We start from the raw sequence: 57,671 nt of genomic DNA on the forward strand, positions 1-57,671 counted from the left end.
GTGTGGTGCGCGGGTGTTGGTTGCGGGCTGCCCAGGCGGCGAGCGCGGCCTGGGTGCGGCGTTCGGCGGGGGTGGTGGGGACGGTTGGGGTGGTGGGGAGTGCGGAGGCTTCGGGGTGGTGCGGGGTGGCCGGGGCGGGGGTGGCGGTGGTGAGGGTCAGACCGCGTTGTTCGGCGTAGCCGGCCAACGCCTCGTCCAGGGCTGCCAGTTCGCGCAGTGCGGTGTGCAGCCGGTGGGCGCGGGGGCCCGGCGGGGCCTGGAGGACGGTTTCGAGTTCGCGGATGAGGGGGCTGACGCGGACCCAGGTGCCGGCCGGGTCGCCGCCTGCGGCGTGCCGGTCGAGCGTGTGCAGGGATTCCACGAAGGTGGCGGTGATGCGGGCGACGCGCTCGCCGAGGTGCGGGGCGAGGTCGATGTCGATGTCGGCGGCCGCGGCGAGGGCGCGGGCGTGACCGGTGGCGTTGGCGAGCAGCGCGAGGCGGTTCTCGGCGCCGCGGCCGCGGATGCCCATCGGCATCCGGACCAGCGGGCGGAGCACGCCGCGTACTTGGAAGAGGGCCGCGTCGACGCCGCGGGCCGCGCCGCGCAGCCGTACCGGCGCCTCCGGGTTCTCCCAGCGCAGCACGATCTGGGAGATCAGGTGCTCCAGCGCCGAGACGTAGCCGCGTTCGGCCTCCTGGGCGATCTTCCGGCTGGATACGGGGAAGATCAGCGCGGCGCAGGCGGTGGCGATGAGGATGCCGAGGGCGTTGTCCAGCAGGCGTTCGGCGAGCAGGTGGTCCATGCCGCTGTACGGGGTGGTCATGCCGTAGAGCTGGGTGAGGGCGGTGACCAGGCCGACGACCCAGTAGGCGTACCGGCGTTGCATGCCCCAGGCGCCGATGGCCAGTCCGGCGACGATGACCGCGAGCGTCCAGTAGATGTGGCCGCGGCCGATGACGTGGAGCAGGACGATGCCGATGACGGCGCCGGCGATGGTGCCTGCCATCCGGTGGGCGAGTTTGCGCAGCCGTTCGTGGGTGGTGTTGGTGCCGAACAGGGTGATCATGACGCCGACCAGGCCCCAGTAGAAGCGCTGGGGGTCGATGGCGTCGGAGATCGGGCAGACGAGGGCGGCGGCGACCGCGGCGTGCAGCGGGACGCGCAGGTAGGGGATGGCGCGCCGCCAGCCCTGGACGTCCTGGGCCGCGGCGAGGCGCCGGGCGACGGCTCCGGTGCCGGCCGGCCGGTTCTGTTCCAGCGCGACGGTGGGCTGGAACGGGACCTTGGCGCGTGCGGTGGGCGCGTTCCAGCCGAGGTCGAGCCAGTGGGCGAGGGAGTCGGCGAGCGAGTCCAGGAGGTGGCCGACGCGGCGGGCGAGGGCGGCGGCCTCCGCTTCGGCCGGTCCTGCGTGCGTGTCCTGGAGGACGAATCCGGCCTGCTGCTGGATGAGTTGGGCGGCGGGGCGCAGTGCGTCGGCCCGGCCGAGCGGGGTGTCGCGGGCGATGACGAGGCCGACGACCATGGCCTCCCGCAGGTGTGCGGGCACCTGGAGGCGGGTGAGCTGCTGGACGGCCTGGCCGATGCCGCGGAGGGCGAGTTCGGCGTCGAAGAGGTGCTGGTGGAGCAGTTCGGCGGTGTCGGGGTCGGCGGCGACCTCGGGCTGGGCGAGCCGGCCGTCGATGGTGACCGTGGTGACGTTGAGCCGTCGCAGGCTGCGTCGCATGCGGGTGATGGCGATCTGGTGGTCGGCGTCCGGGTCGAGGGCCGCGGTGGCGGCGTCGGCGACCCGGCGCGCTTCGACGACGAAGGCGCGCTGGGTGCGCAGCAGGTCCTCGCGGGGCATCGGGTAGCAGAAGACCAGGCGGGCGACGAGGACCGCGGCGGCGGACACCAGGGCGACGACGAAGAGTTCGCCGCAGAGGTCGAGCGGGATGTTCGCCATCATGCCGACCATGAAGGCGTTGAAGATCATCATGCCGGTGAGCAGGGCGAGGGCGCCGAAGCGTGCGAGGAAGAACGCCACTGCCAACGCCGCGACCATGAGGCCGAGTTCGAGCACCCGGTCGTGGTGCAGCCAGGCGGAGAGCGGCAGCACGGCGGAGTACGGGACCGGCATCCACAGGAGGGCGCGGGCCAGCCGGAACGGGGTGTTCTCGGCGACCATGAAGGCGCTCATCATGCCCATCATGCCGCCGACCATCATGCCGAGCATGGCGGGCAGGCCGAGCGCGACGGACATCCCGTAGCCGACCGCGAGCGCGGTGATCATGGAGACCAAGGAACGCCAGCCGGCCTGGAGTTGGCCGAGCCCGGGGTCGGCGGCGAGCACCCAGTCCCACCAGCGTCTCGGCCCGCCGACGCGGTGCGGGGCGACGGCGCCCGTGCGGGTCTGCTCCCCCGGTGCGGTATCGGCGGCCGGGTCCTGGGTCTCGGTGGTGGCTGGGGTGGTCAACTGACCTCCGGTTCGATGGCGTGCAGCAGGAGCGATACGGCGTCGCGGGCCTCGCCCGCTGTGCGTTCGGGATCGTCGACGTTGGCGCGGAGCCCTTCGAGCAGCGCGGCGGCCATCCGCTGCCGTGCCCGCTCCAGCAGGTCGCGGCCGTCGGGTGTGAGCGAGGTTTCGATGGCGCGCCGGTCGCGGGAGCAGCGGGTCCGTTCGACGAGGCCGCGTTCCTGGAGCTCTTGGAGCACGACGGTGACCCGGGGCTGGGTGAGGCCGGTGTACGTGGCGAGTTCGGTGACCCGGCGCGGGCCGTCGCCCAGCGCGTCCAGTACGGAGACGTGCCCGCGCGGCAGTCCGAAGTCACCGACCCGGAAGAGCGCCTGGGAGAGCCTGCCGATGCCCCGGAGGAGTCCGCGGGCGGCGTGTTCGATGCGCTGCTCGTCGGATGTCGACGATAGATGCATATCGCAATTATATATCAGGCGGGGGTGGCGCCCGGGGCCGGGGCGGCCGGCGGACGCGGGCCGGGCAGGCGCGAGGGGCGCGCGCCTGCCCGGCGGTCCGTGGGGTGCGGGCGCGTCAGCCGGCGAGATGCCAGGTCAGCGAGGTGGACAGTCGTTGCCGCAGCGACGGGTCGCGGACCGCGGCCGTCGGGTCGGTGGCCCTGGCCGTGACGGTGTGGGTGCGGCCGTCGACGGGGACGCCGAGCGTGTGCGGGCCGACGGTTGTCCTGCCGCGCGCGAGGGCCGCCTCGTGGCCGTCGACGTACCAGGTCAGCTTCGTGTGCGCGGCGGGTGTGACGTGCAGGGTCGTCCCGCGGGCCAGGGTGCGGCCGGTGGCGTCCTGGCTGGTCAGAGCGCTCGCGTGGCGGTAGAAGCCGGCGATCATGGCCTCCCGTCCCGGGAGGTTGAATTCACGGCCGAGCGTGCGCATGATCGAGTTCTCGGTGGGGCGGTTGAGGCCGAACCGGTAGTAGCCGCCGCCCTCGTACGCGCCGACCGTGCCGCCGTCGGGCGACTGCCGGCCGATCCAGCGGTACCACTTCTGCTGACGGGCCGTCATATCGTCGGCGGTCAGGGTGGTGAGGTTGGCATCGGCGGGCTCGGGGCCCGTGTACGTCCCCGGCTGGCCGTAGTCGTATTCGTCGGCGAGCTTGCCGAGCGAGTGGCCACTCTCGTGCACCGCGATCTGGTCGGACTGGCCGTTGTCGGCGGACGCGGTGGCGATACCGTCGTAACCGACCTGCGAGGAAACGTCGTTGTAGCCCGCGCCGCCGTACTTGGCGGAGTGCGACAGCACGACGACGAGGTCGGCGGCCGGGGCCTTGGCGGCGTACGACTCGACCTTGTTGGTGTCGACGCAGAGCAGCCGCTCGGTGCCGCTGCAGAAGAACGCGGAGCCGAGTGCGGTGTCGCGGACCACGTCCTGGGTGGGGTCGCCGGAGACGCCGGAGTCGTGGGAGACGGCGTCGACGGCCCAGACGTTGAACAGGCCGGTGTACGAGGCGTACGGCTCGACCGCGGTCATCTTGGCCCACTTGGCGCGGACGGCGGCGTGGAAGTCCTCCTGCTGCGCCGCGGTGTAGCCGTCGCCGATGAAGACGACGTCGAGCTTGGAGCCGATGTCGCCGTTCTGCACGATCGGCGTGACGTCACCGTCGGCGGCGATGGCGGTCCGGTCGGCCCGGGACAGCGGCGGCGGGGCCGGGACGGTGGTGTGCCGGGGGTGGCCGTCGGGTCCGGGGAAGTACTCGACGGGTTGGCTGGACGGGTCGGACGGGGGCGGGGCGGGGGCGGCGCCCTGTGCGGGGCCAGCGGCGGTCATGGCCAGGGCGGCGGCGAGCGCCGCGGCAGCGGCCGCGGCCCGCAGGGGTATGGAGAAACGGACGGAGCTGCGTCTGCGCATGTGGGGGTCCTCCCGAAGCCCGCCGCGAAGACGGCGGGTTGAGCGGTGCTCGGCCGGAATCGGCGCGGCTCAATGTAAGGGCTCGGGGGACGCCGGGCAACGGGGTCGTGGTCCAAGTGGCGTGCGGTAAGGGCGACTTCGGGGCAGATGTGCCGGGCGCCCGGTACGCGAAGACCGGGCACGCGGCGGTCGGCCGGGTGCCCGGTCAGGGGTGGGGTGCGGGCGGCGGGGTGCGGCCGCCGGTCGCCGTCAGCCGTCGAGGTGGACCGGCAGGGAGTCGATGCCGTAAACGATGGACAGCTTGCGGAATGTCAGCTCCTCCGGTCCGGCGGCGAGACGCATGGTGGGGAACCTGCGGACGAGTGCGGGGTAGGCGGCGCGGAGTTCCATCCGGGCCAGTTCCGCGCCGACGCAGCGGTGGATTCCGTAGCCGAAGGCCAGGTGGGAGGGGACGTTACGGGTGGGGTCGAACTGCTCCATCTCCGGGCCGAGCTTGCCGTCCCGGTCCGCGCCGCTCAGCGAGCACAGCACCACGTCGCCGGAGGCGATCTGCACGCCGCCGATTTCCAGGTCCTCACGGGCGAAGCGCGGGAAGGCAACCTGCACCACGGTGAGGTAGCGCAGCAGTTCCTCCACATAGCGGTCGACGGATTCGTCACCGTCCTTGAGGGCTGCGAAATGCTCCGGGTCCTGGAGGAGGACCAGGGCGCCGAGCGCCAGCATGCTCGCAGTGGTTTCGAAGCCGCCGGTCAGCACGCCGTCGGCGAGCCCCGCCAGTTCCTCGTCGCTGACCGAGTCGCCGTGTTCCTTGACGATCATGCCGAGCAGTCCGTCGCCGGGATCCTGACGCTGCTTCTTGACGACGTCCCGGAAATAAGAAAGAGACTCCGATATGGCGCCGAAGGAGGCATTCGCCCCGCTGAAAAGATCGAAACGGGCGGCACTGAGGCGCTCGAAATCCGCACGGTCCTCATAAGGCACGCCGAGCAGTTCACAAATAACCAGCGACGGAATGGGCAGCGCGAAGTGGTGAACGATATCGACCGGTTCGCCGTTCTTGCCTGCCCGTTCCATGGCATCCAGCCGCTCCTCCACGATCTCGTGGATACGCGGCGTCAGCCGGCCGAGGCGGCGCATGGTGAATTCCGGGGTGAGCAGCCGGCGGAGCCGGGTGTGCACGGGCGGATCGGCGAATCCGAGACCGCCGGGGTTCTGCTCCGCGCCCGCGCCGGCCTTGCCGACGAGGTTGGTGAAGTCCGAGCTGAAGGCGTTGGCCTTGCCGAGTACCGCCTTGACCTCGTCATAGCCGGTGACCAGCCAGACGTTCGCGGCTATCGGCACCGGAAGCTTCGTGACGGGCTCCTTCTCCCGGACGGCGCCGAGGTCGTTCACGGGATCGAGTCCGTCACGCCGCAAGGGCATCAGGACAGACTCGGGCAAGAAGGACATTCGAGACAGATCGAAGCCCTTCTTTCGCGTTCTCGCCAGATACAGGCGGCCGGCCCAGGCGATGATCCGGGAACGGAGAGTCGTCATGACGCTAATACTGCCTTTCGTCGAGGGGGACGGTCATCCGCACTCGGCGGCCCGAAGGGGCCGAGGAAGCACGGGGCGCCCGCTCGGCGTGCACGGATGTGTTGTACGCCATAGCCCCTCGCTTGCGGTGGTCACGGGCCGGTCCGCGACCTCAACCGGTGTGCCCGGTCGCCCGCATCCAGCGTGACGAGCTCGGCCCCTGTCCTTTCCGACGAGTTTACAAACTGCCCTTGCCGACGCCGAGTGAACAACCCCGGAGAACGTCAGGGAAGTCCCGGGGATTTCCCTTACACGCCGCGGGACGCACCCGAACTCCGGCCCCACCGCCCGTAATCGCCCGCCATACAGAGAGACACCCGCACTTCCGTCACCACGGCATTCCTGTTCCACGCCGCGGACACCACAGAGCCAGCACTTCCGACATAACACGCATAAGCCTCACCGCTTGCTACGTTGCGGAGCATGACGGCAACGGCACCGACTCCGGCCCCGGCACCGGCCGCCGGCACCCCAGCGGCACCGGACGCGCCCCCGCCCCTCCCGCTGCTCCCCCGGCGCCGCGGAACCGAACTGGTCCTGCTCCTGGCCGCCGTCGGAATCAGCGTCTGCGGCTACGCCGTCGTCGGTCTTGCCACCCGGCACGCCGTCCCCGCAGGCGCCGCACGCTACGGCGCCGGCCTCGGCGCCCTCGCCCTCCTGGCCCACCTGGCCGTCCGCCTCCGCGCACCGCACGCCGACCCGCTGCTGCTGCCCATCGCCGTCCTGCTCAACGGGCTCGGCCTGGTCCTCATCTTCCGGCTCGACCTGGACACCCCCCACGACCGGGCGGCGCCCGCGCAGCTGGTCTGGTCGGCGGTCGGCGTCGCGCTCTTCACCGTCACCGTCCTGCTGCTGCGCGACCACCGCAGGCTGCGGCGCCACGCCTCCCGGTGCGCGGCCCTCGCCCTGCTGCTGATGATCGCGCCGATCCTGTTCCCGGCCGTCAACGGCGCCAAGATCTGGATCCGGGCCGCCGGGTTCTCGATCCAGCCGGGCGAGTTCGCCAAAGTGCTGCTCACCGTGTTCTTCGCCGCCTATCTGGCCGCCAACCGCAGCGCGCTGGCCCGCACCGGCCGCCTGGCGGGGAAACTGCGCCTGCCCGCCGGCCGGGTGCTCGGGCCGATCCTGGCGATCTGGCTGGTCAGCGTCCTCGTCCTGATCCTGGAACGCGACCTGGGCACCTCGCTGCTCTTCTTCGGCATCTTCGTCGTGCTGCTGTACGTGGCCACCGGGCGGACCGGCTGGATCGCGATCGGCCTGCTGCTGGCCGGCGCGGGCGCGGCCGCGGTCGGCGCCCTGGAACCGCATGTGCACGGCCGGGTCGAGGACTGGCTGCATCCGTTCGCCGGCATCGCCGCGGGCCAGGGCCCCGGGCAGCTCGCGCAGTCGCTGTTCGCGTTCGGCTCCGGCGGCCTGCTGGGCACCGGCCTGGGCCGCGGCCACTCGTCCCTGATCGGCTTCGCCATGAAGTCCGACTTCATCCTGGCGACGTTCGGCGAGGAGCTGGGGCTGGCCGGGCTGACCGCCCTGTTCCTGCTCTACGCGCTGTTCATCGCCCGCGGCTTCCGCGCCGGAATCGGCCTGCGCGACCCCTTCGGCGGGCTGCTCGCCGCCGGGCTCGCCGCGCTCCCCGCCCTCCAGGTCTTCATCATCACCGGCGGCGTGATGGGCCTGATCCCGCTCACCGGGATGGCCATGCCGTTCCTCGCACAGGGCGGCTCGTCGGTCGTCACCAACTGGCTGATCGTCGCGCTGCTCATCCGGCTCAGCGACCGCGCCCGCACCCCGCGCCCGGACGCGTCGGAAGCGTCGGACACGGCGGACGCGTCACCGGAGACCGGCCGGTGATCCGCTGCACCCGGCACGCCGCCGCTTTCTGCCTCCTGCTGATCGTCGCGCTGCTGGTCAACGCGACGCGGGTGCAGGTCTTCCTGGGCGGCCGCTATGCCACCGATCCGGCCAACCGCCGTGCGGAGATCGCCCGTTACGAGAAGCCGCGGGGTGCCGTCCTGGTCGCCGGCCGGCCCGTCACCGGCTCCCGGGACAGCGGCGGCCGGCTGCGCTACGAACGCACCTACACCGACGGGCCGCTGTACGCGCCGGTCACCGGCTACTCCTCGCAGACGTACGGCACCTCGCTCATCGAGCGCGCGGCGGACGGCATCCTCTCCGGGGCCGACGAACGACTCGCCGCGTTCCCCTGGTGGGACGGCCTGAACCGCACCCGCAGGCGGGGCGGCGACATCGCGACCACCATCCAACCCGCCATACAGCGCGCCGCGTTCAAGGGACTCGGCCGCAAGAAGGGCGCGGTGGCCGCCGTCGAACCGCGCACCGGACGGATCCTCGCGCTGGCCAGCACCCCTTCGTACGATCCGGGCGAGCTGTCGGGCAACGGCCGTGCGGTGGAGGCTGCGTGGCGGCGGCTGAACGGGGCCGCGCACCGGCCGATGCTCAACCGCGCGATCCGCGAGACCTATCCGCCCGGCTCGGTCTTCAAGGTCGTCACCGCGGCGGCCGCGCTGGACGGCGGGGCGGTCAGCGACATCGAGGCCCCCACGGACTCCCCCGACCCCTACCCGCTGCCCGGCACGGACACCTGGCTCGGCAACGAGTCCGACGACTGCGAGGACGCCACCCTCACGGACGCCTTCCGGGTCTCCTGCAACACGGTCTTCGCACGGCTGGGTGTCGCCGTCGGGCAGCCCGCGATGGCCGCCGCGGCACGCCGGTTCGGCTTCAACGAGCCGGGGCTGCGCATCCCTTCATCCGTGGCGACGAGCACCTTCGACACCCGGATGGACACCGCACAGCTGGCGCTCTCCGCCATCGGCCAGTACAACACCACGGCCACCCCGCTCCAGATGGCGACGGTCGCCGCGGCCGTCGCCAACGACGGCGAGCGGATGCCGCCGCACCTCGTCGACAAGGTGACCGACGCCTCCGGCAGCACCCTCGCCACCTGGCCGCGCGCCACGCCGCGCCGCGCGATGAGCCCGGCCGCCGCGCAGGAGTTGCAGCGGATGATGGTGGACGTGGTCGAGCACGGCAGCGGCCGGCACGCCGCCATCGACGGGGCCACGGTCGGCGGGAAGACCGGCACCGCGCAGCACGGCAAGCACAACGAAGGCGTCCCCTACGCCTGGTTCATCTCCTGGGCGAAGGCGGACAACTCCGGCGATCCGGCGGTGGCGGTCGCCGTGGTCGTCGAGGACGCGGCCGCCGACCGTGCGGAGATCAGCGGCGGCGGCAGCGCGGCGCCCATCGCCCGCGCGGTGATGCGGGCCGCGCTGCGCTGAGGGCCGCCCGCCGGGCCGTCCGCGACAATGGCCGCATGACCGACTCCCGTACGGCATCCGGCACCGCGCCCCTGCTCTCCCTCGCCGAGGTCGAGGCGCTGGCCCGGCGCGCGCACGCCGGGCAGAAGGACAAGGCGGGCGCGCCGTACGCCGGGCATCTGGCCGCGGTGGCCGAGGGGGTGCGGCGGCGCGGCGGCAGCCGGGAGCAGATCGCCGCCGCCTGGCTGCACGACGCCATCGAGGACGAGGCGCTGTCCCGTACGTGGCTGGCCGGTGCGGCGCTGACCCCGGCGACCAAGGACATGATCCTCGCCGTCACCAAGCGCCCCGGCGAGCCGGTGGAGGCGTACACCGCGCGCATCCTGGCGACACCGGGCGCGCTGCTGGTCAAGGAGTCCGATCTGGCGCACAACGCCGATCCGGCGCGGCTCGCGGTCCTCGACGCGGCGACCCGTGAGCGGCTGACCGCCAAGTACGCGCGGGTGCGGAAGCTGTTGGGCCTGGCCTGAGCCGGCCCCGGGTCCACACCCCGGACACCCGCTCCGAAACGTGCCGTCTACAGCTAGCCTGCGGCGCATGACCCTTTCGCAGCCTTCCGATCCAGGGGCGGCCCGCGTCATCGCCGCGCTGGACGGCGTCGGCGTCCGCCGTCACACCACCGGACAGGTCATCCTCGACGCCATCGACTGGACCGTACGCGCCGGGGAGCACTGGGCCCTGCTCGGTGCGAACGGCGCGGGCAAGACGACCATCCTGCGCCTGGTCGGCGCGCTGATGTTCCCCACCGTCGGCACGGTCGATGTGCTCGGCCACCGGCTCGGCGCGGTGGACGTCCGCGAGCTGCGCGCCGTGATCGGCCTGGTGTCCGGCGCCCAGAAGGTCCCGCAGGACGCCACCGGGCACACGGTGGTGCTGACCGGCGCGACCGGCACCGTGCAGCCGCTGTGGCGCGCGTACGACGACGCCACCCGCGAGCGGGCCCACGAGCTGCTCGCCGAGCTGGACTGCAAGGAGCTGGCGGACCGGCCGTACAGGGTGTGCTCGGGCGGGCAGCGGGCCCGGCTCCTGATCGCCCGCGCGCTGATGGCCGCCCCGTCACTCCTGCTGCTCGACGAGCCGTTCAACGCGCTCGACCTGCCCTCCCGCGAGGACCTGATCGACGCCGTGCACCGGCTCGCCCTGGGGCGGCCGGAGTTGGCGACCGTCACCGTCACCCATCACCTGGAGGAGCTGTCCCCCGCGATCGGGCACGCGCTGCTGCTGCGCGACGGCCGGGTCCAGGCGCGCGGGCCGGTCGGCGAGGTGCTGACCGGCGACCGGATGACGGCCTGCTTCGGCCGCCCGATCGAGGTGTCACGGCACGAAGGGCGCTGGATGGCGCGGTCGGGCCGCCGCTGACCTGGCCGAAGCGGGGGCGGCGCGCCTCGGCGGGCCGCCGCCGCGGCGCGGGTCACCGGGATGGCGCACTCCCACGACCGGTGCCACCGTCATTACCAGGGGGGGGAGGCACCGCCCGATGACCCCAGGAGAGCGCCATGCCGAAGATCACCCCGAATCTCTGGTTCGACACCCAGGCCGAAGAGGCCGCCGAGTTCTACGTCGCGGTCTTCCCGAACTCCTCGATCACCCACATCTCGCACTTCGGTGAGGCGGGCCCGCGTCCGGCCGGCATGGTACTGACCGTCGATTTCCTGCTCGACGGCCAGGAATTCACGGCGATCAACGGCGGCCCCGAGTTCACCTTCGACGAGGCGGTGTCCCTGCTGATCAGCTGCACCGACCAGGACGAGGTCGACCACTACTGGTCCCGGCTGACGGACGGCGGCAAGGAGGTGCAGTGCGGCTGGCTGCGGGACCGCTACGGGCTGAGCTGGCAGGTCGTCCCCGAGGAGCTGGACGCGCTGCTGGAGGATCCGGACCCGTTGCGCGCCACCCGCGCCATGCGGGCGATGCTCGGCATGAAGAAGCTCGACATCGCCGCACTGCGCGCCGCCGCCGACGGGGAGTGACCCGGCAGGCCCGCTGTCACGCCTCTTCCCGCCCGCCCTCGGCGATGGCCTCGGCGATCTCGGCGGTGCGGGCCGCTTCCTCGGCGGCGAAGCGCTCCGCGTCGAGCTGCTCGGCCAGCTCCTCGTCCTGCGCCATCAGGAGGTCCAGGCTGGAGTCGCCCAGCTCGAAGACGCCCATGTCGACGTAGGCGCGCTGCAGCCGTTCGCCCCACAGGCCGATGTCCTTGACGCAGGGCACGATGCGGCTGAAGAGCAACTTCCTGAACAGGTGCAGGAATTCGGAGTTCTCGGTGATCTCGGCCGCCTCCTCGCCCGGGATGCCGAAGTTCTCCAGCACCTCCAGGCCGCGCAGCCGGTCGCGCATCAAGTAGCAGCCCTCGATGACGAAGTCCTCGCGCTCGCGCCGTTCGGCGTCGGTGAGCTGCCGGTAGTAGTCGCGCAGCGCCATCCGCCCGAAGGCGACGTGGCGGGCCTCGTCCTGCATGACGTAGGTGAGGATCTGCTTCGGCAGGGGCTTGGTGGTGGTGTCGCGGATCATGCCGAAGGCGGCCAGCGCCAGGCCCTCGATCAGGACCTGCATACCCAGGTAGGGCATGTCCCAGCGGGCGTCCTTGAGGGTGTCGCCGAGCAGCGCCCGGAGGCTGTCGTTGACCGGGTAGAGCATCCCGGTCTTCTCCTGGAGGAAGCGGCTGTAGATCTCGGCGTGCCGGGCCTCGTCCATGGCCTGGGTGGCGGAGTAGAACTTCGCGTCGAGGTCGGGGACGGATTCGACGATCCGGGCCGCGCAGACCATCGCGCCCTGCTCACCGTGCAGGAACTGGCTGAACTGCCAGGAGGTGTAGTGCTGCCGCAGCTCCCCGCGGTCCTTCTCGGTCATCCTGTCCCAGTACTTCGTGCCGTACAGGGCCATCGACTCGTCCGGGGTGCCGAGCGGGTTCTTGGGGTCGACCTCCAGGTCCCAGTCGATGCGCGAGGTGGCGTCCCACTGCTTGTCCTTGCCCTTCTGGTAGAGGGCGAGGAGTCGCTCGCGCCCGTCGCCGTACTCCCAGCTGAAGCGGGCCGCGCCGGTGGCCGGCACCTTCCAGAGGGCGTCACCGGGGTCCTGGACGTACAGCTCGCGGGTCGACACGGGCGCCTCCTCGGATCACCAACCCCCTGGCGGAAGGGGCTCGTTGGCAGGCTCACACGCTTCTTACCGGCGGGTCAATAACTCATGCGCAAGGGATTGACGAGCTTGCTGACAGGCAGTCTCATAAGACCTGACCGCCGGTAACCCATGAGCGAGGTAGCCACAGCCATGACGCGCGCGACGACCGCAATGACCGTGCCGGACACCGAAGTCCTGCGGGACGCCCTCGGGCTGCTCAAGGACCGCGAACAGGTGGCCGAGCGCCTGCTCGACTCCTCCGCCAAGCACTCCTTCGACCCCGACACCGAACTCGACTGGGACGCACCGCTCGAAGACGGCAAGTGGTTCTGGCCGCCGGAGCTGGTCTCGCTCTACGACACCCCGCTGTGGCGCACGATGTCGGTCGAGCAGCAGCAGGACCTCTCCCGCCACGAGGCCGCCTCGCTCGCCTCGCTGGGCATCTGGTTCGAGATCATCCTGATGCAGCTGCTGGTACGGCACATCTACGACAAGCCGGTGACCAGCGCGCACGTCCGCTACGCCCTCACCGAGATCGCGGACGAGTGCCGGCACTCCACGATGTTCGCCCGCATGATCCAGAAGGCCGGCGCCCCGGCGTACCCGGTCTCCCGCCTCAACCACAACCTCGCCCGCATCCTCAAGACGGTCTCCACCACGCCGGGTTCGTTCGCCTGCACCCTGCTCGGCGAGGAGATCCTGGACTGGATGCAGCGGCTGACCTTCCCGGACGAGCGGGTGCAGACCCTCGTACGCGGCGTGACCCGTATCCACGTCGTCGAGGAGGCACGCCATGTCCGGTACGCCCGCGAGGAGTTGCGCCGCCAGATGGTGACGGCGCCGCGCTGGGAAAAGGAGTTGACCCGGATCAGCTCGGGCGAGGCGGCGCGGGTCTTCTCCATCGCGTTCGTCAACCCGGAGGTCTACGCCCGCGTCGGCCTGGACAGGCGCGCGGCGGTCGCCCAGGTGAAGGCGAGCGGCCACCGCCGCGAGGTGATGCAGTCCGGCGCGCAGCGGCTCACCGACTTCCTCGACGAAATCGGCGTACTCCGGGGCGCAGGACGCAAGTTGTGGAAAAGCTCCGGGCTGCTGGCCTGACCGCCCCGGATGCGGCAGCCGGTTCAGGACACCGCGGCCGTGCGGCTGTACGACCGCAAAGGCGGGGCGGTTACGCTGCTGTCCATGAACGGCAGCGGCACCGCCCCAGCAGTACCCCGGCCCGCCTACCGCAGGCTGAGCGTCGAGCAACGCCGCAGCCAGCTGCTCGCCGCCGCGCTCGGCCTGTTCGCCCAACGCGCCCCCGAGGACGTCTCGCTGGACGATGTGGCGAACGCGGCCGAGGTCTCCAGGCCGCTGGTCTACCGCTACTTCCCTGGCGGCAAACAGCAGTTGTACGAGTCCGCGCTGCGCAGCGCCGCCGACGTGCTCGAAGGCTGCTTCGACGAACCGGCCACCGGACCGCTCACCCGGCGCCTGGCCCGCGCCCTCGACCGCTACCTGGCGTTCGTCGACGAGCACGACGCGGGCTTCAGCGCCCTGCTCCAGGGCGGCAGCGTGGTGGAGACGACCCGCACCACCGCGATCGTCGACGAGGTGCGGCGCACCGCCGCGGAGCAGATCCTGCGCCATCTCGGCGAGCCGGAGCCCGGCCTGCGGCTGCGGATGACCGTCCGGATCTGGATCACCGCGGTCGAGGCCGCCTCGCTGATCTGGCTGGACGAGGACAAGCAGCCCGCCCTGGACGAGCTGCGCGACTGGCTGATCGACCACTTCATCGCCCTGCTGACCGCGACCGCGGCCCGCGACCCGCAGTCCGCGCGGGTGATCAGCAGGGCCCTGGCCCTGGAGACGCAGGACGGGCCGGCCGGCGACCTGGCCCGGCGGATCCTGCCGGTGGCCGCCGAGGCCGGCCACCTGCTCTGAGCCCGCACACCGGGCGAACGGCGGCGGACGCCCGCCTCCCGTCCGGTGTGACACTGGGGTCGTGAGAAGTGAGAACACGCCCTTCACCGGCGGCCCCCTGGACGGCCGGGTGCTGCCGGTGCTCGTCGGCGCCACCGGCCGACCGCCGAAGGTCTACACGGTGCCCGTGCCGGGCCACGGCCGCACCCCGCCGACGGTGCACGTCTACCGGCGCGAGCCGGGCCCTGCGGGCCGCCTGGGACTGCCGCGCGGCTGGCGGTTCGCGTACGACCCGGAGGGCGAGATCGGCCGGGCGCTCAAGTGGCCCTGGACAAAGGCCCGTTGAGCAGTACCACGGCGCCACATCCGACGACCGTGCGAGTCGCCCGCCCGCACCTCACCACCTTCCGGCCCGGCCCGCTCACGGCTCCCGGGCGCCGACTCCGAGTCTGGTCCGGACCATTGACAGCAGTGGTCTAGTCCTGTTTGCTGCCTGCGCAGGGGAGCCGTCCCGCCTCCCTGGCCGGCCCCACCGCCACAGGGGCGGCCCCCCGCCACCCTCGACCCGCGCCTCCCACCCGCAAGCCGCAGCGCCTCGCGGACACCTCTCAGCGCCGTCGACCGAAGGAGCAGCCCCCATGCGTCTCCGCCCGCCCCGCCCCGTCCACCCCGGCCGCGCCCGCCGTGCGGCGGTCCGGCGCACCCGCGCGGTGCCGGCCGCGCTCGCCGCGCTGGCCGCCACCGCGGTCCTCGCGGCCCTCGCCCAGGCGAGCCCCGCGCACGCCACCGCACCGGCGAACGGCCGGCAGCACACCGCCGCGCTCCCCCCGCACGCCCTCGTCGGCTACCTCCACAGCAGCTTCGCCAACGGCTCCGGCTACACCAGGCTCGCCGACGTACCCGACAGCTGGGACATCATCGACCTGGCCTTCGGCGAACCGACCTCGTCCACATCGGGCGACATCCGCTTCTCGCTCTGCCCGCAGACCGAGTGTCCCGGCGTGGAGAGCGAGGACGAGTTCAAGGCCGCGGTCAAGGCCAAGCAGGCGGCGGGCAAGAAGGTGCTGATCTCCATCGGCGGGCAGAACGGCCAGGTCCAGCTGACGACCACCGGCGCCCGGGACGCGTTCGTGAAGTCGGTCGGCGACATCATCGACCGCTACGGCCTGGACGGCCTGGACATCGACTTCGAGGGCCACTCCCTCTCCCTGGACGACGGCGACACCGACTTCACCAAGCCCACCACCCCCGCGATCGTGAACCTCATCGCGGCGGTGAAGAGCCTCAAGGCGCAGTACGGCGAGAAGTTCACGCTGACCATGGCGCCGGAGACCTTCTTCGTCCAACTGGGCCACCAGTTCTACGGATCGGGCCCGTACGGCGGCCAGGACCCGCGGGCCGGCGCCTACCTCCCGGTGATCCACGCACTGCGCGACGACCTGACCCTGCTGCACGTCCAGGACTACAACTCGGGGCCGATCATGGGCCTTGACGAGCAGTACCACACCATGGGCAGCGCGGATTTCCACATCGCGATGACGGACATGCTGCTGGCCGGCTTCCCGGTGGCCGGCAACAAGGACCGCGTCTTCCCGCCGCTCAAGCCCTCCCAGGTCGCCATCGGGCTGCCCGCTTCACCGAACGCGGGCAACGGCCACACCTCCCCCGCCGACGTGACCAAGGCACTCAACTGCCTGACGAAGAACACCGACTGCGGCAGCTACCGGCCGCACGGCGCCTGGCCCGACCTGCGCGGCCTGATGGCCTGGTCGGTCAACTGGGACCGCTTCAACAACTGGGAGTTCCAGAAGAACTTCGACGCCTACTTCGGCGGCTGATCGAGTGACCTGATCGACCGATACCTCCCCCTTCGCTCCGAAGATACGACCGGCGTGGCACCATCCGAACGGTTCGCACCCCGGTGACCGGGCCCCGCGGCCGGGCATCCGGCAGCGGGCGGCGGAGGAGGAGACGTGTCCGGACGGATTCTGCGGTCGGCCTGCGCCGCGGCGCTCATCGGCGCCGCGGCACTGACCCTGCCCACCCCACCGGTCGTGGCCGGCCAGGGAACAGCGGGCGAACCCCGCACCAACCTGCTTGTCGACGCCCCCGGTTCACGCTCCAGTTCCTCTTCCACCTCCACCTCCGGCTCCCTCGACGGCTCGCCGGACGTCGGCTCGTCCGATACGGGCGAGGGCGGCCTGGGCACCGTCACCGAAGGCACCGGGTCGGGCGGCACGGAGCCCGGGAGGAACACCGGGCCGGACGCCGGGCCGGATGCCGGGCCGGACGACAACGGTACGGGCGGCGGCGCGAACGGCAGTGGCACGGACGGCGGCGGCACGGGCGCGAGCGCCGAGGCGGACGCGGGCGCCGGGGCCGGGGCCGGGGCCGGGGCCGGGGCCGATGTCAGGATCGGCACCGACACCACCCCCGCCGCCCTCCTCCGTAAGCTCCAGACGCTCTACCGCACGGCCGAAACCTCCACCGAGGCGTTCAACGCGACGCAGGAGGGGCTCGCCAAGGCGCAGCAGCGGTCCGCGGTGCTCAACTCCCGGCTGCGGCAGGCCCGTTCGGAGCTGGCCGAGGGGCGTGCCGACGCCGGGCGGCTGGCGCGGATGCAGTACCAGGGCGCAGGTCCTGCCGCGGTCTCGTCGTATCTGCGGGTGCTGCTGTCAAAGGATCCGGAGCGGGCGATGGACCAGGGGCATCTGCTCCAGGAGGCGGCCGCCGGGCAGGCCGCGGCCGTCGCCCGGCTGACCGCGGGCGAGAAGCGGGCCGCGGCGCTGGCCCGGCAGGCGGGCGCCGCGCTCGTCCGGCAGCGCTCCCTGGCCGAGCGGCGCGGGAAGCAGCGGGACACGGTGCAGCGGCGGCTCCGGGACGTGGAGCGGATGCTGGCCTCGCTCTCCGGGGACCAACTCGCCGAGCTGGGGCGGCTGGAGAACCGCAACGTCGGCACCGCCCAGCGCGCGCTGCTCGCGAACGGCACGGTCGGCCGGGGCGGCGCGCCCTCGCAGGTCGGCGAGCGGGCGCTGTCGTACAGCCTCGGCCAGGTCGGCAAGCCGTACGTCTGGGGCGCCACGGGGCCCGATGCCTTCGACTGTTCGGGGCTGACGTCGCGGGCCTGGTCGCAGGCCGGCCGGGCGATCCCGCGCACCAGTCAGGAGCAGTGGAAGCGGCTGCCGCACGTACCGTTGCGGCAGCTGCGCCCGGGTGACCTGGTGCTCTACTTCCCCGGGGCCACGCATGTGGCGCTCTACGCGGGCGACGGCAAGGTCGTCCAGGCGCCGCATCCCGGCGCGGCCGTGAAGATCTCGCCGCTCGCGTCCAATCCGCTGCTCGGCGCGGTACGTCCGGACGCCGGCAGCGCGCCGGTGCCGAAGTACGCCCCGCCGCGGCAGGTCACCGCCGTCGCGTCGGCCTCGGCTCCCGGCGTCTGACCAGCCCGGCCGGGGCACCGCGCTCGCGGACGCGCCGGCCGGGGAATGCGCGGGTGTCAGGCCGTCGGGCCGCCGGTCAGCGACGCGAGGTAGGCGTTGGCCTTGTCCGGCTCGAAGAAGAAGTTCTCGAAGTCGGACGGGTCGTCGAAGCCGTTGGCGAAGCGGTCGGCGACGGGCTGGAGCTGGCCGGCCGCGCCGATGATGTTCAGCACGTGCTCGGGCGGCGGCGCCAGCATCGCGTTGGTCCACTTCGTGACGTGCTGGGCGGTCTGCCAGTAGCGGTCGAAGGTGGCCTGCATCCAGGCGGCGTCGAACGGCGCGTCCCCGTGCTCGACGATGGAGGCGAGGTAGGCGGCGGCGCACTTGGACGCGGAGTTGGAGCCCTGTCCGGTGATCGGGTCGTTGGCGACGACGACGTCGGCGACGCCGAGCACCAGGCCGCCGGAGGGCAGCCGGCCGATCGGGTTGCGCACGGTCGGGGCATAGCGTCCGGCCAGTGTGCCGTGGGCGTCGGTCAGTTCGACCTTGGTGGAGCGCGCGTATTCCCAGGGGAGGAACTTCTCCAGCAGCTCAAGGGTCAGCGCGAGGTGCTCGTTGGGGTCCTTGACGCCCTGGAAGGCGTCCAGCGGCCCCCCGGGTATGCCCTCCCAGAAGAGGATGTCGGCACGGCCCGAGTTGGTCAGCGTCGGCATGACGAAGAGTTCGCCGACGCCGGGGACGAGGTTGCAGCGGACCGCGTCGAACTCGGGGTGTTCGGGGCGCGGGCCCATGCCGTGGACGTACGCGACGGCCAGCGCGCGCTGCGGTGCGTCGTACGGCGAACGGGCGGCGTCCCTGCCGAACATGGAGACCAGCTCGCCCTTGCCGGCCGAGACCAGCGTCAGGTCGTAGCGGCTCGCGAAGAAGTCCAGGTCGGAGACTGCCGCGCCGTGGATGACGAGCTGTCCGCCGCGCTGCGCGAAGGTCTCCATCCAGCCGGCCATCTTGACCCGCTGGTCGACGGACTGGGCGTAGCCGTCCAGCTTGCCGACCCAGTCGATGGCGCGCTGCGAGCCGCCCGGCTCGGCGTGGCTGCCGGGTGCGGCGACCGAGACGCCCAGGCCCTCGATGCGCGGGGCCTGGCTCTCCCAGAAGTTGAGCTGGATGTCGCGCTCGTGCTGGAGCGCGGTGTGGAACATGCACTGCGTCGACATGACCCGGCCGGAGCGGATCTCGTCGGCGGTGCGGTTGGACATCAGGGTGACCTCGTACCCCTGGGACTGGAGCCCGAGGGCGAGTTGGAGACCGGACTGGCCGGCTCCCACGATGAGTATCTTCCGCATGGCGGTGCTCTTCTCTGCTTACTGCTGCTGCTGGGGAGGGGGGTGGTTCGGGGGGGGCGGCAGGCAGCCTGATCGGACGTGCGGTTCGGGCGGGTTATTCGGGCGTGGTCTCCAGCGCGTGGGCGACGAGTGCCAGCAGCGACTCGATCACCGTGTAGCGCTTGCGCGCGTCCATGATCACGATGGGGACGTGCGGCGGCACGGTCAGCGCCTCGCGCACGTCCTCCACGGCGTAGGCCGCGGTCCCTTCGAAGTGGTTGACCGCGACGACGTACGGCAGGCCGCAGCTCTCGAAGTAGTCCAGCGCCGGGAAGCAGTCCTCCAGGCGCCGGGTGTCGGCCAGCACGATCGCGCCGATCGCGCCGCGCACCAGGTCGTCCCACATGAACCAGAAGCGCTGCTGCCCGGGGGTACCGAACAGGTAGAGCACCAGCTCCTGGTCGAGGGTGATCCGCCCGAAGTCCATCGCGACCGTGGTCGTGGTCTTCTCGGGCGTGGCGGTCAGGTCGTCCGTCTCCGCGCTGGCCTGGGTCATCACCGCTTCGGTCTGGAGCGGGGTGATCTCCGAGACCGAGCCGACGAACGTCGTCTTGCCGACGCCGAAGCCGCCGGCCACCACGATCTTGGTGGCGATCGGCGCCTGTGACCGGTCCGTCTGCCAGCTCTGCAGTCCCGCGTCGGCGGGGGTCGCCGCGCTGCCGGACGCCACGGAGCCGGCGGACGCCGTCGGCCCGGCCGATATCGTGTCAGAGCCTGTGAAGTCCACTCAGCACCCTTTCGAGCAGCGCGCGGTCGGGCCTGCCGGTGCCGTGCCCGGTGCCGTAGACGCGAATCTTTCCCTGGTCGGCGAGGTCGCTCAGCAGCACGCGGACCACGCCGAGCGGCATCTTGAGCAGCGCCGAGATCTCCGCGACGGAGCGCATCCGGCGGCAGAGTTCGACGATGGCACGCATCTCCGGCATGACCCGGTCGCCCCAGCCGCCGGACGTCAGCTCGCGCCGCTCGTCGGGTGCGTCGAGCGCGGCCACGAACGTCTCGACGAGCAGCACGTGGCCGAACCGGGTGCGGCCGCCGGTCAGCGAATAGGGCCTGACCCGCGCGGGTTTGCGTTCCCCGCCGCGCACGGGGAGTTGAGGGGCACTGCTCACTGGCTCTCCATCGACTTGCGCAGCTCGCTGCGGAGTTCGGGGGTGAGGACGTGTCCGGCCCGGCCGACGAAGAGCGCCATGTGGTAGGCGATGACGCTCATGTCGCAGTCCGGGGTGGCGTGGACGCCGAGCAGCGAACCGTCGCTGATCGACATGACGAACAGGCTGCCCTCGTCCATCGTGACCATGGTCTGCTTGACGAGCCCGCCCTCCATCAGCTTGGCGGCCCCTGACGTGAGGCTGCCGAGGCCGGAGACGATGGTGGCCAGGTCCGCGCTGGAACCGCGGGGGCCGCCGTCCGCTCCGGTCCGCGCCGCCTCGTCCGCCCGTGCCGGGTCGGAGGAGAGCAGCAGCAGACCGTCGGATGACACGACGGCAACCGAGCGGATGCCCGGGACCTCATCGACCAGATTGGTCAACAGCCAGTGCAGGTTCCGGGCCTGACTACTGGGGCCCTGCCCGTAAGCAGTGGGCGCTTGCGCCTTCAATCGCGTGCCTCCTCGACAACGTGGCTCTCTCCCGGGGCCCCCGCTCCGTCGGTGTCCGTCTGTGGGATGGTCTGCTCCGCTGTACGCTCCGCGATTTCCGCCTCGACGTCACGGCGGCCGGTTCGCGCCCCCTGCTGGAAGCCGCCGAGCCGGCGTCGCAGCGCCTCGGCGTTGGCCGCTCCGCTCTTGCGCGGGGCGGCGGGCGCCTGCTGCTGCGCCACGACCTTGGGCGTGCGCTTGGGCAGGCCCATGTCGGTCCGCCGCCCCTCGCCCGCCGGTGCCGCGGGGCCTGCGGGTGCCGCGTCCGGTGCCGTCGTCTGCGGGGTGCCGGGCGCGTCGCCGGGCGCGGGCCGGTGGTCCTGGCCGGGCACCGCGGCGGGCGGGACGTCGTCGGGCCTGCTGTGTTCGGTCGCGCCGGTGGCGTACGGGCCGCTGGACAGCGGTCCGTACGGGCTGGGTCCGGGCGCGGACGACGTGGTGGGCCCCTGCGGCGCGGCGGGCGCGGCCGGGCTCGCGGGGCCGGTGGGTGCGGCTTCGGCGTAGGGCGCGACGGGGCCGGGGCCCTGGGGCGTCCCGTGCTGCGGGTGCGGGCGCGGCTGGATGCCGGCCGCGTCGATCGCCCGCTCCGCAGCGGCGACCAGCGGGTCGGCCTGCTGGGCCGGGACCGGCACGGGAGCGGCGGGCGCCTGGCGGCCGGGGGCCGGAGCGGCGGGCGCCGCCGGGGCACCGGTTGCCGGAGCACCGGTTGCCGGGTCGAGCCGGGGCAGCCGCGTCTGGAGGGTGTTGGAGTTCGCCTCGGCGACCGAGCCGGGCAGGGTCGGGCCCGCGGCGTGCTCGTCGGCGCCCGGGGAGCGCGTGCCCGCGGGTCCTGGCCGGGTCGGCAGGATCGATCCCGGTAGCACCACGACCGCGGTCACGCCGCCCTGGTTCTGGGCCCGCAGCTGGACCCGGACGCCGTGCCGGGCGGCCAGCCGCACCACGACGTACAGGCCGAGGCCCAGCGACTCGTCGACGGTCTCGGACGTCGACGCCTCCTCCGCGTCCGCCAGCCGGTCGTTCAGCTCGGCCAGCCGGTCGGCGGTCATGCCGATGCCCTGGTCCTGGACGGAGAGCATCACCTCGCCGCTCTCCAGCAGCCAGCCGGACAGCTCGACATGCGCGTCCGGCGGCGAGAACGCGGTGGCGTTCTCCAGGAGTTCGGCGACGAGGTGGCTGATGTCGTCGGCGGCGAAACCGGCGACCTGGGAGTGCGGCGGCAGCGACTGGATACGGACCCGGTCGTAGCGCTCGATCTCGCTGACCGAGGCCCGCAGCACGTCCAGCAGCGGCACCGGGCCCGGATGCCCACTGCCGTGCTCGGCCCCCGCCAGGACCAGCAGGTTCTCGCTGTTGCGGCGCATCCGTGCGGCGAAGTGGTCGAGCTTGAAGAGGGTTTCGAGGCGCTCGGGGTCCTGCTCGCGCTCCTCCAGCGACTCGATGACGCCGAGCTGGCGCTCCACCAGGCCGACGGTGCGCAGCGAGAGGTTGACGAACCGGCCGTGCACGCCGCTGCGCAGCGCGGCGAGCCGCTCGGTGAGGGCGGCGACCTCCTGCTTCAGCGCGGCCCGCTCGTCGTTGAGCACCTCGCGCTCGTCGGCAAGACGCTGCCGCCCGGTGATCAGCCGGCCGCGCTCGCCCTCCAGCTCCGCGGTCCGCCTGGCGACCTCGCCGACCTGCGTGTGCAGGGCGTTGACGGCGCGTACGGCGTCGGCGAATTCGTCGTTCCTGCCCTTGAAGGCGAGCGGGGCCTCGTGCGCGGGGTCGGCGGCGATCCGCTTGGCGCCGAGCCGCAGCGCGGCCAGCGGGCGCGTCATGGAGCGTGCGGCGGAGATGCTGATGCCGACGGCGAGCAGCAGGCAGAGCCCGACGAGGCCGATCCGGATCTCCAGCGCGGTCACGTCGTCGTCGCGCAGCGCGGCGAGCCGCTGGACGTCCTGGGTGGCCATGGCGGACTCGACGCCGCGCATCAGGCCGATGCGGGCGGTGAGGGTGGACTGCACCCGCTCGCGGCTCAGGCTCAGGTCGGCCGCGTCCAGGTGCGGCTGGTCGGTGAGCCGGGTGAGGTAGCGCTCGGCGGTGGTGACGTCCGCGCCGTTGACGGTGCTGTCGTAGCTGTCCTGGGCCTTCTCGCTCGCCAGTTGGGCGAAGTCGGCGAGCGCGCCCTGTTCGCGCAGGTGCGTCAGCTGGGCGGCGCCGGTCAGCTTGGCCTGCGGCCCGCCGGCGTGCAGCGCGGCGAGCAGCAGGGCGCGGGTGGCGGCGGCCTGGTCGACGGCGCGGCCGAGCGAGGGCAGCGCACGGGTGTCGGCGTCGGCGCCGTCGTCTCGGGCGGGCAGCGCACGGGCGATGTCCTCGGAGATGGCGCCGAGCGCCTGGACGACCCTGGTGTACGACGCGAAGGTGTCCTCGGCGGGCCCGGAGCCGGACAGTGCTTCCTGGCGGGTCTGCGGCAGCGCGGCGAGCAGCTTCTCGGCGGCGACGTAACCGGGGGTGTCACCGGACGCGTCCTGGGCCTCGGAGCGCAGGTCGCGCAGCTGCCGGTCCACGCGGGAGCGCTGGGCCTCGGATGCGCCGGCGCCTGACTGCGCGCTGCGGCCGGTGGCGACGTACTCGGTCATGCTGTCGCGCTCGTCCGCCAGGGAGTGCGCGAGCGCGACAGCCCGGGAGTCCAGCTCGGCGAGGTCCACCAGGTGCTGGCCGGACTGCGCCTGGTCGGCCGCGCCGATCAGGGCGGGGGCGCCTGCGCCCAGAACGGCGGCGGCCACCACGGCCACCGCGCCCATGAGCCGGTTACGCACCCGCGCGGGGCGTCTGCGCGCGGGGTCGCCACCGGAGGTCGTGCCCGAACCGGGGTCCGCTCCCGTACCCGGTCCTGAGACCGAACGGGCCGGTGATCCCGGCTTCCCTGCGCTGCCCCGAAGCCGCTTCTTCCGCACCGCTGCTCGCATTCCTGTCTCGCCTGCCCACGCCGTGTGGCGCGCGGGTCCGGCTCGGTTTCCGCTCGCGGGGCGGACCTGCGCGAAAACCGCAGCAGTGCACACTTCCGCGAAGGGAAACAGCCCGGCTTTGCGCGACGCGACGAATGTCCTGGCCCGCCCCCATGATCCGGGAATTGACCCTTCCACCGGCACCGCACAGTGGCTCGGCAACGCTTGCCCGGCCACGCGAATGAGTGAACATCAATCAGAAGTTGACCATCAACTTCCGTGCACGGGCAATGCCCGTTGCAACCTGACGCAACCCTGGGACAGGTTTGGAGAACCGGTCGGCTCCTGCAAAGATGCGCGCCCGCATCGCGCCGCACCGCACCCCGGCCGCCCCGCCCGCCGCACTCCCCCGCCCCGCCCGCCGTGCGCGCCGCCCGCGTCCGGCCACCGGCGGTCCCGCCGCACTCCGGCAGACTTCCGGCCATGCGCATCGAACTCGCCACCGAGCCCGGCAGCCCCCAACTCCCGAACGAGGACTACGCGTCCATCGCCCTTCCCGCCTCCGGCCAGGGTGGAGTCCTGGTGCTCCTGGACGGCGTGACGCCACCGGAGGACGACTACGGCTGCGTGCACGCGGTGTCCTGGTTCACCGCCAGGCTCGGCGGCGCGCTGCTCGAACTGTCGGGTTCACGCCGGGATATGACGCTCCCTGAGGTACTGGCCGCGGCCATCTCCCGTACGGCCGACATTCACCGGTCGACCTGTGACCTTTCTCACGCCCGCACGCCGCAGGCAACCGTCGTGATGGCGCGCTGGTCGGGGGAGGCCGTCGAACACCTCGTGCTGTCCGACTCGGTGCTCCTCATCGAGCGCGCGGACGGCAGCGTGCGGCCGGTACTCGACCCCCGCCTCGACGAACTGCCGCCCGCCGTCAGCGCGCAGCGCGCCGCTGTGCGGGCACTGCCCCGCGGCTCGGCCGAACGTGCCGCGGCAGGCCGGGAGTACGGCCGCGCCGTCGAGGCGCTGCGCAACGCCGAGGGCGGGTTCTTCACCGCGGCGGCCGATCCTTCGGTGGCGGCCCGCGCGGTCACCGGCCGCACGCCGCGCGCCGACGTCCGTTCGCTGACCGCCCTGAGCGACGGCGCGGGCCGCTGGGTCGAGGTCTTCCGCGAGGGCTCCTGGGCGGACTGCGCGGCGCTGGTGGCGGAGCGGGGGCCGCAGGCGCTGATCGACGAGGTGCGGACGGCGGAGGCGGCGGACCCGGACGGCGCCGCCCACCCGCGCGGCAAGCCGCAGGACGACGCGGCGGTGATCCACGTACGGCCGTGACGGACGCGGACGTGACACATCAGGCCGTGCCGCCCGGAGTGCCGTAGAGGGTGCGGGCGCCCGCCGCAAGGGCCACTTCCGGACGGTCTCCGGCAGAGAGGTTTGCCGGGGCTACGAGGCGTCGTCGCCGCCCTGTTCGGCGTTGAGGCGGTGCAGCAGGCGGCCCAGTTCGGCGACTTCCTTGCGGTCCCAGGCGGCCAGGCTGCGGGCGTAGAGGGCCCGGCGGGCGTTGCGCACCCGGTTGAAGCGGTCGCGGCCCTCGTCGGTGATGCGCACCAGGACCGCCCGCCCGTCGGCCGGATCGGGCTCCCGTGCGACCAGGCCCAGCTGTTCCAGGGCGTGCAGCTGGCGGCTCATCGTCGCCTTGCCGACGCCGAAGTAGCCGGCCAGCCCGGTGGCCCGCTGGGCGCCGGCGTCCGCGAGGCGGACGAGCAGGCCGTAGGCGGCCGATTCCAGGTCGGGGTGGACTTCCCTGGCCAATTCGCCGGAAGAGGCGCGGGCCCGGCGAAGAAATACCGCCAACTCGCGTTCCAGTGACAGGAATACGTGGTCCACACCACTCGGTTCGCCGTTCGCCGTCGTTCCGTCGGCTCCGGTGTTGTGCACGTCAGCGCCCTTTCCGGCTTTCCCCGTCGTGAAAGTTTCCGCTCGCTGCCGCCGAAGCCGCAGCTGGGCCAGTATTTCGCAGGATTAGACCAACGGCAGCCCCGCGTCCCCCTTTTATCGCCACGGTCTACGCGCGTATCGTCTTTCTGGCATGGCCACACCAATAGCCGTGCTGCCCGAGCCTGCCGGTCCCCGCTCTTCTTTCGTCCCGCGCCCGTACGTCCCGCGCCGCCCGCGTACCCGTACGCCGTAGTCACGCTCCACGCGCTCGTATCCCCCGCAGGTCACGCTCGTTCCCGTACTGCGCACCCCGTCACCGCACGCCGGTGACAGTGACGCCGGACCGCGGCCCGCCGCCGGTCCGTATCCCCCTCAGGTCATCCACACCGTTTTCGGAGGCACGCATGACCGTGCACAGGTCCGGCTCCCCCCACCGCTCGCGTCCGCCGGCGACCGCGGCCGGGATCCTCTTCACCGTCCTCTCCCTGGTCCTCGGGCTGTCCGGCAGCGCGGCCGCGCAGGACGCCGCGGGTAAGGGCGCGCAGGAACCCACCCACCCCGGGCTGGACTGGGCCGGATCCCAGATCGCCGCCCACGAAGGCACCGCGGCCGAGGGCGCGCCGACCCGCGGACTGCTCGCCGGCGTCGAGGGGGTGGACGTCAGCGGCCACCAGGGCAACGTCGCCTGGGCGACGCTGTGGAGCAGCGGCGTGAAGTTCGCCTACGTCAAGGCGACCGAGTCCACCAGCTACGTCAACCCGTACTTCGCGCAGCAGTACAACGGCTCCTACAGCGCCGGGATGATCCGCGGCGCGTACCACTTCGCCACACCCGACACCTCCAGCGGTGCCGCCCAGGCCAACTACTTCGTCGACCACGGCGGCGGCTGGTCCAAGGACGGCAAGACACTGCCGGGCGCGCTGGACATGGAGTACAACCCCTACGGGGCGACCTGTTACGGGCTCAGTGCGAGCGGACTCGTCAACTGGATGAAGGACTGGTTTTCGACCTACAAGGCGCGCACCGGGCGGGACGCCGTCATCTACACCTCCACCGACTGGTGGAAGCAGTGCACGGGCAACTACGCCGGATTCGGCAGCATCAACCCGCTCTGGGTGCCGCGCTACGGCTCGTCGGTCGGTGAACTCCCGGCCGGCTGGGGCTTCCACACCATCTGGCAGTACACCTCGACCGGTCCGACCGTCGGTGACCACAACAAATTCAACGGCGCCTACGACCGGCTCCAGGCACTCGCCAACGGCTGACGGCGGGCGCGCCCGCCTGCTGTGATCCGGGCAGCACGGCGGCCCCTCCCGCGTGTTCGTGCGGGAGGGGCCGTCTCCTGCCGCGTCCGTCACGCCGCGGCAGGGATCTCCCTGGCCGGTGCCTCCGGTGCCCGCACCGGGGCCGCGGCGTCGGTGAGCGCCAGCTCCAGCACCCGGCGGACGTCCGAGACCGGGTGGACGTCGAGCGCGTCCAGGATCTCGGCGGGCACCTCGTCCAGGTCCGGTGCGTTGCGCTGCGGGATGATCACCGTCGTGATCCCCGCACGGTGCGCGGCGAGCAGCTTCTGCTTGACGCCGCCGACCGGCAGCACCCGCCCGGTCAGCGAGACCTCACCGGTCATCGCCACATCGGGCCGCACCGGCCGTCCGGACAGCAGTGAGGCCAGCGCGGTGGTCATCGTGACGCCCGCGCTCGGCCCGTCCTTGGGGACGGCGCCCGCCGGTACGTGCAGATGCACGCCGCGCTCCTTGAGATCGGCCACCGGAAGCTCCAGTTCCGCGCCGTGCGAGCGCAGGAACGACAGCGCGATGTGGGCCGAGTCCTTCATCACGTCGCCGAGCTGGCCGGTCAACTGGAGCCCCGAAGCGCCGGTTTCCGGATCGGCGAGCGACGCCTCGACGTACAGCACGTCGCCGCCCGCTCCGGTGACGGCAAGACCGGTGACCACACCGGGCACCGCGGTCCGCCGCTCGGCCGGGTCCTGCGCCGACTCGGGCGTGTGGTGCGGCCGCCCGATCAGCGGGCGCAGCTGCTCGGCGCCGATCGTGAACGGCAGCTCACGCTCGCCCAGTTCGTGCTGGGCCGCCACCTTGCGCAGCAGCCTGGCCACCGCGCGCTCCAGATTCCGCACCCCGGCCTCGCGGGTGTACTCGCCCGCCAGCTTGCGCAGCGCGTCGTCCTGGAGGGTCACCTCGCCCGGTTCGAGGCCGGCCCGCTCCAGCTGGCGCGGCAGGAGGTGGTCCCGGGCGATGACGATCTTCTCGTCCTCGGTGTAACCGTCAAGACGCACCAGCTCCATCCGGTCCAGCAGCGGCTCGGGGATGGCCTCCAGGACGTTGGCCGTGGCCAGGAACACCACGTCGCTGAGGTCGAGTTCGACCTCCAGATAGTGGTCGCGGAAGGTGTGGTTCTGCGCCGGGTCCAGGACCTCAAGGAGCGCGGCTGCGGGGTCGCCGCGGTAGTCGGAGCCCACCTTGTCGATCTCGTCGAGCAGCACCACCGGGTTCATCGAACCGGCTTCCTTGACGGCCCGCACGATCCGGCCGGGCAGCGCGCCGACGTACGTGCGCCGGTGCCCGCGGATCTCCGCCTCGTCCCGCACCCCGCCGAGCGCGACCCGGACGAACTTGCGGCCCATGGCCCGCGCGACGGACTCGCCCAGCGAGGTCTTGCCGACCCCGGGCGGCCCGACCAGCGCCAGCACCGCACCACCTGACCGGCGCCCGCCACTGCCCTGACCTGCGGAACCACCGTCCTGGGCGGCGCCGTCACCGGCCCCGCCCACCGGGCCGATGCCGCGCTCGGCCCGCCGCTTGCGGACAGCCAGGTACTCGGTGATGCGCTCCTTGACGTCCTCCAGGCCCGCGTGGTCGGCGTCCAGCACCTCCCGGGCGCCCGGGATGTCGTACGCGTCCTCGGTCCGCTCGTTCCACGGCAGTTCGAGGACGGTGTCCAGCCAGTTGCGGATCCAGGAGCCCTCCGGGCTCTGGTCGCTGGACCGCTCCAGCTTGTCGACCTCCTTGAGCGCGGCCTTGCGGACGTCCCCGGGGAGGCCCGCGGCCTCCACCCGGGCGCGGTAGTCCCCGCCCTCGTCCTCCGCGTCGCCGTTGATCTCCGCCAGCTCCTTACGGACCGCCTCCATCTGCCGCCGCAGCAGGAACTCCCGCTGCTGCTTGTCGACACCCTCCTGGACGTCCTTGGCGATGGACTCGGCGACGTCCTGCTCGGCGAGGTGCTCGCGCAGCACTTCGACGGCGTACTTCAGCCGGGCGACCGGGTCGACGGTCTCCAGCAGGCGCACCTTCTGCTCGATGGTCAGGAACGGCGAGTAGCCCGAGTTGTCGGCGAGCGTGGCCACGTCCTCGATCTGCTGCACCCGGTCCACGACCTGCCAGGCACCGCGCTTGCGGAGCCAGCTGGTGGCCAGCGCCTTGTACTCGGTGACCAGTTCGGCGACGGCACCGGGCAGCGAACCCTCGCGGCCGGACTCTTCAGTCCCCGCTCCCGAACCGGGCACCGTCTCCTCGATGGCGCTGCCCTCCACCCACAGCGCGGCACCGGGACCGGTCGTGCCGACGCCGATACGGACCCGGCCCAGGCCGCGGATCAGCGCGCCGGGATCGCCGTCGGACAGCCGCCCGACCTGCTCGATCCGCCCGAGCGTCCCGATCGCCGCATAGGTCCCGGACGCCGCACGGGACGCGCCCCCGATCCGGGGCACAAGCAGCACCTCCGGCTTGTTACCCGGTGTGGCGGCGGCCTGCGCGGCCTCCACCGCGGCCCGGACATCCACGTCGGACAGATCCAGCGGCACGACCATGCCGGGCAGCACCACCTCGTCATCGAGGGGCAGCACGGGCAGAGTGAGCGAGGCGGACGACGAAGCCATGATCTCCCCTTCGGCAGGCAAGTTGAGCTTTACCCACTCAATGCAGAGAGCTCAGGAGATGTTCCCCGGACCGTGTTCGCCGTGAGCGATCAGGGCGGGGCCGGCCCGGCGGACCGGCCCCGCCGGACGCACCCACCGGCGGCCCCCCTCCCCCAACTCCCCGGTACAGTGCGGGCCATGGGCGTTTTTTCCTGAGTACGCGAACGCGGTCCGCGACCCCGAGATCCATCACCCGGCAGCCGCCGGGCCCGTCCGCACGCCATGCCGCGCGGCCCGCCGCACGAAAACCGGCGTATGCCGCCCGCCCCCACTCAGGAGACCCCCATGCCGCACCGCACCCCCACCCCCGCACTGGACCGCCGCGTCGAGCGGCTGCGCGAGGCCGCGCACGCCGAACCCCGGCTGGACGGCGTCCTGCTGTACGGCTCCTGGACGCTCGGCGAGGCCGACGCGTACTCGGACATCGAGGCGTACCTCTACGTACGCGCCCCGCACGCCGACACCTTCGACGGCCGGGAGTTCATCGAGCGCCTGGCCCCGCTGAAGCTGGCATACACCAACATGTACGGGATCCTCGCCGTCGTCTTCGACGATCTGATGCGCGGTGAATTCCACGTCGAGGCGGCAGATCCCGGCATCGATGAGGTCTCCTCCTGGCGCGGCACGGTGCAGCTGCCCGACCCGGAAGCCGCGATCCTGCTCGACCGCAGCGGGCGGCTGACCGAAGCGGCCCGCACGCTCGCCGACTTCGTCCCGCCGGAGCCCGTCGGCACGGCCCGGCAGCTCACCGCCGAGCTGGCCAACTGGACCCTGATGCTCGCCCAGGTGCTGGCCCGCGGCGAGACCGCCCGCGCCCACGCCCTGCTGCACACCGTCGTCGCCCCGTCGCAGCTCCAGCTGTGCCGCCTGCTGCGCGGCTCCACCGCCCACTGGCTCACCCCGAGCCGGAACCTGGAGCACGACCTGCCGGCCGCCGACCGTGCGCGCTACGCCGCGACCACGGCCGCCGCGGAGCCGGCTGCGGTCCGCGCCGCGGCGCGGCACAGCTGGCGGTGGAGCCGCGCTCTCGCCACGGAGGCCGCCGACCGGTGGCGCCTGACCCTCCCCGTCCGGCTCCACCAGGAGATCGCCGACCTCCTGGCCGCCTGAACTCCGTTACCCGGACGGCCCGTCCCGTCGGCGGCTCGCGCGCCCGGCTTCCCGTCAGCCCGTGCGCCCTCCCCGCAGGGCCGGGTGGCCGAGGTCGCCGCGCAGTGGCTGCGGGCGGTCGCGCCGGGCACGACGGCGGCGGAGCAACGGCCAGCTCGCCACTCCGATGGTGAGCGCGAGGAGGTGCCCCCAGGCCGCCATCGGGTCGACGAAGGCCACCACGTCGCCGACGGCCAGGTAGCCGACGCCGGCCAGCAGCGGCCACCTCAGCCGTCCGGGCAGCAGGCCCGCGAGCGCGCCGGTGCACGTCATCACGCCGAAGCTGATGCCGTAGTCCAGCCGGTGCAGCGAGCTGACGGGCAGCTGCCCGGCGGCAACGGAGAAGCCGATCGGCAGTTCCGTGGCGAGGGTGGCCAGTACGTGGCCGCCGACGAACACCGCGGCGGCGCCCAGGCCCCCGATGCGGCGCTCCAGGGCGGTCAGCACGAACAGGAAGGCGACGGCGAACCCCGAGGTCACCCCGCCGTCTATCCACAGGGCGCTGGCGACGAGGACCAGCAGCGGGGTGTGGGTGAGGTGCGCGACGTCGGTGCTGGAGCCGCGCAGCAGCTCGCCGACGAAGACGGGGTCGGCGTGGGCGGCGATGAAGGAGGTCACCAGGAGGACGAGGGTGTAGCCGAAGGTGAACGGGGTGCCGGTGGGGCTGGGCAGCAGTCGCCGGAGCCGGTGCCCCCACAGCGCGGCCGCCTCGCGCGCCCGGCCCACTGCGGGTGCGCCGGCCGGCTCCGCGGTGGCGCCCGGCGCGGGCCCGGCGTACGGCACGGCCGCGTCGGCGCGTACCGGCGGCACCACCACGGCCTGCCGGGACGTGCCCCCGAAGCCGACCGGCCTCGTGCCCGCCCGCGCGGTGTCGGCGGTCTCCACCCAGCTCACCGTTCCGGGCTCCTTCCGTCCAGGCGCTCGCGTCCGTCGCGGCCGTCTCTCCGGCCGCGCTCCGCTGTGCACAACGTGCAGGACAGCGTGGCTGTTCAACCCATGAGCGAGCTGTGTGAGTGATGTGCGTCACAACGCCTCACCGTGGGCAACCCCCTCGGGACGCACCACGTCCGCTCCGCTCCTGCGCCGCGCCCCCAGGAGGTGGACCGGCGTCGGCCGGGCCCGCCAGGATGGCCGCATGGCTCCCGTTCCCCCTTTCTCCCCGACGGCCGGCCTCCCCGAAGGCCCGCACACCCTCGACCGCCGCGAGGGCCCGTACGGCGAAGTGGTCCTGCGGCGGCGCAGCGCAGAGCCCGGGGGCGCGGCGATCTACGAGATCATCGCCAACGGCTGCTTTCTGATGGACACGTCCGACGGCAGGTCCGAGCGGCTCCTGATCGACGCCGCACTGGCCGAGCTGCCACCGGAGCGGGTCCGACCGTCCTTGCTGATCGGAGGCATCGGCGTCGGGTTTTCGCTGGTCAGGGCGGCGCAGCAGACGCGCTGGGGCAGGATCACGGTCGTCGAGCGGGAGGCCGCGGTGATCGACTGGCATCGCCGCGGGCCGCTGGCGGAACTCTCCGGCCGGGCCCTGGCCGACCCGCGGACGGAGATCGTGCACGCGGATCTGGTCGCCCACGTCCGCGACGGCGCGGGCCGGGAGACCTTCGACGCGCTGTGCCTGGACATCGACAACGGACCGGACTGGACCGTCACCGAGGACAACGGCGGCCTCTACGCACCGGCCGGTCTCGCGGCCTGCCGGGACCGGCTCACACCGGGCGGTGTGCTCGCCGTCTGGTCGGCCCGCCCGTCGCCCGCCTTCGACCTCGCCCTCCGGAATGCCGGGTTCCAGGGGGTACGTACGGAAGAGATCCCTGTTGCCCGAGGCGTCCCCGACGTGGTGCATCTCGCGCGCAAGGGCGCGTAGCCGACAGTCACACCGTGCCCTTACGCTGCTCCCCTGGACAGGAGTCCGGCGCGACACCGCCCGCCCCCACCGGCGGGCGGCGCGAGGCCGGGCCGCCGCGTCCAGCACTACGCGACCACGCACACGGGGACATGCAGGGGCGGGCGATGGACCAGACTCAGACCAGCCAGGGCGGTACCGCCGCGGCCACGCCGGGCGCCCAGCGCCGGGTGCTGGTCGTCGAGGACGACCCGACGATCGTGGATGCCATCGCGGCCCGGCTGCGCGCCGAGGGCTTCCAGGTGCAGACGGCCACCGACGGCCCGGCCGCGGTGGACACCGCCGAGGCGTGGCAGCCCGACCTGCTGGTCCTGGATGTGATGCTGCCGGGCTTCGACGGCCTGGAGGTCTGCCGCCGGGTCCAGGCCCAGCGTCCGGTGCCGGTGATGATGCTGACCGCGCGGGACGACGAGACCGACATGCTGGTCGGGCTCGGGGTCGGCGCCGACGACTACATGACCAAGCCGTTCTCGATGCGGGAGCTGGCCGCGCGGGTGCACGTGCTGCTGCGCCGCGTCGAGCGCGCCGCGCTGGCCGCGCACACCCCGCGCAGCGGCATCCTGCGCCTCGGTGAGCTGGAGATCGACCACGCGCAGCGCCGGGTACGGGTGCGCGGCGCCGACGTGCACCTGACGCCGACCGAGTTCGACCTGCTGGTCTGCCTGGCGAACACCCCCCGCGCGGTGCTCTCCCGCGAACAGCTGCTGGCCGAGGTGTGGGACTGGGCGGACGCCTCCGGGACGCGCACGGTCGACAGCCACATCAAGGCACTGCGCCGCAAGATCGGCGCCGAGCGCATCCGCACGGTCCACGGAGTCGGCTACGCCCTGGAGACCCCGCCCGCATGACGCGGTGGTGGCAGGCCCGCGCCCGCGGGCTGGGCGAGCGGGTCTGGGACGGGCTGCGGCCGCTGGATCCGTACCGTTCGGTGAAGGCCGCGCTCGGTGCGCTGGTCATCGTCTCGGTGATCATCACGACGCTGCTGGTGTTCGTCGCGATGCACTCGGCGACCGAGCTGCGGGTGATCACCGTCTTCTCGATCATCGCCTCGCTGCTGATCACCCAGTTCGTGGCGAACAGCCTGACCGCGCCGCTCGGCGAGATGACCGACGTGACACGGTCGATGGCACAGGGCGACTACACCCGCAGGGTGCGCTCGGAGCGCCGGGACGAGTTCGGCGACCTGGCGGACGCGTTCAACCGCATGGCCGCCGACCTGGAGGCGGTGGACACCCACCGCAAGGAACTGGTCGCGAACGTCTCGCACGAACTGCGGACGCCGATCGCCGCGCTGCGGGCGGTGCTGGAGAACGTGGTGGACGGGGTCTCCGAGCCCGATCCGGAGACGATGCGGACGGCGCTGAAGCAGACCGAGCGGCTGGGCAGGCTGGTCGAGCACCTGCTGGACCTCTCCCGGCTGGACAACGGCGTCGTCCCGCTGCACAGCCGCCGCTTCGAGGTGTGGCCGTACCTGTCCGGCGTGCTCAAGGAAGCCAACATGAGCCGCGGCGCCTCGACCCTGGCCGGGCTCGCCGGCTCCGGCACCCACACGCGTACGGACGTCCATCTGCACCTCGACGTCTCGCCCCCGGAGCTGACCGCCTACGCGGATGCCGAGCGGCTGCACCAGGTCGTGGCCAATCTGATCGACAACGCGATCAAGCACAGCCCGCGGCACGGCCGGGTCACCGTGCACGCCCGGCGGGGCGAGGGCCCCGAGAGCCTGGAGCTGGACGTGCAGGACGAGGGCCCTGGCATTCCCGAGTCGGAGCGCTACCGCGTCTTCGAACGGTTCAACCGCGGCGGTCCCGCGGCGTCGGGCCCGGGGACCGACGGAGGCACCGGTCTGGGCCTCGCGATTGCGCGCTGGGCGGTGGATCTGCACGGCGGCCGGATCGGGGTGGCCGAATCCACCCGTGGGTGTCGCATCCGGGTCACCCTCCCGGGAACGGAGTCAAACCGAGGTTGACGGCCCGTGACGTAGGGTCGGTGGCGGAAGCACGCATCAGGTGGCGCGATCACGCCCGCCGGATGGGGTGCCTCTGCGCTGAGTCCTACCCTCGCGCGGGCAAACTCCGAGTGTTTCCCGCCAAGTCATGCCTTGAAACCCATCGGTGAATGTGACGTGCGCGACGAGTGGCCCTCCCGGACTGCACCAATGGTCACAAGAGGCGTAGCCTTTATTCCCGCTGTCCACCACCTTAGGAAGCGGAAGAGGGCGGTTGCCGCCGTGTCGCCACAGTCCCCCAACAGCTCGAGCATCTCGACCGACCAAGACGGGCAGGGAAAGTCCCCTGCCGCTGCGTTCGGTGCAAATGAGTGGCTCGTCGACGAGATCTACCAGCAGTACCTCCAGGACCCGAACTCGGTAGACCGAGCCTGGTGGGACTTCTTCGCCGACTACAAGCCGGGCGGCGCCACCGCGCCCAGCCAGCCGGCGGAGGGCTCCGCCCCCGCTCCGGCCGCACCGGCGCAGTCCCCGACCCCGCCGGCCCAGCCGAAGCCCGCCACCCCGGCCGCTCCGGCCGCACCGGCGAAGCCCGCGGCGAGCGCTCCGGCGCCCGCCCAGGCCGCTCCGGCCAAGGCGGCCCCGGCCAAGGCCGCCGCTCCGGCCGCGAAGCCCGCGGCCAAGCCCGCCGCGGCCGACGCCAAGGAAGCTCCGGCAGGCCCGGAGCTGGTCACCCTGCGCGGCCCGTCGGCCGCGGTGGCGAAGAACATGAACGCCTCGCTGGAGCTGCCGACGGCCACGTCCGTGCGCGCGGTGCCGGTGAAGCTGCTCTTCGACAACCGCATCGTCATCAACAACCACCTCAAGCGCGCCCGCGGTGGGAAGGTCTCCTTCACCCACCTCATCGGGTACGCGATGGTGCAGGCCCTCAAGGCCATGCCGTCGATGAACCACTCCTTCGCGGAGAAGGACGGCAAGCCGACGCTGGTCAAGCCCGAGCACGTCAACCTCGGTCTGGCCATCGACCTGGTGAAGCCGAACGGCGACCGCCAGCTCGTCGTCGCCGCCATCAAGAAGGCCGAGACGCTGACCTTCTTCGAGTTCTGGCAGGCGTACGAGGACATCGTCCGCCGGGCCCGCACCAACAAGCTGACGATGGAGGACTTCACCGGAGTCACCGCGTCGCTGACGAACCCGGGCGGCATCGGCACCGTCCACTCCGTGCCCCGCCTGATGCCCGGCCAGGGCCTCATCATCGGCGTCGGCGCGATGGACTACCCCGCGGAGTTCCAGGGCACCTCGCAGGACACCCTGAACAAGCTGGGTGTCGCCAAGGTCATGACGCTGACCAGCACGTACGACCACCGCGTGATCCAGGGCGCCGCCTCCGGCGAGTTCCTGCGCATCATGAGCCAGCTGCTGCTCGGCGAGAACGACTTCTTCGACGACATCTTCAAGTCGCTGCGGATTCCGTACGAGCCGGTCCGCTGGCTGCGCGACATCGACGTCTCCCACGACGACGACGTCACCAAGGCCGCGCGGGTCTTCGACCTGATCCACTCCTACCGGGTCCGCGGCCACGTCATGGCCGACACCGACCCGCTGGAGTACCACCAGCGCAAGCACCCCGACCTCGACATCATCGAGCACGGCCTCACTCTGTGGGACCTGGAGCGCGAGTTCGCGGTCGGCGGCTTCTCCGGCAAGACCATGATGAAGCTGCGCGACATCCTGGGCGTGCTGCGTGACTCGTACTGCCGCACCACCGGCATCGAGTTCATGCACATCCAGGACCCCAAGCAGCGCAAGTGGATCCAGGACCGGGTCGAGCGGACGCACAACTCCCCCGAGCGCGAGGAGCAGTTGCGCATCCTGCGCCGGCTGAACTCCGCCGAGGCGTTCGAGACGTTCCTGCAGACGAAGTACGTCGGCCAGAAGCGCTTCTCGCTGGAGGGCGGCGAGTCCGTCATCCCGCTGCTGGACGCGGTCATCGACTCCGCGGCCGAGTCGCGGCTCGACGAGGTCGTCATCGGCATGGCCCACCGCGGCCGACTGAACGTCCTGGCGAACATCGTCGGCAAGTCGTACGCGCAGATCTTCCGGGAGTTCGAGGGCAACCTCGACCCGAAGTCGATGCACGGCTCCGGCGACGTGAAGTACCACCTGGGCCAGGAGGGCGTCTTCACCGGCCTGGACGGCGAGCAGATCAAGGTCTCGCTGGCGGCCAACCCCTCCCACCTGGAGGCCGTCGACCCGATCGTCGAGGGCATCGCGCGCGCCAAGCAGGACATCATCAACAAGGGCGGCACGGACTTCACGGTCCTGCCCGTCCAGCTGCACGGCGACGCGGCCTTCGCGGGCCAGGGCGTGGTCGCGGAGACGCTGAACATGTCGCAGCTGCGCGGCTACCGCTGCGGCGGCACCGTGCACATCGTCATCAACAACCAGGTCGGCTTCACCGCCGCACCGGAGTCGGCCCGCTCCTCCATGTACGCCACCGACGTGGCCCGCATGATCGAGGCGCCGATCTTCCATGTGAACGGTGACGACCCGGAGGCCGTGGTGCGCGTCGCGCGTCTCGCCTTCGAGTTCCGCCAGGCGTTCAACAAGGACGTCGTCATCGACCTGATCTGCTACCGCCGCCGTGGTCACAACGAGTCGGACAACCCGGCTTTCACGCAGCCGCTGATGTACGACCTGATCGACAAGAAGCGCTCGGTGCGCAAGCTCTACACCGAGTCGCTCATCGGCCGTGGCGACATCACGCTGGAAGAGGCCGAGCAGGCGCTTCAGGACTTCCAGGGCCAGCTGGAGAAGGTCTTCACGGAGGTCCGCGAGGCCACCACGGCTCCGGCCACCCCCGAGGTGCCGCAGCCGCAGGCCGAGTTCCCGGTGTTCGTGGACACCGCGATCTCCCAGGAGGTCGTCAAGCGGATCGCCGAGTCGCAGGTCAACATCCCCGAGCGGGTCACCGTCCACCCGCGTCTGCTGCCCCAGCTCCAGCGCCGCGCGGCCCAGGTGGAGGACGGCACGATCGACTGGGGCATGGGCGAGACCCTGGCCATCGGTTCGCTGCTGATGGAGGGCACCCCGGTCCGGCTCGCCGGCCAGGACTCCCGCCGCGGCACCTTCGGCCAGCGTCACGCGGTCCTCATCGACCGCGAGACCGGCGACGACTACACCCCGCTGCTCTACCTCTCCGAGGACCAGGCACGCTTCAACGTCTACGACTCGCTGCTCAGCGAGTACGCGGCGATGGGCTTCGAGTACGGCTACTCGCTGGCCCGCCCGGAGTCGCTGGTCATGTGGGAGGCGCAGTTCGGTGACTTCGCCAACGGCGCGCAGACCGTCATCGACGAGTTCATCTCGTCCGCCGAGCAGAAGTGGGGCCAGACCTCCGGCGTCACCCTGCTGCTGCCGCACGGCTACGAGGGCCAGGGCCCGGACCACTCCTCGGCCCGGATCGAGCGCTTCCTCCAGCTGTGCGCGCAGAACAACATGACGGTCGCCATGCCCACGCTGCCGTCGAACTACTTCCACCTGCTGCGCTGGCAGGTCCACAACCCGCACCACAAGCCGCTGGTCGTCTTCACCCCGAAGTCGATGCTGCGTCTGAAGGCCGCGGCGTCGAAGGCGGAAGAGTTCACCACCGGCGGCTTCCGCCCGGTGATCGGCGACAGCACGGTCGACGCGGCTGCCGTCCGCAAGGTGATCTTCTGCTCCGGCAAGGTCTATTACGACCTGGAGGCGGAGCGGGAGAAGCGCGGCGCGAACGACGTCGCCATCGTCCGCATCGAGCGGCTGTACCCGCTGCCCGGCAAGGAACTCCAGGCGGAGATCGCCAAGTTCCCGAACGCCGGTAAGTACCTGTGGGTCCAGGAGGAGCCGGCCAACCAGGGCGCCTGGCCGTTCCTCGGTCTGAACCTCATCGACCACCTCGACCTGGCAGTCGGTGCGGATGTCCCGCACAGCGAGCGTCTGCGCCGCATCTCGCGGCCGCACGGCTCGTCCCCGGCCGTCGGTTCCGCCAAGCGTCACCAGGCGGAGCAGGCCCAGCTCATGGCCGAGGCGTTCGACGCGTAGCCGAGCGCTCCGGTAGTTCCGGGCACCCGGCGAAGGGCCCGCCCCCGCGGTCGCGGGGGCGGGCCCTTCGCCGTGCCGCCGTGACCCTGCCTATCCTGGCCGGGATATCCCATGACCCCTGGTGGAGAGCACGTGTATTTCACTGACCGCGGCATCGAAGAGCTGGAGAGCAGGCGCGGCGAGGAGGAGGTCACCCTCGGGTGGCTGTCCGAGCAGCTGCGCACGTTCGTGGACCTGAACCCGGACTTCGAGGTGCCGGTGGAGCGGCTGGCCACCTGGCTGGCCCGGCTCGACGACGAGGACGACGAGTAGGAGGCCGCCCGGTCCTGCCGTCCGCCTCCTGGCCGGCCGGGACGGCGCGAGCGGCTTCCGTCAGCCGCTTGACTTCCCCGATCCGCGATATATCGTGTCTAGCGAGACGCGATATATTGCGTTGCCATGTCCAGTCAGGGGAGGCCCGGAATGTCCAGGAACGAGCGGTCGCGATATCCGATCCGGGTGGACGGGCCACGCACGCTGGAGATCGAGGAGCCCGTCAGCGCGCTGAACGTCCGGGTGTACGGCGGCACGGTCAACGTCGTCGGCACATCCGACGGCAGCCCGGCCCGCCTGGAGGTCGGCGAACTGCGCGGCACGCCGCTGAACGTCTCCTGCGAGGACGGCACCCTCACCGTCGCCTACGAAGACCTGCCGTGGAAGGGCTTCCTGGCGTTCCTCGACCGCAAGTCGTGGAAACGCAGCGCGGTGGTCTCGGTGACGGTGCCCGCGGCCACCCGCGTCGAGGTGGGTGTCGTCGGCGCGAGCGCGGTGGTCTCCGGCATCGCGGGACGCACGGACATCCGCGGGGTGACGGGCGACAGCACCCTGGTCGGGCTGACCGGCGAGGTGCGCGCGGACACCGTATCGGGCAAGGTCGAGGCCCAGGCGGTCACCGGCGACCTGCGGTTCCACTCCGTCTCCGGGGATCTGACCGTCATCGACGGCGCCGGCGGCTCGGTGCACGCCGACTCCGTCAGCGGCGACATGGTGCTCGACCTCGACCCGGCGGCCAAGGGCACCGACATCCAACTGACCAGCGTCTCCGGCGAGATGGCCATCCGGCTGCCGGACCCGGCCGACGCGACGGTGGAGGCCAACACCACCAGCGGCAAGATCTCCAACGCCTTCGACACCCTGCGGGTCGGCGGCCAGTGGGGCGCCAAGAACATCACCGGAACCCTCGGCGCCGGCACCGGCACGCTGAAGGCCACCACCGTCTCCGGCGGTCTCGCGCTGCTGCGCCGCCCGTCCTTCGAGGCCCCGCGGACCGACGCCGCCGAGGGCCCGGGGCCGCACGGCACCCACGGTCCGCACGACGCTCCCGGCCCGCGCGGCGATGCCCCCGCGGGCCGGCCCGCAGAGAAGAAGGTGCTCTGAGCATGCCCCCCGTCTTCGCCCACGGCCGCCTCCGCCTCTACCTCCTCAAGCTGCTCGACGAGGCCCCCCGGCACGGCTACGAAATCATCCGCCTCCTGGAGGAACGCTTCCAGGGCCTCTATGCGCCGTCGGCCGGCACCGTCTATCCGCGGCTGGCCAAGCTGGAGACCGAGGGCCTGGTCACCCATGCCACCGAGGGCGGCCGCAAGGTCTACTCGATCACCGGGGCCGGCCGGGCCGAACTCGCCGACCGGGGCGGCGAACTGGCCGAACTGGAGCTGGAGATAGGCGAGTCGGTAGCCGCGCTGGCCTCCGACATCCGCGAGGACGTGAGCGGCTCGGCCCGCGATCTGCGGCGCGAGATCCGCGAGGCGGCGCAGCAGGCCAGGGCTGAATCGGGCCGCGGCCGCCGGGCGTCGGGCGGCGCGGCGGAGGACGGCGCGCGGGCGGACACCGGTGCCGGCGAGAGCGTGCCGCCGTACCCCGATGTCTCCGCCTACCTCGATGGCGCGTTCGGCGACAAGGAAGCCTGGCGGCAGGCGAAGGAGGAGTTCCGGCGCGCCAAGGAGGAGTGGAAGGAGCAGGCGCGGCGGGCGAAGGACGAGAGCCGGCGGGCCAAGCAGGACGCCCAGCGGGCCCGTAAGCAGGCCAAGGACGCGCAGGTCTTCGCCCGCGAAGAGGTGCAGCAGGTCATCAAGCGGGTCCAGGAGCAGACGCAGGGCCATGTCCGCTCCGGCGACTGGTCGGGCGCGGTCCGCGAGGCACTGTCCGAAGTCTCCCGCGAGGTCGGCCGCTTCACCGGCGGAGCGGCCGGCGGCGACCGTGACGAGGAGGGCACGTCCGGGGCGGCGAACGGCGACACCCGGGTGACGGTCGAGCGCATCGACCTGACCAAGGAGGCACAGGGTCAGGAGGCACAGGGCCAGGAGACCCGGCCGTCGGCCGCCCCGCCGACGCCGGAGTGGGCCGAGGATCCCGTCGGCGCCGATCCGGCCCGTGACTTCGACCGGCTCCTCGACCGCTTCCGCGACGACCTCCGGGACGCCGCGCGCGATCACGGCGTCACCGACGAGCAGTTGCGGCAGGCCCGTCGCCGCCTGTCGACGGCCGCGGCCCACATCGGCGCCCTGCTGCGCGATCCGGAGCGGTACGCCGCACCGTCGGGCTCGGGCTCGGGCTCGGGCTCGGGCTCGGAGGAGTAGCGGGGCAGCGGGGCTCCGGGGCGAGTACGGCCGGGACGGGTTCCGGGCGCGGCCGTGCCGGGGTACGGGAGAGCGGGTGCGGCCCCGGCGGGACGCATTCCGGGCGCGTGCCGAGGCCCGTGCCGCCCGCCCGCCGGAGCCAACCGGCCGCCGGTTACGGAGAGTTGCTTACGGCGGGCAGGATTTACGGCGCGTAATCGGGGAACGTCATCAATCGCACGGTTTTTCGTCCGGCGGCGGTCCCGAGGGCATCCCCGGCCACCGGCATCCGGGCCGAAGGCCGTGTGCCGAGCCGGGACGTTCCGCGAGGTCCGCCCGGCCCGGAGCCCGTACGGCACGCCCCGGCGAGGGGACAAGCCCAGGCCCCTCAGGCGCGCCCCACCGCCAACCACCCTTGTCTGCACGCATCGTGAAGGCCATGAGGTACAGCGATGTCGGATTACCTTTCGGTCGCCCGCCGGATGTGGCATCAGCTCGAACCGCTGCACGCCACCCTCTACTCCGCCCCCGAGGCCCTGCGGGTCGCGGCGGGCCTCGGCTACGACATCACGTCGCGCTGGCCCCGCTATTTCGCCTGGCGCACGGCCCCCTTGGGCGCCGCGGGCCCCGAGCTGGTGGCCGCGACGTACTACACGTTCAGCCCGCGTCTGATCGCCCAGTACATCCCGCGGATCTGGTCGACGGCCGGGCCCGCCGAAGTGCTGGACGCGCGGCTGCGGGCGGTGGACCGGGTGCTGTCCCGGCTGCTCGGCGACCGGCTGACCTGCGGCCAGCTCGCCGAGGCCGCCGAACTGGCCCGCAGGGCCGCCGAGAACGCCGGTACGGCGGCCCGCCCGCTGGCCGCCGCCAACCTCGATCTGCCCTGGCCCGACGCCCCGCATCTGATGCTGTGGCAGTCCGCCACGGTATTGCGCGAGCACCGCGGCGACGGCCATCTGGCGGCGCTGCTGACCTGCGGCCTCGACCCGTGCGAGGCACTGGTCTCGCACGCGGCGACGGGCACCGGCGCCGACCGCGGCTGGGCCGCCCCGGAATCCGCCGCCGCCCGCGGCTGGAGTGCCCAGGAGTGGAGCGACGCCCATGACCGGCTCGCCGCCCGCGGCTGGATCGCCCCGGACGGCAGCGCGACCCTCCGCGGCCGCAGGGAGCGCGCGGCCCTGGAACAGCTCACGGACCAACTGGCGGCGGGCCCTTGGCGCGCCCTGGGCCGCGCCCGCGCCGAACGGCTGGCACACCTGCTCCGCCCACTGGCCGACGCGGTCTTCGCCTCGGGCATCCTGACGCCGGACAGCACACCTTCGGGAAGCACGGCGCCGGGAGGCGCGCCCCCAGGAGGCCCGCCACCGGGAGGCGTGCCGCCAGGGGCCATACCACCGGGAGGTCTGCCCGTGGGCTTGCTCCCCGGCGAGGCCCCCGGCGCCAGGACCTCCCGTGACACGCTCACCCGCGCAACAGCCCCCGCCGGAACGGCAGCGGACCACCCGGTTCCGGACTGCCTCCTCCCGAACGCCCCGGCACCGCAGGAGCCGATACCGGACGAGCGGATACCGCACGAACCGGCACCGCACGGCCCGATACCGCACGAGCCGCTACCGCACGGCCCGCTACCGGCCGGGGCCGCCCCGGGCGGGACGGTGCCCGCAGGCGCCGCCTGGGCAAGCAGCCCGTAGCCGCCCGCCCTCAAGCCAACCGCCCTCGCCGCCTCCCCCGCGCCGTTCTCCACCCCATCCCCCTTGACCTCAAGCGCACTTGAGGGGAACGGCTCCGAAGCGCCCCGAGGAACGGAGCACGCCATGTCCCGCACCACCGCTTTCCCTGACGTCCGGCACCCCGACGCCGGCACCGCCCTGATCAGCTCCTGGATCGCCCCCGCCCCCGCCGTGCAGACCGCCGCGGCCGACGCGGCCCTCACGGCCCGGGGCGATCAGGAGACCCCGACACGGGGCTCTGCTCACCGCGTTCCTGAGCACGGACGGCGGCCACGTACTCCATGACGCGCAGGTGCCGGGACTGCTCGGCGCGCACTTCCCTCTGAGCCGGGACGGCAGCCGGGTACTCAACCACGCGGAAGAAGAAAGCACTTCGGCCTGGCGCGCGTGCGTCGGCGGTGACGTGTCGGCGCGGCTCGCCGGCCTCGTCGTGGAGCTGCCCGGCATGACGCTGCCGGCGGCGGGTACGCCCCCCGGCCCGCCGCGCTACCGCCAGCACCACAGCCTGGTCAATGTGGCCCCGCCCGCAGACGCCACGGTCCGACGGGGCCCGCCCCCGTGGTCAGACGCCCGCCCCGCCCGCCGTCAGCGTGATCACCGCGGCGACGCCCTCCGTCCGCAGCACGGCCGACCAGCGCTCGGGCAGCAACCCGGCGTCGAAACGGCCGAGTTGGGCCCGGGACGCATCGCCCGCCCTCGGGCCTTCCGGCCGGGCCGTCACCGTCGCGGAGCCCTCCAGGGCCACCACCAGCACCTCCCGCCCCTCCTCCGGCGGCACCTCCCCCGCGCCCCGCACGATCTCGACCGTCGCCCCCGCGCGTCCCTCCCGCAGCATCACGTTCAGGTTCACGATCGGGCCGTCCAGGAGTCGGCAGCCGGTGGGCGCGGCGCCGGAGAAGGCGAACGGACGGAAGCGGCCGGGCAGTCGGTGCGGGCTGCCGTCGACCGTCAGCTCCACGCCCGCGCCGTCGACGACGGTCAGGATCCGGCGGATGCCGGGCAGCGGCGAGTACGGGCCGTCCCGGGTGACATCGGCCAGGCTCACCCGCCAGTCGAACGTGTCCCAGGCCGCGCCCCTGGGCCGGACGGCGACCTCACGGGTCACCCCGCCGCCGTTGCTCCAGGGCGCGGCGGCCCGCCCGTCGGCCCGCAACACCCGCATCCCGCCGTCCACTTCGCCCTCGTCCGTCCGTCGCATCAGACCGTCAGCACGACCTTGCCGAACAGCTCGCCCTCGGCCATCTTCGCGAAGCCCTCACGCGCCCGGTCCAGCGGCAGCGTCGAGTCGATCACCGGGCGGACGCCCTTGGCGGCGCAGAAGCCGAGCAACGAGGCCAGTTCCTCCTTGCTGCCCATGGTGGAGCCGACGATCTTCAGCTCCAGGAAGAAGATCCGGTTGAGTTCGGTGCGCTCGGGGTGGAATCCACTGGTGGCGCCGGAGATGACCAGGGTGCCGCCGGGGCGCAGCGACCGGATCGAGTGCGACCAGGTGGCGGCGCCGACCGTCTCGATCACCGCGTCCATCTTCTGCGGCAGCCGCTCTCCACTGCCGAACGCCGCCTCGGCACCCAGCTGTTCGGCCCGCTTCCGCTTGCTCTCGTCGCGGCTGGTGGCGAAGACCCGGAGTCCGGCCGCGGCGCCCAGCACGATGGCCGCGGTCGCGACGCCGCCGCCCGCGCCCTGGACGAGGACGCTGTCGCCGGGCCGCACCCCGGCGTTGGTGAAGAGCATGCGGTACGCGGTGAGCCAGGCCGTGGGCAGGCAGGCGGCCTCTTCGAAGGTCAGCTCCGGCGGCTTGGGCAGCACGTTCCAGGAGGGCACGGCGACCCGTTCGGCGAAGGTGCCCTGGTAGCGCTCGGTGAGGATGGAGCGCGGCTCGCCGGGGCCGACGCCGTGGCCGGTCTGCCCGATGACGGAGTGCAGGACGACGTCGTTGCCGTCCGCGTCGGTGCCGGCGGCGTCGCAGCCGAGGATCATCGGCAGCGCTTCCTCGCCGAGCCCCACGCCGCGCAGCGACCAGAGGTCGTGGTGGTTGAGGGAGGCGGCCTTGACGTTGACGGTGGTCCAGCCGGGGCGCGCCTCGGGGGCCGGGCGCTCACCCAGTTCGAGGCCGTTCAGGGGCTGGTCGCGGTCGATGCGGGCGGCGTAGGCAGCAAACATGATCCCAAAGTAGGCCGCCGGTCCGCACCGCGATACCGGGCGCGGGTGTGACGCGCACCGCGCCCGCGCCGCCCGGGTCCGCCGCGCGCCCGCTCCGGGAACACGTCCGCATACGGCGGCGGGCCGGGCCCGCACCCGTCTCAGGTGCGGGCCCGGCCCGTCGTGTCACGGCGGTGGTCCGCCGGGCGGCTGCCGTCAGCGCCTGGCGACACCTTCGGCGCGGGCGGCTGCCGCGACGGCGGAGGTGACGGCCGGGGCGACCCGCTCGTCGAACGGCGAGGGGATGACGCAGTCGGCGCTCAGCTCGTCGGCGACGACGGCGGCCAGCGCCTCGGCGGCGGCGAGCTTCATGCCTTCGGTGATCCGCGAGGCCCGCACCTGGAGGGCGCCGGCGAAGATGCCGGGGAAGGCCAGTACGTTGTTGATCTGGTTCGGGTAGTCACTGCGGCCGGTGGCGACGACGGCCGCGTACTTCTGGGCGACGTCCGGGTGGATCTCCGGGTTGGGGTTGGCCATCGCGAAGATCAGCGAGTTCTCCGCCATCTTCGCCACCGCCTCCTCGGGGACCGTGCCGCCGGAGACACCGATGAAGACGTCGGCGCCGTCCAGGGCGTCCTCCAGGGAGCCGGCGAGCTTGCCCTTGTTCGTGAAGCCGGCGACCTCGCGCTTGACGTCCGTGAGGTCGTTCCGGTCCACCGAGACGACGCCCTTGCGGTCGCAGACGGCGACGTCGCCGATGCCCGCCTCGATGAGGATCTTGGCGATGGCGACGCCGGCCGCGCCCGCGCCCGAGATGACGGCACGCAGCTGGCCGAGCGAACGGCCGGTGAGCGTGGCGGCGTTGCGCAGGGCGGCCAGCGTGACGACGGCGGTGCCGTGCTGGTCGTCGTGGAAGACCGGGATGTCCAGCCGCTCCTGGAGCTTGCGCTCGATCTCGAAGCACCGGGGAGCGGAGATGTCCTCCAGGTTGACGCCACCGAAGGAGGGCGCCAGCCGGACGACGGTCTCGACGATCTCGTCGGCGTCGGTGGTGGCGAGCGCGATCGGCACCGCGTCCACACCGCCGAACTGCTTGAAGAGGATGGCCTTGCCCTCCATCACGGGGAGGGATGCCTCCGGGCCGATGTCGCCCAGGCCCAGCACCGCGGTGCCGTCCGTGACGACCGCGACGACCTGGGACTTCCACGTGTAGTCGTGGACCAGCTCGGGCTGTTCGGCGATGGCGCTGCACACCTTGGCGACGCCCGGTGTGTACGCGAGGGACAGGTCGTCCCTGTCGCGGACCGGGACGGTGGCCTGGATGGCCATCTTGCCGCCTCGGTGCAGCGCGAAGGCCGGGTCGAAGAAGGTGTCGGACGCACTGTCCGCACTCTCGTCCGCGCCGGTGTTGCTGTCGCTGCGAGGATTGACGATCTCCGCTGCCACTTGGTGAACCCCTTTATTCGTAAATCAATTGAGGGTGACCACTCCCTGGTTAAGGGGTGGGCGGGCACCGCGCCCGTGCCCTGCGTGACGGATGGCCGCCGCGCGGGGGGAGGTACGGACGCCGGGCGCGCCGCACACGCGCCCTGAGCCCCGGATGAGGGGTGTAGCGCACCTTTCTACCGGACGGGCGCGGGCCTCGACGAGTCGGATTCGTTACCTCGCCCCCGGACGCTCCGACAATAGGGCTGAAAGGGATGAAAAGGCGGAAGGTTGTCCCATGGTGTCCACATCCCGAGACGTCGCGCGGCGGTCCAGCGCCGCCCCTCCGTGCCCGCATCCGGGCACCGTCGGCGGAGTTCGGCGGCGCGACCGGGAGCGCCCTCGTCCGTTATCCGATTTTGACCTGAACGGCAGTCCGAATACCGGATCCCTGGTGGCAGGATTCCGTCATCAACCGAGGCCGTGGCGCCCCCAACGCCTCCCCCGGATGCTGCTCGTCGGTTTTCTCCCCATCCGCAGGAGGATCAGCATGACCGCACGCCCCACCCGTCGCACGGCCTCCGGCAGGTCTCGTTCAGCCGTGGCCGGAGCGACCGCGGTCGCGGCCGCGCTGCTGCTGCTCACGGCCTGCGGCGACCAGACTGACGCGGCCATCGCCAAGCGCGAGGCGAAGAAGAACCGCAACACCAGCGCCCCCCTCTACAAAATGCTCCCCAAGGACATCCAGGAGAAGGCCCTGATCCAGGTCGGCTCGGACATCACCTACAAGCCGGTGGAGTTCCGCAGCAACGGCGCGATCGAGGGCATCGATCCCGATCTGGGCGCGGCGCTGGGCAAGGAACTGGGCGTCAAGCTCAACTTCAACAACGCCACCTTCGACACCCTCATGGGCGGCATGAAGTCCCGCCGCTACGACATCGCGATGTCGGCGATGACCGACACCCGCGAGCGCCAGCAGGGCATCGACAGCACCACAGGCAAGAAGATCGGTGAGGGTGTCGACTTCATCGACTACCTGGACGTCGGCGTCTCGATCTACACCCAGAAGGGCAAGACCCGGGGCATCGACGGCTGGGACGCGCTGTGCGGCAAGAAGATCGCGGTGCAGCGCGGCACGGTCTCGCACGACCTGGCCAAGGACCAGTCGAAGAAGTGCGAGAAGAACGGCGAACCGCCCATCGCGATGGAGGCGTTCGACAACGACTCCGAGGCCCAGACCCGGCTGCGTACCGGCGGCGTGGACGCCGTCTCCAGCGACTACCCGGTCGCCGCGTACGCCGTGAAGGTCTCCGGCCACGGCAACGACTTCCAGATGGTCGGCGGCGCGCCGGTCAAGGCCGCGCCGTACGGCATCGCCGTGCCCAAGGGCCACGAGAAGCTGCGCGACGCCCTCAAGGCGGCGCTGGAGCGCGCTCTCAAGGACGGCGCGTACGCCAAGGTCCTCCACAAGTGGGACGTCAAGGAAGCGGCGGTCAAGGACGTGAAGCTCAACGGCGGCTCCTGAGCCGCCGCCGCACTCCCCGCGCCACTCCCGCCGAACGCTGAAAGGCAGCACCCGTGTCAGTTGACGTCGACAAGTCGGACCGGTCTCCGGCCGGCCCACCGCCCCCACCCCCGTCCATCAAAGCGATACCCGTGCGCCATTACGGGCGCTGGGTGGCGGCGGTCGTCGTCATCGCGGTGATCGTGCTGCTCGGCCGGGCCTTCGCCACCGGGAACGTCAACTGGGACGCCATCCCGGAGTACCTCTTCAACGCGGACATCCTCAAGGGTCTGCGCAACACCCTGCTGATCACCCTGCTTTCGATGATCATCGGCATCGTGCTCGGCGTGATCCTCGCGGTGATGCGCCAGTCCAAGAACCCGGTGACCTCGACCGTCGCGTGGTTCTACGTCTGGTTCTTCCGCGGGACGCCGGTCTACGTCCAGCTGTTCCTGTGGTTCAACCTCGGCCTGGTCTTCCAGTACATCGACATCATGCCGATCTACAAGGACGAGTGGTCGGACTTCATGACCCCGTTCCTGTGCGCGCTGCTGGGCCTCGGGCTCAACGAGGCGGCGTACATGGCGGAGATCTGCCGGGCCGGCCTGAACGCGGTCGACGAGGGCCAGACCGAGGCGGCGCACGCGCTGGGCATGAGCCACGGCAAGACGCTGCGCCGGATCATCGTGCCGCAGGCCATGCGGGTGATCGTGCCGCCGACCGGCAACGAGGTCATCAACATGCTCAAGACCTCGTCCCTGGTCATCGCCGTCCAGTACTACGACCTCCTCCAGGCCGCGCAGAACGTCGGCCGCGACTCCGGTGTCGTCGTCGAGATGCTGATCCTGGCCGCCGCCTGGTACCTCATCGCGACGACCGTCCTGAGCATCGGCCAGTACTACCTGGAGCGCTACTACGCCCGCGGCTCCAGCCGCCAGCTGCCGCCCACTCCGCTCCAGCGCGCCAAGGCGAAGCTGTCCGGCGGCTTCCACCGCGCCGGAGGTGCCGCGTGACCACCACGAAGTCCACCAGCAAGACGGCCGGGACGTCCGGCGCCCCGATGGTCAAGGCCGAGGGTGTCCACAAGTCCTTCGGCCCCGCCCACATCCTCAAGGGCATCGACCTCGAAGTGGCGCCCCAGGAGGTCTTCTGCCTGATCGGCCCGTCCGGCTCCGGCAAGTCGACGTTCCTGCGCTGCATCAACCACCTGGAGAAGGTCAATGCGGGGCGCCTGTCGGTCGACGGCGAGCTGGTCGGCTACCGCGAGCACAACGGCAAGCTCTACGAGCTGCGCGACCGCGAAGTGGCCGCCCGCAGGCGGGACATCGGCATGGTCTTCCAGCGCTTCAACCTCTTCCCGCACATGACCGCGATCGAGAACGTCATGGAGGCGCCGGTCCAGGTCAAGGGCGAGTCCAGGTCCGCGGCCCGGGAGCGCGCGACCAAGCTGCTGGACCGCGTCGGCCTGTCCGACAAGGCGGCCGGCTACCCCTCGCAGCTCTCCGGCGGACAGCAGCAGCGGGTCGCCATCGCCCGCGCGCTGGCGATGGAGCCGAAGCTGATGCTCTTCGACGAGCCGACGTCGGCGCTCGACCCGGAGCTGGTCGGCGATGTCCTGGACGTCATGAAGGACCTGGCGGCCGACGGCATGACGATGGTCGTCGTCACGCACGAGATGGGCTTCGCCCGCGAGGTCGGCGACTCGCTGGTCTTCATGGACGACGGCGTGGTCGTCGAATCCGGCCACCCGCGCGAGGTCCTGGGCAATCCGCAGCACGAGCGCACCAAGTCGTTCCTGTCCAAGGTGCTCTGAGCCCGGCGGCGCCGGCACACGACGAAGGCGGTACGCGCCCGCACGGGCCGTACCGCCTTCGTCGTCCAGGGCCCGGCGGCCCCGTGGCCGTGCGCTACTTCAGCCCCAGCACCAGCGCGTCCGACGGCGAGCGCCACACCGTCCGCGCCTCGCCGAACCCGGAGTCGCGCAGCACCTGGGCGTGCCACTGCGCCGAGGGGGTGTCGCCGTCCGCGTGCTCGCCGTAGATCGCGAACCGCTCGGCGGTCGGCCCGGCCAGCTGCGGGTCGGCGGCCGCCAGTTGCCACCAGTCGGCCCAGTCGAGCGCGCCGGCTTCCCTGGCCCGGTCCATCCGCGCGTGCCGCTGCGCCCGGTCCGCCGCGTTGATCCGCGGGGTGCTCTCCTCCGGCATGTGGTCGGCGTTCATGAACACGCCGCCGTCCCGCACCAGGCCGCCCACCTGCCCGTAGAGGCCGCGCAGGTCCTCGGTGTGCAGCCAGTGCAGCGCGGTGGCGGTGAGCACCGCGTCGTACGTGTCGTGCGGCAAATTGTCCGTCCAGGCCGGGTCCTTGAGATCGGCTCGTACGAAGCGGACCCGGGACTCGTCCGCGAAGTACCCTTCCGCGATGGCCAGCAGCGCGGGATCCAGATCGACGCCCACACTCTCGGCGTCCGGGAACCGCTTCAGCAGCCGGTCGGAGATACTGCCCGTGCCGCACGCGAGGTCGAGGACGCGGGGCGCGGTGCCCACCAGGGCCTCGACCATGTCGAGCATCACCCGGAACCGCTCCTCGCGGTCGGGCATGTACCACTCCTGCTGGCGGTCCCAGCTGTCCTGCCACCCTTGCCAGTCGGCGACCGCGATGGTCTCGGTCATCACAACCCCTTCAGCTTGTAATACCCTCGTAGCCATAACGCCCATTACGGCTCTTCGATCACCATAGACCGCACCCGGTAAGGACTACAAGTGGAACTGGCCTATTACTCGGATTACGCCGTGCGGCTCGTCAACACCGAGCAGCCCGAGCGCGGCGGCGACACCCTGACCTCCGTCGACGCCGTACGGGACCTCTTCGGCGTGGCGCAGGGGGCCGCCCGCCGCGCCACCGACAGCGACGTCACCCGCCTGCGGGCGGTCCGCGCCCGGCTGCGCGCCGTCTTCGAGGCCGCCGATGCCGGGGACGAGGTCCTGGCCGTGGACCTGCTCAACGCCCTGATGATGGAATTCCCGGTCAGCCCGCAGATCTCCGGCCACGAGTACCGGGACGAGGACGGCCGCCCCGACTGGCACATGCACATCGCCGACCAGGCCGCCAACGCCACCGCAGGCTTCACCGCGACCGCCTGCATGGGCCTGGCCTTCCACCTCACCGAACTCGGCGTCGACCGGCTCGGCATCTGCGAGGCGCGGCCCTGCCGCAACGTCTACCTCGACACCTCGACCAACCGCTCCCGCCGCTACTGCTCCGACCGCTGCGCGACCCGCGCCAACGTCGCCGCCTACCGCGCCCGCAAGCGCCTGGAGAGCGAACGGTCCGCCCGCAGCGGCCGCACCGCCGACAGCGCCCAGGCGACCACCGCCAGCGGCGACCGCTGAATCCCGCGCGGCGGCCGCACCCGCACCCGGGCACGGGCGACGACCAGCTCGTCGGGCACCGTGCCGAACTCCCGGCTGTCGTTGACGACATACGGGTTGTCGCCCCGCACCCACCAGCCGCCGTCGCGCCGCTCCACGGCCCGCTTCACGATCAGCAGATCCTGCCGGAACGGGTGCCGCACCACCACCACGTCACCCGGCCGGACCGCCGCGCCGTACTGCACCACCAGCTGGTCACCCGGCCGGAGGGTCGGCACCATCGACGGGTTGTAGACCTCGGCGAGACCGAACATCCCCACCGGCCCACGGCGCCCGCGCCGGCCCCCGGCACCGCCCTCCCGCTCCGGCCCGCGCTCGTGCACCTGCTCCGGCACCCATGCCTCCCGCCCCGGCCCGCTCACCGGTCCTTCGTTCCGCCAGCTCACCGTTCCATCCTCCATCAGTCCCGGCCGCACACCGGACTTTCGCCCTAAGCCCCCCGGGGCGCCCGAGAAAACCCTTCCCGCACCGAGTAATCTCGCACCTGAGAAGACGATCACGAGGAAGGACTGAACATGCTTTCCCGCCTGTTCGCCCCCAAGGTGAAGGTCAGCGCCCACTGCGACCTGCCCTGCGGCGTGTACGACCCCGCCCAGGCCCGCATCGAGGCCGAGTCCGTCAAGGCTGTCCAGGAGAAGTACCAGGGCAACGAGGATGCGGACTTCCGCACCCGCGCCGTCCTGATCAAGGAGCAGCGCGCCGAGCTGGCCAAGCACCACGTTTCGGTGCTGTGGAGCGACTACTTCAAGCCGCCGCACTTCGAGAAGTACCCGGAGCTGCACCAGCTGGTCAACGACACCCTCAAGGCCCTCAGCGCCGCCAAGGGTTCGAACGACCCGGCCACCGGCCAGAAGGCCCTGGACCACATCGCCCAGATCGACAAGATCTTCTGGGAGACCAAGAAGGCTTGATCCCGGCTCGGGCAGCCTGACCCGTATGTGCGCGGGTCGTATCGCCCACGTGTCCGCACCCGGTCCGCAGGCCGCCGAGAACGGCGTCCACCACGGACCGGGTGCGGTTTTCTTTCCGCCCGGCCGCGGAGGGGCGAGGGCCACCGCCCCTCCGGTGTGTGCCCGGCGTGGAGCGAAACGTTTCGGTCAAGTGCCTTTGCTACGGCGGCCGTTCGTTCATGGCTCGTTTAAAGTCACGTTATGGAATCAGGTAGTTACGTGTCAGGCCGTCCAGGGGCGGACGTGGGGCCGATCCGCCGGCGGCACGACGCGGGCTACGGCAGGCTGCCGACCGGCGGGTCGGCCGGGTGTCCGGTGCGGCGGCCGGGCCGATGACGGCAGCGGCTGTCGCGGGGCGGGCGGTGGCCGCCGGTGCGTACTCGGGCGGCCCGGTGTTCCGCGGGCCGCCCGGGGGCACCGCGTGACGGCGCCTCACGACGGGGGCGGGCACTTCGGCGCGTGGGCCGCGCCCGGGGACGGCGAGAGCCGGGTGCTGGTGACCGATCTGGACGGGACGCTGCTGGGCGGTTCGGCCGAGGAGCGCCGCCGGCTGCGCGCGGCGCTGGAGCGGCATCCCGAGATCACCCTCGTCTTCGCGACCGGCCGCGGGATCCCCTCCGTCCAGCGACTCCTGGCCGATGACCCGTTGGTCCCCCGGCCGAGGTGGATCATCGCCGATGTCGGGGCGAGCGTGGTGGACGCCGCCGATCTGTCCCGCGTCGACGCCCTGGAGAGCCGGCTGCGCACCGGCTGGCCGGGAGCGGCGCGCGTGCGGGCGGCCCTGGCCCGTTTTCCTGCCCTCGTGCACCAGAGGGACGCGGTCCAGAGCGGCCGCTGTTCCTTCTACCTCCGGCCCCAGGACCTCACGCAGGACCTCATCGACGCCGTGACGCAGCTCGGGTGCGTCTGGGGGTACTCCGCGGACCGCTACTTCGATGTCCTGCCCCCGTCGGCAGGCAAAGGCAGTGCCGTGACGCTGCTGGCCCGCGAGCTGCGGTGGCCCATGGCCTCGGTCCTGGTGGCGGGCGACTCCCTCAACGACCTCTCGCTCTTCGGGATCGGCGCCCACGGCGTGGTCATGGGCAACGCCGAACCGGCGCTCAAGGCACAGCTCGCGCACCGCCGCGACGTCCACGCGCCCGGCCGCGAGGGAGCGGCGGCGATCCTGGACGCGCTGCACCGCCTGGGCTGGGTGGCGCGCCGCTCCCCGGTCGTGATCGGCTATCACCGCCCGCCCGTGCGCTGGGCCGACGGGCGCTGGCAGCCGCCCCTGAGCCCCAACGGGATACTGCCCACCCTGTGCAGCCTCTTCGGTGCGGGCACCGATCCGCTGGATGCGGTCTGGGCCACCGCTCTCGTCGAGGACGACAGCTGCGGGCCGCGTCCCACGGAGCAACCGCCCGAGCTCCCGCTGGCGTTCCTGCCCCTTCCGGCCGAACGGTGGGCCCGCTATTTCCACTCCGCGTGCAAGGAGACCCTGTGGCCGGTGCTGATGTCCCAGCCGGGCCGGATGCGCCATGAGCCGGGTGCCTGGGCCGACTACGAGGCGGTCAACGCGGCGTTCGCGCGGCACATCGGCGTCCACGCGGACCGGGACGCGACGGTCTGGCTGCACGACTACAACCTCTGGCTCGTCCCCGGCATCCTGCGTGCCGAGCGGCCCGACCTGCGTGTGGGCCTTTTCCATCACACGCCCTTCCCGCCGCCCGCCACGTTCGCCCTCCTCCCCCACGCGGAACAGTTACGCGCCTCGCTCGCCTGCCTGGACTGGGCCGGCTTCCACACCGCCGACTTCGCCCGGCACTTCGAGCAGACCCTCGCCACCGCCCGCCGCGTGCCCCGTACCGGCGTGCACCCGCTGGGCATCGACCGCCGCGCCCTCGCGGAACTCGCCCGCTCCCGTCCGGTGCCGGCCGTGCGCGAGGACCGATCGCTGCTGGTGCTCTCCGTGGAACGCCTCGACTACGCCAAGGCGCCTTTGCAGAAGATCCACGCCCTGAACGCGCTGTTCGCCGAGGAGCCCGGTATGCGGGGGCGGGTGCGGTTCCGGCTCGTGTGCCCGCCGCCGGAACCGGGGCTCCGTTCCCACGACGGCACCCGTACCCGCCTCGAAGAGGCCATCACACAGCTGAACAAGAGGTGGCGCAGGCCCGGTTGGGAGCCCGTCGAATACCTTCCCCTGTCGCTCCCCTTCCCCGACGTCGTCGACCACTACCTCGCGGCCGACGTGTTCTGGGTGACCTCGCTGGCCGACGGCATGAACCTCACCGCCAAGGAGTTCGTCGCCGCCCAGGCCGCCACCGGGCGGCACGGCGTCCTCGTCCTGTCACGGCACGCCGGAGCCGCCCGCCAGCTCGCCTCCGCCGCCCTGCTCACCGACCCCCGCTCCCCCCGCGATCTGACCCGCACACTGCACCGCGCGCTCACCATGACGGCGGAGCAGCGCGCGTCCCACATGGCGCGGCTCGCCGGTCTCCTCGACCCGGAGGAGCCCGACCTGTGGGCCCGGCGGATCATCACCGCCATCCATGCCGCCGCCGTCCGGGAGCCGTCGCCGGGCGACGCCCGCTGAGCCGACGTGGCTCGCCCGGCGCGCCGGTACGGCTCCGACGAGGGTGATCAGGCGGGGAGTTGACGCCCCGCGTCAGGTGGCGACCGGCAGCGGGCCGTCGTGCCGGACGAGCCAGGCGCGGTAGGCCGCGCTCGCCCAGGCGATCTCCATGTACGAGGCGGTGAGGTCCGCGAAGAGGGCTTCGGCGGGGGCGGCGAGCACGGCGTCGCGGCGGCAGGCCATGAACAGCCGGACGGCCAGCGGGTCGCCGCGCAGCGGGCGGATGTCCATGCCGTGCCGGGGGCGGGAGGTCGGCTGGCAGGGGGTGACGACCTCGCCGGCGGCCACCAGGTCGGCGGCGGTGAGGTAATCGCCGTGCACCACACGGGGGTTGACGCCGGCCGCCGACCAGATGCGGCGCAGGCCGGCCCATTCGCCGTCCACGGTCGGGTCGACCATCCACGGGTCGTCGGCCAGGTCGGCCAGCTCGACGATCTCCTTCGCGACGGCCGGGTGGGTGTCCGGCAGGGCGACGAACTGCGGTTCCCTGGCGATCAGTTCATGTTCGACGAGGTTCGGGGGGACGCGCAGCGGTGCGCCTTCGACCTCGTGGACGAAGGCGACGTCGAGCTGTCCCGCGGCGACCATCTGGAGCAGCGCGTTGGCCGAGACGTCGATCCGTATGGCGGGGTCGGTGCCGGGCAGCCGGAGCCGCAGCCGGCGCAGCCAGCCGACCACCGCGCGGCTGCTGGTGCTGCCGATGTGCAGCCGGGCGCCGCGGTCGCTGACGGACGCCGAGGCGATCTCGTCGACCAGCGCCCGCATGTCGGCCACTATCGGGCGCGCCCTGGACAGCACCACGTGCCCCAGCGGCGTCGGCCGGCTGCCCGTCGACTGGCGGAAGAACAGCTGGCCGCCCAGGGCCTTTTCGATCCGGTGGAGCTGGGTGGTCAGGGAAGGCTGGGTCATGCCCAGCTGCCGGGCCGCTTTCCGTACGCTGCCGTGGTCGGCGATGGCGCACACTGCGCGAAGGTGCCTCACCTCAAGCTCCACGCCGGGAGCATAACGATGCATGTACGCGTCACACCAGCCTCCTAAAACGGTATGAACTCTCCCTTTCCCCAAGGGTATTGACCGGCACTATCGCCACCTGGCATCTCCGTCCCGCGGGTGAACTGCCCCCAGACTCAGCGGCACCAAGAAATCCGGGGCCCCGGCCGCCGCCCCACACGGCGGCCGTAGCCCTCGGAAATTAAGGAGCCCCCACATGAGATCTCCCAAGACGGCGCTGTCGGCAGCGCTCGGCCTGGGCCTCGCCGCCGCGCTCGCCGCAGCGGTACCGGCATCGGCGACCACCGCCGCCTCCCCCTCCCCGCACAGCACCCGCGCCTCGATCGCGGCCTACACCGGCTCGGCCGCGGAGAAGGCCGACACCAAGGCATTCTTCGAGGCCGTCATGAAGTCGGCCAAGGCCAAGATGAAGGCGCACCCGAACGCGGCCTCGGTCACCGTCACCTATGACGCGAGCGCCGCCCCGACGTTCACGAGCCAGATAGGGCAGGCCGCGCAGATCTGGAACAGCGCGGTGAGCAACGTGAAGCTCCAGGAAGGCAGCGGCGGCGACTTCCAGTACAAGGAGGGCGACGACCCGCGCGGCTCGTACGCCAGCACCGACGGCCACGGCAGCGGCTTCGTCTTCCTGGACTACAAGCAGAACCAGGAGTACAACTCCACCCGCGTCGTGGCGCACGAGACCGGCCACGTACTGGGTCTGCCGGACCACTACGAGGGCCCGTGCAGCGAGCTGATGTCCGGCGGCGGCCCCGGCCCGTCCTGCCAGAACACCCAGCCGGACGCGAACGAGCGCGCCCAGGTGAACCAGCTCTGGGCGAACGGCCTGGCCGGCCTGCGCTTCGGCAAGGCGGCCTGACACCTCCCGGCACACACGCACCCGTACGCGGTGGGGCTCTTCCCGGCCCCGCCGCGTTCGCGTGCGTGGCGCTCTGTGGCGGGTCACAGCGGGTGGCGGCGGTCCCGGCCGTTTGATCGTTTGACAGAGCCAAACATGGGATGTTCCCATCTCCGGGAGAATTCGGTGAGCGTCAGCGGATCCGCGGGGCGCCGTGACACGGAGGACGGCGTTCCATGCCCCTGCGCAGCACTGCCAGAACCAGCCTGGTGGGTCTCGTCATCGAGCAGATGGAGGCGCTGATCGCCGACGGCGAATGGCAGGTCGGGGCGAAGATCCCGCCGGAGCCCGCGCTGGTCGAGCAGCTCGACGTCGGCCGCAACACCGTCCGCGAGGCGGTCCGCGCGCTGGTCCACACCGGGATGCTGGAGCCGCGTCAGGGCGACGGGACCTACGTCCGCGCCAGCAGCGACTTCGGCGCCGCCGTCCGGCGCAGGCTGCGCCGGGCGGAGAGCCTGGAGGCGTACGAGGTGCGCGCCGGCCTGGAGCGGGACGCGGCGCGGCATGCCGCAGGGCGCCGCACGGACGAGGACCTCGCCGCACTGCGCGCGGTCCTGGACGAGCGCGTCGTGGCCTGGCGCGGCGGCGACACCGCCGCCTTCATCGACGCCGATGTGCGCTTCCACCAGACGATCGCGCAGGCCACGCACAACACCGTGCTGGCCGAGCTGTACGCGCATCTCACCGATGCGCTGCGCGGGACGCTGGAGGCGGTGCTCGGCGCGCATCTGCCCGATGCGGTGCACTACCAACTCGACGCGCACACCGCCCTCGTGGACGCCATCGAGGCGCGCGACGCG

46 protein-coding genes and 2 pseudogenes (1 of these 48 running past the window's edge) are annotated in these 57,671 nt (G+C 72.2%); 29 read left to right on the plus strand and 19 right to left on the minus strand.

Going from position 1 to position 57,671, the window contains the following annotated elements:
• The 4 genes from LIU39_RS14985 to LIU39_RS15000 all read right to left on the minus strand — a co-directional run.
• On the minus strand, positions 1-2,434 hold a 2,434-nt coding region (locus tag LIU39_RS14985; protein WP_227047200.1), incomplete at its 3' end, for an FUSC family protein.
• Positions 2,431-2,889, minus strand: coding sequence for a MarR family winged helix-turn-helix transcriptional regulator (locus LIU39_RS14990; RefSeq protein WP_227047201.1), 459 nt, complete (start codon positions 2,887-2,889; stop codon positions 2,431-2,433). The genes LIU39_RS14985 and LIU39_RS14990, both read right to left, overlap by 4 nt.
• Positions 2,890-3,004: 115 nt before the next feature.
• Complete coding sequence (locus LIU39_RS14995; RefSeq protein ID WP_227047202.1) at positions 3,005-4,330, minus strand: M64 family metallopeptidase; 1,326 nt, start codon at positions 4,328-4,330, stop codon at positions 3,005-3,007.
• Between the two features lie 249 nt (positions 4,331-4,579).
• Entirely contained in the window at positions 4,580-5,866 is a 1,287-nt protein-coding gene (locus LIU39_RS15000) for a cytochrome P450 (RefSeq protein WP_227047203.1), read from the minus strand.
• Between the two features lie 462 nt (positions 5,867-6,328).
• Between LIU39_RS15000 and LIU39_RS15005 the strand changes: the two genes are divergently transcribed.
• The 5 genes from LIU39_RS15005 (at position 6,329) to LIU39_RS15025 (ending at position 11,213) form a co-directional block, all read left to right on the plus strand.
• Positions 6,329-7,753 (plus strand): FtsW/RodA/SpoVE family cell cycle protein, encoded by a 1,425-nt coding sequence (locus LIU39_RS15005; protein ID WP_227047204.1) that lies wholly within the window; start codon positions 6,329-6,331, stop codon positions 7,751-7,753.
• Positions 7,750-9,204, plus strand: coding sequence for a penicillin-binding transpeptidase domain-containing protein (locus tag LIU39_RS15010; protein ID WP_227047205.1), 1,455 nt, complete (start codon positions 7,750-7,752; stop codon positions 9,202-9,204). The genes LIU39_RS15005 and LIU39_RS15010 overlap by 4 nt, the downstream gene beginning before the upstream one ends.
• A gap of 35 nt (positions 9,205-9,239) precedes the next feature.
• The gene (locus LIU39_RS15015) at positions 9,240-9,713 is read left to right on the plus strand and encodes an HD domain-containing protein (protein WP_227047206.1); all 474 of its coding nucleotides are present in this window, start codon (positions 9,240-9,242) and stop codon (positions 9,711-9,713) included.
• Positions 9,714-9,780: 67 nt separating this feature from the next.
• The gene (locus LIU39_RS15020; RefSeq protein WP_227047207.1) at positions 9,781-10,602 is read left to right on the plus strand and encodes an ABC transporter ATP-binding protein; all 822 of its coding nucleotides are present in this window, start codon (positions 9,781-9,783) and stop codon (positions 10,600-10,602) included.
• A 137-nt stretch (positions 10,603-10,739) separates the two neighbouring features.
• Complete coding sequence (locus tag LIU39_RS15025) at positions 10,740-11,213, plus strand: VOC family protein (protein WP_227047208.1); 474 nt, start codon at positions 10,740-10,742, stop codon at positions 11,211-11,213.
• A gap of 16 nt (positions 11,214-11,229) precedes the next feature.
• On the opposite strand, the gene LIU39_RS15030 is transcribed toward LIU39_RS15025, so the two are convergent.
• On the minus strand, positions 11,230-12,342 hold the full coding sequence (locus LIU39_RS15030; RefSeq protein WP_227047209.1) for a ferritin-like domain-containing protein: 1,113 nt from the start codon (positions 12,340-12,342) through the stop codon (positions 11,230-11,232).
• Positions 12,343-12,510: 168 nt separating this feature from the next.
• On the opposite strand from LIU39_RS15030, the gene LIU39_RS15035 reads away from it, so the two are divergent.
• The 5 genes and pseudogenes from LIU39_RS15035 (at position 12,511) to LIU39_RS15055 (ending at position 17,702) form a co-directional block, all read left to right on the plus strand.
• Positions 12,511-13,458 carry an AurF N-oxygenase family protein gene (locus tag LIU39_RS15035; protein WP_227047210.1) on the plus strand — a complete coding sequence of 316 codons (948 nt, stop codon included), beginning with the start codon at positions 12,511-12,513 and terminating at the stop codon, positions 13,456-13,458.
• A gap of 84 nt (positions 13,459-13,542) precedes the next feature.
• Positions 13,543-14,283, plus strand: coding sequence for a TetR/AcrR family transcriptional regulator (locus tag LIU39_RS15040; protein ID WP_227047211.1), 741 nt, complete (start codon positions 13,543-13,545; stop codon positions 14,281-14,283).
• Positions 14,284-14,344: 61 nt separating this feature from the next.
• Positions 14,345-14,608, plus strand: a complete 264-nt coding sequence (locus tag LIU39_RS15045) for a DUF8847 domain-containing protein (RefSeq protein WP_227047212.1) — start codon at positions 14,345-14,347, stop codon at positions 14,606-14,608.
• Positions 14,609-15,083: 475 nt separating this feature from the next.
• Positions 15,084-16,100, plus strand: a pseudogene (locus LIU39_RS15050) (chitinase); the annotation flags it as partial.
• A 135-nt stretch (positions 16,101-16,235) separates the two neighbouring features.
• A complete protein-coding gene (locus LIU39_RS15055) occupies positions 16,236-17,702 on the plus strand; it encodes a C40 family peptidase (protein WP_227047213.1) in 1,467 nt (488 codons plus the stop codon).
• Positions 17,703-17,758: 56 nt separating this feature from the next.
• Here LIU39_RS15055 and LIU39_RS15060 read toward each other — a convergent pair whose 3' ends face one another.
• The 5 genes from LIU39_RS15060 to LIU39_RS15080 form a co-directional block, all read right to left on the minus strand.
• Positions 17,759-19,024 (minus strand): styrene monooxygenase/indole monooxygenase family protein, encoded by a 1,266-nt coding sequence (locus LIU39_RS15060; protein ID WP_227047214.1) that lies wholly within the window; start codon positions 19,022-19,024, stop codon positions 17,759-17,761.
• A gap of 94 nt (positions 19,025-19,118) precedes the next feature.
• Complete coding sequence (locus LIU39_RS15065) at positions 19,119-19,733, minus strand: GTP-binding protein (protein ID WP_227047215.1); 615 nt, start codon at positions 19,731-19,733, stop codon at positions 19,119-19,121.
• A 37-nt stretch (positions 19,734-19,770) separates the two neighbouring features.
• On the minus strand, positions 19,771-20,172 hold the full coding sequence (locus LIU39_RS15070; protein WP_227047216.1) for a DUF742 domain-containing protein: 402 nt from the start codon (positions 20,170-20,172) through the stop codon (positions 19,771-19,773).
• Positions 20,169-20,660, minus strand: a complete 492-nt coding sequence (locus tag LIU39_RS15075; RefSeq protein WP_227047217.1) for a roadblock/LC7 domain-containing protein — start codon at positions 20,658-20,660, stop codon at positions 20,169-20,171. The genes LIU39_RS15070 and LIU39_RS15075 overlap by 4 nt, the downstream gene beginning before the upstream one ends.
• On the minus strand, positions 20,657-23,494 hold the full coding sequence (locus LIU39_RS15080; protein ID WP_227047218.1) for a sensor histidine kinase: 2,838 nt from the start codon (positions 23,492-23,494) through the stop codon (positions 20,657-20,659). Before LIU39_RS15080 ends, LIU39_RS15075 begins: the two co-directional genes overlap by 4 nt.
• A 612-nt stretch (positions 23,495-24,106) precedes the next feature.
• Here LIU39_RS15080 and LIU39_RS15085 point away from each other — a divergent pair.
• Positions 24,107-24,952: a protein phosphatase 2C domain-containing protein gene (locus tag LIU39_RS15085; RefSeq protein WP_227047219.1), complete on the plus strand. Its 846-nt coding sequence runs from the start codon at positions 24,107-24,109 to the stop codon at positions 24,950-24,952.
• 111 nt (positions 24,953-25,063) lie between these two features.
• Here the strand turns inward: LIU39_RS15085 and LIU39_RS15090 are convergent, their stop codons facing one another.
• Positions 25,064-25,558: a MarR family winged helix-turn-helix transcriptional regulator gene (locus LIU39_RS15090; RefSeq protein ID WP_227047220.1), complete on the minus strand. Its 495-nt coding sequence runs from the start codon at positions 25,556-25,558 to the stop codon at positions 25,064-25,066.
• A 404-nt stretch (positions 25,559-25,962) separates the two neighbouring features.
• Here LIU39_RS15090 and LIU39_RS15095 point away from each other — a divergent pair, with 404 nt between their 5' ends.
• A complete protein-coding gene (locus tag LIU39_RS15095) occupies positions 25,963-26,823 on the plus strand; it encodes a lysozyme (RefSeq protein ID WP_227047221.1) in 861 nt (286 codons plus the stop codon).
• Between the two features lie 89 nt (positions 26,824-26,912).
• Here the strand turns inward: LIU39_RS15095 and lon are convergent, their stop codons facing one another.
• Complete coding sequence (lon, locus tag LIU39_RS15100; protein WP_227047222.1) at positions 26,913-29,453, minus strand: endopeptidase La; 2,541 nt, start codon at positions 29,451-29,453, stop codon at positions 26,913-26,915.
• A 324-nt stretch (positions 29,454-29,777) separates the two neighbouring features.
• On the opposite strand from lon, the gene LIU39_RS15105 reads away from it, so the two are divergent.
• Positions 29,778-30,602 carry a nucleotidyltransferase domain-containing protein gene (locus tag LIU39_RS15105; RefSeq protein ID WP_227047223.1) on the plus strand — a complete coding sequence of 275 codons (825 nt, stop codon included), beginning with the start codon at positions 29,778-29,780 and terminating at the stop codon, positions 30,600-30,602.
• A gap of 54 nt (positions 30,603-30,656) precedes the next feature.
• On the opposite strand, the gene LIU39_RS15110 is transcribed toward LIU39_RS15105, so the two are convergent.
• Positions 30,657-31,535, minus strand: coding sequence for a rhomboid-like protein (locus LIU39_RS15110; RefSeq protein ID WP_227047224.1), 879 nt, complete (start codon positions 31,533-31,535; stop codon positions 30,657-30,659).
• A gap of 241 nt (positions 31,536-31,776) precedes the next feature.
• On the opposite strand from LIU39_RS15110, the gene LIU39_RS15115 reads away from it, so the two are divergent.
• The 8 genes and pseudogenes from LIU39_RS15115 to LIU39_RS15150 form a co-directional block, all read left to right on the plus strand.
• Positions 31,777-32,508 carry a spermidine synthase family protein gene (locus tag LIU39_RS15115; protein ID WP_227047225.1) on the plus strand — a complete coding sequence of 244 codons (732 nt, stop codon included), beginning with the start codon at positions 31,777-31,779 and terminating at the stop codon, positions 32,506-32,508.
• A gap of 146 nt (positions 32,509-32,654) precedes the next feature.
• Positions 32,655-33,395 (plus strand): response regulator transcription factor, encoded by a 741-nt coding sequence (locus LIU39_RS15120; protein ID WP_227047226.1) that lies wholly within the window; start codon positions 32,655-32,657, stop codon positions 33,393-33,395.
• A complete protein-coding gene (locus LIU39_RS15125) occupies positions 33,392-34,516 on the plus strand; it encodes a HAMP domain-containing sensor histidine kinase (protein WP_227047227.1) in 1,125 nt (374 codons plus the stop codon). The genes LIU39_RS15120 and LIU39_RS15125 overlap by 4 nt, the downstream gene beginning before the upstream one ends.
• A gap of 261 nt (positions 34,517-34,777) precedes the next feature.
• Positions 34,778-38,578 carry a multifunctional oxoglutarate decarboxylase/oxoglutarate dehydrogenase thiamine pyrophosphate-binding subunit/dihydrolipoyllysine-residue succinyltransferase subunit gene (locus tag LIU39_RS15130; RefSeq protein WP_227047228.1) on the plus strand — a complete coding sequence of 1,267 codons (3,801 nt, stop codon included), beginning with the start codon at positions 34,778-34,780 and terminating at the stop codon, positions 38,576-38,578.
• Positions 38,579-38,710: 132 nt separating this feature from the next.
• Positions 38,711-38,890, plus strand: coding sequence for a DUF6104 family protein (locus tag LIU39_RS15135; RefSeq protein ID WP_227047229.1), 180 nt, complete (start codon positions 38,711-38,713; stop codon positions 38,888-38,890).
• 150 nt (positions 38,891-39,040) lie between these two features.
• The gene (locus tag LIU39_RS15140) at positions 39,041-39,994 is read left to right on the plus strand and encodes a DUF4097 family beta strand repeat-containing protein (protein WP_227047230.1); all 954 of its coding nucleotides are present in this window, start codon (positions 39,041-39,043) and stop codon (positions 39,992-39,994) included.
• A 2-nt stretch (positions 39,995-39,996) separates the two neighbouring features.
• Positions 39,997-41,196: a PadR family transcriptional regulator gene (locus LIU39_RS15145; protein WP_227047231.1), complete on the plus strand. Its 1,200-nt coding sequence runs from the start codon at positions 39,997-39,999 to the stop codon at positions 41,194-41,196.
• Between the two features lie 431 nt (positions 41,197-41,627).
• A pseudogene (locus tag LIU39_RS15150) lies at positions 41,628-42,491 on the plus strand (SCO6745 family protein); the annotation flags it as partial.
• A 976-nt stretch (positions 42,492-43,467) separates the two neighbouring features.
• On the opposite strand, the gene LIU39_RS15155 reads toward LIU39_RS15150, so the two are convergent.
• The 3 genes from LIU39_RS15155 to LIU39_RS15165 form a co-directional block, all read right to left on the minus strand.
• Positions 43,468-44,103: a HutD/Ves family protein gene (locus tag LIU39_RS15155; RefSeq protein WP_227047232.1), complete on the minus strand. Its 636-nt coding sequence runs from the start codon at positions 44,101-44,103 to the stop codon at positions 43,468-43,470.
• Positions 44,103-45,065: a zinc-binding dehydrogenase gene (locus LIU39_RS15160; RefSeq protein ID WP_227047233.1), complete on the minus strand. Its 963-nt coding sequence runs from the start codon at positions 45,063-45,065 to the stop codon at positions 44,103-44,105. The genes LIU39_RS15155 and LIU39_RS15160 overlap by 1 nt, the downstream gene beginning before the upstream one ends.
• Before the next feature lie 195 nt (positions 45,066-45,260).
• Complete coding sequence (locus LIU39_RS15165) at positions 45,261-46,490, minus strand: NAD(P)-dependent malic enzyme (protein WP_227047234.1); 1,230 nt, start codon at positions 46,488-46,490, stop codon at positions 45,261-45,263.
• Positions 46,491-47,019: 529 nt separating this feature from the next.
• Between LIU39_RS15165 and LIU39_RS15170 the strand changes: the two genes are divergently transcribed.
• The 3 genes from LIU39_RS15170 to LIU39_RS15180 are packed head-to-tail and all read left to right on the plus strand — an operon-like array spanning position 47,020 to position 49,786.
• Complete coding sequence (locus LIU39_RS15170; protein ID WP_227047235.1) at positions 47,020-47,994, plus strand: ABC transporter substrate-binding protein; 975 nt, start codon at positions 47,020-47,022, stop codon at positions 47,992-47,994.
• Positions 47,995-48,047: 53 nt separating this feature from the next.
• Complete coding sequence (locus LIU39_RS15175) at positions 48,048-48,986, plus strand: amino acid ABC transporter permease (protein ID WP_227047236.1); 939 nt, start codon at positions 48,048-48,050, stop codon at positions 48,984-48,986.
• A gap of 47 nt (positions 48,987-49,033) precedes the next feature.
• Positions 49,034-49,786, plus strand: coding sequence for an amino acid ABC transporter ATP-binding protein (locus LIU39_RS15180; protein ID WP_227047307.1), 753 nt, complete (start codon positions 49,034-49,036; stop codon positions 49,784-49,786).
• Between the two features lie 94 nt (positions 49,787-49,880).
• Here LIU39_RS15180 and LIU39_RS15185 read toward each other — a convergent pair whose 3' ends face one another.
• On the minus strand, positions 49,881-50,642 hold the full coding sequence (locus LIU39_RS15185) for a class I SAM-dependent methyltransferase (protein WP_227047237.1): 762 nt from the start codon (positions 50,640-50,642) through the stop codon (positions 49,881-49,883).
• A gap of 90 nt (positions 50,643-50,732) precedes the next feature.
• Between LIU39_RS15185 and LIU39_RS15190 the strand changes: the two genes are divergently transcribed.
• Entirely contained in the window at positions 50,733-51,362 is a 630-nt protein-coding gene (locus LIU39_RS15190) for a CGNR zinc finger domain-containing protein (RefSeq protein WP_227047238.1), read from the plus strand.
• Here LIU39_RS15190 and sodX read toward each other — a convergent pair.
• Positions 51,266-51,736, minus strand: a complete 471-nt coding sequence (gene sodX, locus LIU39_RS15195) for a nickel-type superoxide dismutase maturation protease (RefSeq protein ID WP_227047308.1) — start codon at positions 51,734-51,736, stop codon at positions 51,266-51,268. The two genes, LIU39_RS15190 and sodX, sit on opposite strands and share 97 nt — an antisense overlap.
• A gap of 180 nt (positions 51,737-51,916) precedes the next feature.
• On the opposite strand from sodX, the gene sodN reads away from it, so the two are divergent.
• A complete protein-coding gene (gene sodN, locus LIU39_RS15200; protein WP_227047239.1) occupies positions 51,917-52,312 on the plus strand; it encodes a superoxide dismutase, Ni in 396 nt (131 codons plus the stop codon).
• Positions 52,313-52,772: 460 nt separating this feature from the next.
• A complete protein-coding gene (locus tag LIU39_RS15205; protein ID WP_227047240.1) occupies positions 52,773-54,923 on the plus strand; it encodes an HAD-IIB family hydrolase in 2,151 nt (716 codons plus the stop codon).
• 72 nt (positions 54,924-54,995) lie between these two features.
• Here the strand turns inward: LIU39_RS15205 and LIU39_RS15210 are convergent, their stop codons facing one another.
• On the minus strand, positions 54,996-55,976 hold the full coding sequence (locus tag LIU39_RS15210) for a LysR family transcriptional regulator (protein ID WP_227047241.1): 981 nt from the start codon (positions 55,974-55,976) through the stop codon (positions 54,996-54,998).
• A 193-nt stretch (positions 55,977-56,169) separates the two neighbouring features.
• On the opposite strand from LIU39_RS15210, the gene snpA reads away from it, so the two are divergent.
• On the plus strand, positions 56,170-56,832 hold the full coding sequence (gene snpA, locus LIU39_RS15215; protein ID WP_227047242.1) for a snapalysin: 663 nt from the start codon (positions 56,170-56,172) through the stop codon (positions 56,830-56,832).
• A 215-nt stretch (positions 56,833-57,047) separates the two neighbouring features.
• Positions 57,048-57,671, plus strand: the 5' portion of a protein-coding gene (locus LIU39_RS15220; protein WP_227047243.1) for a FadR/GntR family transcriptional regulator. 135 nt of this gene lie beyond the right edge of the window; 624 of the gene's 759 nt are visible here — the first part of the coding sequence; its start codon is at positions 57,048-57,050; its stop codon lies off the right edge, out of view.

The sequence above is a fragment of the Streptomyces pinistramenti genome (assembly GCF_020564935.1).
GTDB classification, from domain to species: domain Bacteria; phylum Actinomycetota; class Actinomycetes; order Streptomycetales; family Streptomycetaceae; genus Streptomyces; species Streptomyces pinistramenti.

Excerpts from the sequence above, each read along its gene's own strand:
- LIU39_RS14990 (WP_227047201.1), bottom strand. The coding sequence starts at position 2,889 with ATGCATCTATCGTCGACATCCGACGAGCAGCGCATCGAACACGCCGCC.
- LIU39_RS14995 (WP_227047202.1), bottom strand. The coding sequence starts at position 4,330 with ATGCGCAGACGCAGCTCCGTCCGTTTCTCCATACCCCTGCGGGCCGCG.
- LIU39_RS15000 (WP_227047203.1), bottom strand. The coding sequence starts at position 5,866 with ATGACGACTCTCCGTTCCCGGATCATCGCCTGGGCCGGCCGCCTGTAT.
- LIU39_RS15005 (WP_227047204.1), top strand. The coding sequence starts at position 6,329 with ATGACGGCAACGGCACCGACTCCGGCCCCGGCACCGGCCGCCGGCACC.
- LIU39_RS15015 (WP_227047206.1), top strand. The coding sequence starts at position 9,240 with ATGACCGACTCCCGTACGGCATCCGGCACCGCGCCCCTGCTCTCCCTC.
- LIU39_RS15020 (WP_227047207.1), top strand. The coding sequence starts at position 9,781 with ATGACCCTTTCGCAGCCTTCCGATCCAGGGGCGGCCCGCGTCATCGCC.
- LIU39_RS15025 (WP_227047208.1), top strand. The coding sequence starts at position 10,740 with ATGCCGAAGATCACCCCGAATCTCTGGTTCGACACCCAGGCCGAAGAG.
- LIU39_RS15035 (WP_227047210.1), top strand. The coding sequence starts at position 12,511 with ATGACGCGCGCGACGACCGCAATGACCGTGCCGGACACCGAAGTCCTG.
- LIU39_RS15040 (WP_227047211.1), top strand. The coding sequence starts at position 13,543 with ATGAACGGCAGCGGCACCGCCCCAGCAGTACCCCGGCCCGCCTACCGC.
- LIU39_RS15060 (WP_227047214.1), bottom strand. The coding sequence starts at position 19,024 with ATGCGGAAGATACTCATCGTGGGAGCCGGCCAGTCCGGTCTCCAACTC.
- LIU39_RS15085 (WP_227047219.1), top strand. The coding sequence starts at position 24,107 with ATGCGCATCGAACTCGCCACCGAGCCCGGCAGCCCCCAACTCCCGAAC.
- LIU39_RS15095 (WP_227047221.1), top strand. The coding sequence starts at position 25,963 with ATGACCGTGCACAGGTCCGGCTCCCCCCACCGCTCGCGTCCGCCGGCG.
- lon (WP_227047222.1), bottom strand. The coding sequence starts at position 29,453 with ATGGCTTCGTCGTCCGCCTCGCTCACTCTGCCCGTGCTGCCCCTCGAT.
- LIU39_RS15105 (WP_227047223.1), top strand. The coding sequence starts at position 29,778 with ATGCCGCACCGCACCCCCACCCCCGCACTGGACCGCCGCGTCGAGCGG.
- LIU39_RS15115 (WP_227047225.1), top strand. The coding sequence starts at position 31,777 with ATGGCTCCCGTTCCCCCTTTCTCCCCGACGGCCGGCCTCCCCGAAGGC.
- LIU39_RS15120 (WP_227047226.1), top strand. The coding sequence starts at position 32,655 with ATGGACCAGACTCAGACCAGCCAGGGCGGTACCGCCGCGGCCACGCCG.
- LIU39_RS15125 (WP_227047227.1), top strand. The coding sequence starts at position 33,392 with ATGACGCGGTGGTGGCAGGCCCGCGCCCGCGGGCTGGGCGAGCGGGTC.
- LIU39_RS15140 (WP_227047230.1), top strand. The coding sequence starts at position 39,041 with ATGTCCAGGAACGAGCGGTCGCGATATCCGATCCGGGTGGACGGGCCA.
- LIU39_RS15145 (WP_227047231.1), top strand. The coding sequence starts at position 39,997 with ATGCCCCCCGTCTTCGCCCACGGCCGCCTCCGCCTCTACCTCCTCAAG.
- LIU39_RS15155 (WP_227047232.1), bottom strand. The coding sequence starts at position 44,103 with ATGCGACGGACGGACGAGGGCGAAGTGGACGGCGGGATGCGGGTGTTG.
- LIU39_RS15160 (WP_227047233.1), bottom strand. The coding sequence starts at position 45,065 with ATGTTTGCTGCCTACGCCGCCCGCATCGACCGCGACCAGCCCCTGAAC.
- LIU39_RS15170 (WP_227047235.1), top strand. The coding sequence starts at position 47,020 with ATGACCGCACGCCCCACCCGTCGCACGGCCTCCGGCAGGTCTCGTTCA.
- LIU39_RS15180 (WP_227047307.1), top strand. The coding sequence starts at position 49,034 with ATGGTCAAGGCCGAGGGTGTCCACAAGTCCTTCGGCCCCGCCCACATC.
- LIU39_RS15185 (WP_227047237.1), bottom strand. The coding sequence starts at position 50,642 with ATGACCGAGACCATCGCGGTCGCCGACTGGCAAGGGTGGCAGGACAGC.
- sodN (WP_227047239.1), top strand. The coding sequence starts at position 51,917 with ATGCTTTCCCGCCTGTTCGCCCCCAAGGTGAAGGTCAGCGCCCACTGC.
- LIU39_RS15210 (WP_227047241.1), bottom strand. The coding sequence starts at position 55,976 with ATGCATCGTTATGCTCCCGGCGTGGAGCTTGAGGTGAGGCACCTTCGC.
- snpA (WP_227047242.1), top strand. The coding sequence starts at position 56,170 with ATGAGATCTCCCAAGACGGCGCTGTCGGCAGCGCTCGGCCTGGGCCTC.